This window comes from Microterricola pindariensis (assembly GCF_002936985.1).
Classification (GTDB): domain Bacteria; phylum Actinomycetota; class Actinomycetes; order Actinomycetales; family Microbacteriaceae; genus Microterricola; species Microterricola pindariensis.
Genome location: NZ_MPZN01000019.1, coordinates 1 through 57,671, shown reverse-complemented (window position 1 = coordinate 57,671; position 57,671 = coordinate 1). Strand labels below are relative to the sequence as shown.

The 57,671-nt window shown below is 70.0% G+C and carries 45 protein-coding genes (1 of these 45 running past the window's edge); 36 read left to right on the top strand and 9 right to left on the bottom strand.

All coding sequences use genetic code 11. The annotated features are described in order from the left end of the window. Together GY24_RS07750 and GY24_RS07745 are read right to left on the bottom strand one after the other, a co-directional pair. Nucleotides 1-851, bottom strand: the 5' portion of a protein-coding gene (locus GY24_RS07750) for a branched-chain amino acid ABC transporter permease (protein WP_202972927.1). 130 nt of this gene lie to the left of the window's left edge; only the first 851 of its 981 coding nucleotides appear in the window; it begins with the start codon at nucleotides 849-851; its stop codon lies off the left edge, out of view. Between the two features lie 14 nt (nucleotides 852-865). Continuing rightward, nucleotides 866-2,128, bottom strand: coding sequence for a branched-chain amino acid ABC transporter permease (locus tag GY24_RS07745; protein ID WP_104475115.1), 1,263 nt, complete (start codon nucleotides 2,126-2,128; stop codon nucleotides 866-868). 310 nt (nucleotides 2,129-2,438) lie between these two features. Between GY24_RS07745 and guaB the strand changes: the two genes are divergently transcribed. Then, entirely contained in the window at nucleotides 2,439-3,941 is a 1,503-nt protein-coding gene (gene guaB / locus GY24_RS07740) for an IMP dehydrogenase (RefSeq protein WP_104475114.1), read from the top strand. 193 nt (nucleotides 3,942-4,134) lie between these two features. Then, complete coding sequence (locus GY24_RS07735; protein WP_104475113.1) at nucleotides 4,135-4,884, top strand: SDR family NAD(P)-dependent oxidoreductase; 750 nt, start codon at nucleotides 4,135-4,137, stop codon at nucleotides 4,882-4,884. 6 nt (nucleotides 4,885-4,890) lie between these two features. On the opposite strand, the gene GY24_RS07730 is transcribed toward GY24_RS07735, so the two are convergent. Continuing rightward, nucleotides 4,891-6,042 (bottom strand): MalY/PatB family protein, encoded by a 1,152-nt coding sequence (locus tag GY24_RS07730; protein WP_104475112.1) that lies wholly within the window; start codon nucleotides 6,040-6,042, stop codon nucleotides 4,891-4,893. A gap of 346 nt (nucleotides 6,043-6,388) precedes the next feature. On the opposite strand from GY24_RS07730, the gene GY24_RS07725 reads away from it, so the two are divergent. The 6 genes from GY24_RS07725 to GY24_RS07700 all read left to right on the top strand — a co-directional run bounded on the left by GY24_RS07725 (nucleotide 6,389) and on the right by GY24_RS07700 (nucleotide 18,495). Further along, entirely contained in the window at nucleotides 6,389-8,083 is a 1,695-nt protein-coding gene (locus tag GY24_RS07725; RefSeq protein WP_104475111.1) for an ABC-F family ATP-binding cassette domain-containing protein, read from the top strand. Between the two features lie 69 nt (nucleotides 8,084-8,152). After that, entirely contained in the window at nucleotides 8,153-9,271 is a 1,119-nt protein-coding gene (locus GY24_RS07720; protein ID WP_104475110.1) for a GuaB3 family IMP dehydrogenase-related protein, read from the top strand. Between the two features lie 105 nt (nucleotides 9,272-9,376). Then, nucleotides 9,377-11,113 carry a glycerol-3-phosphate dehydrogenase/oxidase gene (locus GY24_RS07715; RefSeq protein WP_104475109.1) on the top strand — a complete coding sequence of 579 codons (1,737 nt, stop codon included), beginning with the start codon at nucleotides 9,377-9,379 and terminating at the stop codon, nucleotides 11,111-11,113. Between the two features lie 54 nt (nucleotides 11,114-11,167). Continuing rightward, the gene (locus GY24_RS07710; RefSeq protein ID WP_133161143.1) at nucleotides 11,168-11,923 is read left to right on the top strand and encodes a hypothetical protein; all 756 of its coding nucleotides are present in this window, start codon (nucleotides 11,168-11,170) and stop codon (nucleotides 11,921-11,923) included. 185 nt (nucleotides 11,924-12,108) lie between these two features. Then, nucleotides 12,109-14,907: a helix-turn-helix transcriptional regulator gene (locus tag GY24_RS07705; protein WP_161498706.1), complete on the top strand. Its 2,799-nt coding sequence runs from the start codon at nucleotides 12,109-12,111 to the stop codon at nucleotides 14,905-14,907. 363 nt (nucleotides 14,908-15,270) lie between these two features. Next, a complete protein-coding gene (locus tag GY24_RS07700) occupies nucleotides 15,271-18,495 on the top strand; it encodes an Ig-like domain-containing protein (RefSeq protein WP_133161142.1) in 3,225 nt (1,074 codons plus the stop codon). A 201-nt stretch (nucleotides 18,496-18,696) separates the two neighbouring features. Here the strand turns inward: GY24_RS07700 and GY24_RS07695 are convergent, their stop codons facing one another. Next, complete coding sequence (locus GY24_RS07695) at nucleotides 18,697-19,674, bottom strand: hypothetical protein (protein ID WP_104475105.1); 978 nt, start codon at nucleotides 19,672-19,674, stop codon at nucleotides 18,697-18,699. 346 nt (nucleotides 19,675-20,020) lie between these two features. On the opposite strand from GY24_RS07695, the gene GY24_RS07690 reads away from it, so the two are divergent. The 3 genes from GY24_RS07690 to guaA are packed head-to-tail and all read left to right on the top strand — an operon-like array spanning nucleotide 20,021 to nucleotide 22,899. Beyond that, a complete protein-coding gene (locus GY24_RS07690; RefSeq protein WP_104475104.1) occupies nucleotides 20,021-20,827 on the top strand; it encodes an SURF1 family protein in 807 nt (268 codons plus the stop codon). A gap of 9 nt (nucleotides 20,828-20,836) precedes the next feature. Next, entirely contained in the window at nucleotides 20,837-21,301 is a 465-nt protein-coding gene (locus GY24_RS07685) for a DUF3817 domain-containing protein (protein WP_083363097.1), read from the top strand. Beyond that, nucleotides 21,298-22,899 (top strand): glutamine-hydrolyzing GMP synthase, encoded by a 1,602-nt coding sequence (gene guaA, locus GY24_RS07680; RefSeq protein WP_083363098.1) that lies wholly within the window; start codon nucleotides 21,298-21,300, stop codon nucleotides 22,897-22,899. The genes GY24_RS07685 and guaA overlap by 4 nt, the downstream gene beginning before the upstream one ends. 330 nt (nucleotides 22,900-23,229) lie before the next feature. Here the strand turns inward: guaA and GY24_RS07675 are convergent, their stop codons facing one another. Both GY24_RS07675 and GY24_RS07670 read right to left on the bottom strand, forming a co-directional pair. Next, on the bottom strand, nucleotides 23,230-24,030 hold the full coding sequence (locus GY24_RS07675) for a Bax inhibitor-1/YccA family protein (RefSeq protein WP_104475103.1): 801 nt from the start codon (nucleotides 24,028-24,030) through the stop codon (nucleotides 23,230-23,232). A 56-nt stretch (nucleotides 24,031-24,086) separates the two neighbouring features. Continuing rightward, nucleotides 24,087-24,608: a hypothetical protein gene (locus GY24_RS07670; RefSeq protein WP_104475102.1), complete on the bottom strand. Its 522-nt coding sequence runs from the start codon at nucleotides 24,606-24,608 to the stop codon at nucleotides 24,087-24,089. Between the two features lie 50 nt (nucleotides 24,609-24,658). On the opposite strand from GY24_RS07670, the gene GY24_RS07665 reads away from it, so the two are divergent. The 21 genes from GY24_RS07665 to GY24_RS07570 all read left to right on the top strand — a co-directional run bounded on the left by GY24_RS07665 (nucleotide 24,659) and on the right by GY24_RS07570 (nucleotide 51,589). Continuing rightward, a complete protein-coding gene (locus GY24_RS07665; RefSeq protein WP_104475101.1) occupies nucleotides 24,659-25,681 on the top strand; it encodes a glycerophosphodiester phosphodiesterase family protein in 1,023 nt (340 codons plus the stop codon). A gap of 56 nt (nucleotides 25,682-25,737) precedes the next feature. Next, nucleotides 25,738-28,281 carry an ATP-dependent helicase gene (locus tag GY24_RS07660; protein WP_104475100.1) on the top strand — a complete coding sequence of 848 codons (2,544 nt, stop codon included), beginning with the start codon at nucleotides 25,738-25,740 and terminating at the stop codon, nucleotides 28,279-28,281. Between the two features lie 186 nt (nucleotides 28,282-28,467). Beyond that, on the top strand, nucleotides 28,468-29,436 hold the full coding sequence (locus GY24_RS07655) for an FUSC family protein (RefSeq protein ID WP_233279259.1): 969 nt from the start codon (nucleotides 28,468-28,470) through the stop codon (nucleotides 29,434-29,436). 317 nt (nucleotides 29,437-29,753) lie between these two features. Continuing rightward, nucleotides 29,754-30,914: a sugar ABC transporter substrate-binding protein gene (locus GY24_RS07650; protein ID WP_233279258.1), complete on the top strand. Its 1,161-nt coding sequence runs from the start codon at nucleotides 29,754-29,756 to the stop codon at nucleotides 30,912-30,914. An 11-nt stretch (nucleotides 30,915-30,925) separates the two neighbouring features. Continuing rightward, on the top strand, nucleotides 30,926-31,903 hold the full coding sequence (locus tag GY24_RS07645) for a carbohydrate ABC transporter permease (protein ID WP_082716692.1): 978 nt from the start codon (nucleotides 30,926-30,928) through the stop codon (nucleotides 31,901-31,903). Between the two features lie 8 nt (nucleotides 31,904-31,911). Further along, nucleotides 31,912-32,742: a carbohydrate ABC transporter permease gene (locus GY24_RS07640; protein WP_407662158.1), complete on the top strand. Its 831-nt coding sequence runs from the start codon at nucleotides 31,912-31,914 to the stop codon at nucleotides 32,740-32,742. An 8-nt stretch (nucleotides 32,743-32,750) separates the two neighbouring features. Next, entirely contained in the window at nucleotides 32,751-34,268 is a 1,518-nt protein-coding gene (locus tag GY24_RS07635) for a glycoside hydrolase family 3 N-terminal domain-containing protein (protein WP_233279256.1), read from the top strand. Next, nucleotides 34,265-35,467 (top strand): anhydro-N-acetylmuramic acid kinase, encoded by a 1,203-nt coding sequence (locus tag GY24_RS07630; RefSeq protein ID WP_161498705.1) that lies wholly within the window; start codon nucleotides 34,265-34,267, stop codon nucleotides 35,465-35,467. The genes GY24_RS07635 and GY24_RS07630 overlap by 4 nt, the downstream gene beginning before the upstream one ends. Next, complete coding sequence (locus GY24_RS07625; protein WP_104475096.1) at nucleotides 35,467-36,375, top strand: N-acetylglucosamine kinase; 909 nt, start codon at nucleotides 35,467-35,469, stop codon at nucleotides 36,373-36,375. The genes GY24_RS07630 and GY24_RS07625 overlap by 1 nt, the downstream gene beginning before the upstream one ends. After that, the gene (murQ, locus tag GY24_RS07620) at nucleotides 36,368-37,315 is read left to right on the top strand and encodes an N-acetylmuramic acid 6-phosphate etherase (RefSeq protein ID WP_233279255.1); all 948 of its coding nucleotides are present in this window, start codon (nucleotides 36,368-36,370) and stop codon (nucleotides 37,313-37,315) included. Before GY24_RS07625 ends, murQ begins: the two co-directional genes overlap by 8 nt. Further along, nucleotides 37,315-38,211: a MurR/RpiR family transcriptional regulator gene (locus GY24_RS07615; RefSeq protein WP_104475094.1), complete on the top strand. Its 897-nt coding sequence runs from the start codon at nucleotides 37,315-37,317 to the stop codon at nucleotides 38,209-38,211. Before murQ ends, GY24_RS07615 begins: the two co-directional genes overlap by 1 nt. Before the next feature lie 146 nt (nucleotides 38,212-38,357). Then, complete coding sequence (sucC, locus tag GY24_RS07610) at nucleotides 38,358-39,527, top strand: ADP-forming succinate--CoA ligase subunit beta (RefSeq protein ID WP_104475093.1); 1,170 nt, start codon at nucleotides 38,358-38,360, stop codon at nucleotides 39,525-39,527. Between the two features lie 13 nt (nucleotides 39,528-39,540). Next, entirely contained in the window at nucleotides 39,541-40,443 is a 903-nt protein-coding gene (gene sucD / locus GY24_RS07605) for a succinate--CoA ligase subunit alpha (RefSeq protein WP_083363127.1), read from the top strand. Nucleotides 40,444-40,601: 158 nt separating this feature from the next. Further along, the gene (locus GY24_RS07600) at nucleotides 40,602-42,092 is read left to right on the top strand and encodes a hypothetical protein (RefSeq protein WP_104475092.1); all 1,491 of its coding nucleotides are present in this window, start codon (nucleotides 40,602-40,604) and stop codon (nucleotides 42,090-42,092) included. Nucleotides 42,093-42,110: 18 nt separating this feature from the next. Beyond that, complete coding sequence (locus tag GY24_RS18160) at nucleotides 42,111-42,233, top strand: hypothetical protein (protein ID WP_267892606.1); 123 nt, start codon at nucleotides 42,111-42,113, stop codon at nucleotides 42,231-42,233. 71 nt (nucleotides 42,234-42,304) lie between these two features. After that, entirely contained in the window at nucleotides 42,305-43,594 is a 1,290-nt protein-coding gene (locus GY24_RS07595) for a cell division protein PerM (protein ID WP_193953531.1), read from the top strand. Nucleotides 43,595-43,630: 36 nt separating this feature from the next. Further along, nucleotides 43,631-44,224: a phosphoribosylglycinamide formyltransferase gene (gene purN / locus GY24_RS07590; protein WP_104475091.1), complete on the top strand. Its 594-nt coding sequence runs from the start codon at nucleotides 43,631-43,633 to the stop codon at nucleotides 44,222-44,224. Next, nucleotides 44,221-45,825: a bifunctional phosphoribosylaminoimidazolecarboxamide formyltransferase/IMP cyclohydrolase gene (purH, locus tag GY24_RS07585; protein ID WP_104475090.1), complete on the top strand. Its 1,605-nt coding sequence runs from the start codon at nucleotides 44,221-44,223 to the stop codon at nucleotides 45,823-45,825. Before purN ends, purH begins: the two co-directional genes overlap by 4 nt. Nucleotides 45,826-45,942: 117 nt before the next feature. Beyond that, entirely contained in the window at nucleotides 45,943-47,241 is a 1,299-nt protein-coding gene (gene ddaH / locus GY24_RS18200; RefSeq protein ID WP_104475089.1) for a dimethylargininase, read from the top strand. A gap of 569 nt (nucleotides 47,242-47,810) precedes the next feature. Then, a complete protein-coding gene (locus GY24_RS07575; protein ID WP_162842928.1) occupies nucleotides 47,811-49,787 on the top strand; it encodes an ABC transporter ATP-binding protein in 1,977 nt (658 codons plus the stop codon). Continuing rightward, nucleotides 49,784-51,589, top strand: a complete 1,806-nt coding sequence (locus GY24_RS07570) for an ABC transporter ATP-binding protein (RefSeq protein ID WP_104475088.1) — start codon at nucleotides 49,784-49,786, stop codon at nucleotides 51,587-51,589. The genes GY24_RS07575 and GY24_RS07570 overlap by 4 nt, the downstream gene beginning before the upstream one ends. A 141-nt stretch (nucleotides 51,590-51,730) precedes the next feature. Here GY24_RS07570 and GY24_RS07565 read toward each other — a convergent pair whose 3' ends face one another. After that, the gene (locus tag GY24_RS07565; protein WP_161498704.1) at nucleotides 51,731-52,975 is read right to left on the bottom strand and encodes a type III PLP-dependent enzyme domain-containing protein; all 1,245 of its coding nucleotides are present in this window, start codon (nucleotides 52,973-52,975) and stop codon (nucleotides 51,731-51,733) included. A 127-nt stretch (nucleotides 52,976-53,102) separates the two neighbouring features. Here GY24_RS07565 and GY24_RS07560 point away from each other — a divergent pair, with 127 nt between their 5' ends. From GY24_RS07560 to GY24_RS07550, 3 genes are read left to right on the top strand one after another with little or no spacing between them, the layout of a single operon-like run. Continuing rightward, nucleotides 53,103-53,453 carry a response regulator gene (locus tag GY24_RS07560; protein ID WP_104475086.1) on the top strand — a complete coding sequence of 117 codons (351 nt, stop codon included), beginning with the start codon at nucleotides 53,103-53,105 and terminating at the stop codon, nucleotides 53,451-53,453. A 15-nt stretch (nucleotides 53,454-53,468) separates the two neighbouring features. Beyond that, on the top strand, nucleotides 53,469-54,146 hold the full coding sequence (locus tag GY24_RS07555) for a response regulator transcription factor (protein ID WP_233279254.1): 678 nt from the start codon (nucleotides 53,469-53,471) through the stop codon (nucleotides 54,144-54,146). Then, nucleotides 54,143-55,936, top strand: coding sequence for a sensor histidine kinase (locus tag GY24_RS07550; protein WP_104475084.1), 1,794 nt, complete (start codon nucleotides 54,143-54,145; stop codon nucleotides 55,934-55,936). Before GY24_RS07555 ends, GY24_RS07550 begins: the two co-directional genes overlap by 4 nt. 6 nt (nucleotides 55,937-55,942) lie before the next feature. Here GY24_RS07550 and GY24_RS07545 read toward each other — a convergent pair whose 3' ends face one another. Beyond that, complete coding sequence (locus GY24_RS07545; protein ID WP_104475083.1) at nucleotides 55,943-56,257, bottom strand: MGMT family protein; 315 nt, start codon at nucleotides 56,255-56,257, stop codon at nucleotides 55,943-55,945. 14 nt (nucleotides 56,258-56,271) lie between these two features. Continuing rightward, nucleotides 56,272-56,727: a GNAT family N-acetyltransferase gene (locus GY24_RS07540; protein WP_104475082.1), complete on the bottom strand. Its 456-nt coding sequence runs from the start codon at nucleotides 56,725-56,727 to the stop codon at nucleotides 56,272-56,274. 128 nt (nucleotides 56,728-56,855) lie between these two features. Here GY24_RS07540 and GY24_RS07535 point away from each other — a divergent pair. Then, the coding region (locus tag GY24_RS07535) for an NADP-dependent isocitrate dehydrogenase (protein WP_104475081.1) at nucleotides 56,856-57,671 on the top strand (816 nt) is incomplete at its 3' end.

Here is a 57,671-nt window from a genome sequence, read left to right as displayed (position 1 = left end):
CAGCCCACCTCGACGGCCCGGGCGACGAAGCCGGAGAAGAACGAGAGCAGCACCCAGAACAGCATCGAGCCGACCACGGGGCCGAGGATCGTCGCCGCCCCGCCGAGCAGCAGGATCGCGTAGATGAAGAAGGTGAGCGACGTCGCGTAGTGCGCGGGGATCACCGCGCGCGGCATGATGAAGATCATGCCGGCGAGGGTGCCGAACACGCCACCCAAAATGAGGCTCTGCATCTTGTAGGAGTACACGTTCTTGCCGAGAGCGCGCACAGCATCCTCGTCTTCACGGATGCCCTTCAGCACGCGCCCCCACGGGCTGCGCATGAGAGACCAGGTGAACAGGCAGGCCAGGGCGACGACCGTCCAGGAGACGATGATCACCCACCAGTCGTCGGCGCTGTGCTGCCAGGGGCCGAAGCCGGCGGTGCCCTCGAAGTGCAGCGGGTTCAGCGCACGGAAGCCATCCTTGTACTCGCTGAGGCCGTTGGCCGAACCGGTGACGGCCACGAAGGTGTTCGTCGTGAACAGCAGCCGCACGATCTCCGCCGCCGCGATGGTGACGATGGCCAGGTAGTCGGCCCGCAACCGGAGCGTCGGCACGCCGAGTATCAGGGCGAAGATGACGGATGCCCCGATGCCCACCAGCACGGCGCCCCAGACGGGGAACCCGAAGGTGAGGATTGAGATGGCGTAACCGTAGGCGCCGAGGGCCATGAAGCCGGCCTGGCCGAAGTTCAACAGGCCGGTGTAGCCGAAGTGGATGGCGAGGCCGAGCGCGGCGAGCGCGTAGGCGGCGGTGGTCGGGCTGATCAGCTCGACGGCCGCGTTCGAAAAGACTTGTCCCCAGTCGATCATTGCGTCGCCTCCTATCCGATTCTCTCTTTGCGGCCCAGGATTCCCTGCGGCCGGACCAGCAGCACGACGATGAGCACGACGAGCGCCCCGACGAACTTCATGTCAGGGGGGAGGACGAGGGTGGAGAGCTCGACGAACAGGCCGACGATGATCGAGCCGACGAGGGCGCCGAACGCGGTGCCGAGCCCGCCGAGCACCACGGCGGCGAAGACGAGCAACAGGATCTGGAAGCCCATGTCCCAGCTGACGCCGGGGCGGAAGTACGCCCAGAGGATGCCGCTCAGGCCGGCCAGTGCCGCGCCGATGACCCAGACGACGCGGATGACGAAGTCGACGTCGATGCCGCTGGCCGAGGCCAGGCTCGGGTTGTCCGAGACGGCGCGGGTCGCCTTGCCGATGCGGGTGCGCAGCAGGAAGTAGGCGACGCCCAACAGCACCACGACGCTGATGGCCATGCTGGTGAGGTCGATCCAGGACAGCGACAGCGGGCCGAGCTGCAACTTGGCCGGCGAGGCCCCCGGCAGCTGCCTCGTGGCCCCGCCGACGAAGAACTGGTAGGTGTAGCGCATCGCCAGGGCGAGGCCGATGCTGACGATCATGAGCTGGATGACGCCGACACCGCGTTTGCGCAGCGGCTTCCAGAGCGCGGCATCCAATGTCCAGCCGAGCGCGGCGCTCAGGACCAGGGCGATCAGGATGGCGAGCCACACCGGCAGCGCGAGGTTCACCGCGAAGACCAGCGTCATGAGGGCGCCGAAGGTGATCAGCTCCGAGTGGGCGAAGTTGCTGAGGCCGGTCGTGCCGTAGATGAGCGAGAGCCCGATCGCGGCCAGGGCCAGCAGCAACCCGAAGTTGAGGCCGTTTGCCACCCGGTTGATGAGCTGGTCGAAGAAGGAGACCGTGACCCGGGTGCCCTCGCCGAGGAAGAAGTTGACCGATTTCGTCTTGGTCAGGCCGAACTCGGCCGTCATCGTGTTTCCGCCCTTGGTGACGACGACGCCCTCTGGCAGGGTGTCCTCGTCCAATGTCACCGTGTAGCTGGCCTTCTCGGGGACGCCGACCCGCCACTTGCCGTCTGCGCCCGTCTTCACCTCGGTGTCGGTGCCCGGCCCCGTGACGGTGATGAGCACGCCGTCGAGCGGCGTGCCATTGAAGGTGACGTTGCCGGCGAGTACGTAGTCGTACTTGTCTACATCGACGTCGTCGGCGTGGGCGGGGGTGGCGCCGCCGGCGAACAGTGCGACGGTGAGCGCGACGAGGAGCATCACCGCCATCGCTACCGCACGTATGGGGGACCTCTTGTGAGCCGATTCAGTGGGATTCACTGCACCTCCATGGGGGCGCCGACGAGCAAACTCGCCCGGCTCCGGGCCTCTGCCGCCGACAACTCCGTCAGCGGTAGTGCTGATTATGTCCTAACTGCCCCCGCTCGTCGCGCATTCGGCATGCGATTGTGATCTGCGGAATTCTCTCCCAGCAATCTCGCTTAACATTGATGGATGCGAGAGCCACGAGTTCTCCGCATTTGACGCGTCAGGCATTCGCCTGCGCCACCCACACATTTCCTACACGCAAAGGGGAGAGATGGATCAGGCAGATCCGTTCGGATTCACTGGACTTACCTACGACGACGTTCTGCTGCTCCCCGGTCATACGGATGTGATCCCGAGTGAGGCCGACACCACGTCGCGCCTGACCCGCCGCATCAACGTTTCCACGCCGCTGCTGTCTGCCGCGATGGACACCGTGACCGAGACGCGCATGGCCGTCGCCATGGCCAGACAGGGCGGCCTCGGCATCCTGCACCGCAATCTCTCGATCGCGGATCAGGCTGACATGGTTGACCGGGTGAAGCGGAGCGAGTCTGGCATGGTCTCGAACCCCGTCACGACGACGCCGGAGGCGACCGTGGCCGAGGTGGATGCCGTGTGCGCCACCTACCGGGTGAGCGGTCTCCCGGTGATCGACGCGGACGGCAAGCTCGTCGGCATCATCTCGAACCGCGACATGCGCTTCGTCGCCGACGCGGACAAGCCGACCACCACGGTGGCCGAGGTCATGACCACGATGCCGCTGATCACGGGCCACGTCGGGATGAACCCGGACGAGGCGCTCGCGATCTTCGCCAAGCACAAGGTCGAGAAGCTGCCCCTCATCGACGACGAGGGCCACCTGACCGGCCTCATCACCGTGAAGGACTTCGACAAGTCCGAGCAGTACCCGAACGCCACCAAGGACTCCGAGGGGCGCCTGCGAGTCGGAGCGGCCATGGGCTTCTTCGGCGACGCCTGGGAGCGTGCAGAGGCACTGCGCGACGCCGGAGTTGACGTGCTCGTCGTCGACACCGCCAACGGCGAGAGCGCCGGTGTGCTCGACATCATCCGCCGGCTCAAGGCCGACCCCAGCTTCGCCCACATCGACGTCATCGGCGGCAACGTCGCGACCCGCGAGGGCGCCCAGGCGCTCGTCGACGCGGGCGCGGACGCCGTCAAGGTCGGCGTCGGGCCGGGCTCCATCTGCACCACGCGCATCGTCGCCGGTGTCGGTGTGCCCCAGGTCACCGCCGTCTACGAGGCGTCCAAGGCGACCAAGCCGGCCGGCGTGCCGCTGATCGCCGACGGCGGCCTGCAGTACTCGGGCGACATCGCCAAGGCGCTCGTCGCCGGTGCCGACACCGTCATGCTCGGCTCGCTGCTCGCCGGCACCGCCGAGAGCCCGGGCGAGCTGGTCTTCCAGAACGGCAAGCAGTTCAAGGCCTACCGCGGCATGGGCTCGCTGGGCGCGCTGCAGACCCGCGGCCAGAAGACGTCCTACTCGAAGGACCGCTACTTCCAGGCCGACGTCCCCAACGACGACAAGCTGATCCCAGAGGGCATCGAGGGCCAGGTTCCCTACCGCGGCCCGCTCGCCGCCGTGGCCTACCAGCTGATCGGCGGCCTGCGCCAGACGATGTTCTATGTCGGTGCCCGCACCATCGCCGAGCTGAAGAGCAAGGGCAAGTTCGTCCGGATCACCCCGGCCGGGCTCAAGGAGTCGCACCCGCACGACATCCAGATCGTGGTCGAGGCCCCGAACTACACTCGCTAGAGGTCAGCGCGGCGCGCAGCGACACGCTTCCATCAGCAAGGCGGCAGCCGTAGCCCGCAGACGCGCCAACGTCGAGGGCGTGCCGCGGCAGCCTCCACAGCGCAACATTCTGCGTGTCAGCTTCGGCACGCGGGCTTTGGCCGCCCTCACTACTGAGGGCGGCCAAAGTCGTTTAAACGGGCACAATTGACGCATGACTCGTTCAGCCATTGTCGTGACAGGAGGAACCCGCGGAATCGGTGCGGCGATCGCACGGGAGTTGGCGGCATCCGGGCACGACCTCGTTCTCGGCTATCGCAGCAACGCGGATGCCGCGGCGGCGCTGCAGACGGAGCTGCGCGCCGGCGGCGCCGGGTGCGAGATCGTGCAGGCCGATGTGACCCGGGAGGCCGACATCGAGCGGCTGTTCGCCGTGGCGTTGGAGCGCTTCGGCCGCGTCGACGGCCTCGTCAACAACGCCGGGGCCACGATGCACATTGGGCCGCTGGCCGACACCCCGGCCGAGACGGTGCGCGCGGTGATCGACGTCAACCTCACGGCCGCCGTGCTCTGCGCGCGTGAGGCGGTGCGGGTGATGTCGACCCGATTGGGCGGGGCGGGCGGCGTGATCGTCAACATCTCCTCCGGGGCGGCGACGCTCGGCTCTCCGGGCGAGTACGTGCACTACGCCGCGGCGAAGGCCGGCCTCGACGCGCTGACGCTCGGCCTGGCCAAGGAGGTCGGCCCGGAGGGCGTCCGCGTCGTCGGCGTCGCGCCCGGCACGATCCGCACCGACATCCACGCGGATGCCGGCGATGCAGGGCGCCCGGATCGCGTCGCGTCCCGGGTGCCGCTCGGCCGCGCCGGCGAGGTCGAGGACGTCGCACCGCTGGTCGCCTGGCTGTTCGGGCCGGGGGCCGGCTTCATCACGGGCACGACGATCCGGGTGGCCGGCGGCGCCTAGCCGCGCCTACCGCGCCGCTGCGATGCGTGCAACGGCCTCGCTCAGCACCTCGGGCGAGCAGGCGAAGTTCAGTCGGGCGTGCCCGCGCCCCACCTCGGCGCCGAAGCTGATGCCGGGCGTGAGCGCGACCTTGGCCACCTCGAGTGCGCGGCCGGCCGGGTCGTCGCCCCAGCCGAGGCCGGAGAGGTCGAGCCAGGCCAGGAAGGTGGCGTCCGGAAGGCGGTAGCGGGTGCCGGGCAGCTGTTCCTCGAGCAGGCTCCGCAGCAGCCGGCGGTTCTCATCGAGGGTGCCGCGCACGCCGTCCAGCCACTCGTCGCCGTCGCGGAACGCCGCGATGGAGGCGATCTGCCCGAAGATGCTGGTGCGCCACTCCACCTCGTAGGGCATGGCCGCGCGCAGGGCGTCGCCGCGGGCGCTCGCCGTGACGATGAGCGCGCACTTCAGCCCGGCCAGGTTGAACGCCTTGCTGGCGCTGGTGACCGCGACGCCGTGCTCGCGAGCGGCATCCGACACGCTGAGGAATGGCACGTACTGCGCCCCGCCCAGTGTGAGGGCGCCGTGGATCTCGTCGCTGACGATCGTCGCGTTGTGTCGGGCGGCGATCTCGGCCAGCTCCCGCAGCGTCTCGGCCGAGTGGCAGAGCCCGACCGGATTGTGCGGGTTGCAGAGCACCATGGCGCGGGCGCCGTCGGCGAAGGCCTGCTCGATGGCGGGCAGGTCGAGCGCCCAGCCGTCCTCGATGCCGCCGGCCAGCGGCACCTCGACGATGCGGGCTCCGGCCTCCGGCGCCAGGTCGAAGAACGGCGGGTAGATCGGGGGAGTGATGATGACCCCGTCACCGGGCTTCACCGCCTGGCGGAGCGCCTCGACGATGCCCATCGACACGTCTGCGGTGCTGCTGACGCGGGCGGGGTCGACGGCCCAGCCCAGACGCCGGGCGGCGAAGCCGGCGAAGGCCTCGGCCTGCGGCAGGCTGCTGGCGGCATAGCCGGTGTCGGAGCGGCGGACCGCGTTGTGCAGGGCGGCCGCGATCGGCTCGGCCAGCGGGAAGTCCATCTCCGCGACGGGCAGCGGCAGCACGTCGGCGGGGAAGTGCGCCCACTTCGCGCTGGTGCGGGTGCGCAGGCGGTCCAGGGATTCGGCGGCGACATTCGACATGCCCCCAGCATGGCGCTCGGACGCCGCCGGCGCCAGAGCCTGCGCCTGCACGAGCTGCGCCCCGCGCTGTAGCCAGTCAGCGGATGCGGCCCGCGACACGCCGCGAGAAGTCGCGGATGCCGGGCGTTGCGCCCCTCACATCCGCTGACTGGCTATGGGGGCGGGGTGTTGGCCCGGGTCGCTGGCGCACCCTCGAGCCAACGGTCTTCAGTCGTTGACGGGCGGGAGCTCTGGGTGCCGACGCGGGCTGCGCGGACGCGGCTGGCGCGCGGCGGGCGCAACCCATATGCTGGTCGGCTGCCCTCCCGGTGGCGCCGCCCACGCGGCCACCGAACTGGAGCCACCCATGGGTTACATCGACGTCAACGGCGTCTCATTCAGTCTGCCGGACGGCCGCCCGCTGCTCGCCGACCTCGCGTTCCGCGTCGGCGAGGGCACCACGACCGCGCTGATCGGCGCGAACGGCGCAGGCAAGTCCACGCTGCTGCGCATCATCCGCGGCGAGCTGCGGCCCGACGAGGGCAGCATCGCCATCGACGGAGGGCTCGGGGTGATGGACCAGTTCATCGGCCACGGGGCGCTGTCGACGGGGAGCGCCGTGGCGAGCCTGCTCATCGCCGTCGCCCCCGCCCGGGTGCGCCAGGCCGCGCTGGAGCTGGAGGCATCCGAGCTCGCCATCATGGAGAAGGACGACACCGCCAGCCAGATGCGCTACGCCACCGCGCTCGGCGAGTACGCCGACGCCGGCGGCTACGAGCAGGAGACGGTCTGGGACCACTGCACGATGGCCGCCCTCGGCGTGCCGTTCGAGCGGGCCCGCTGGCGGGAGCTCGACACCCTCTCCGGCGGGGAGCAGAAGCGCCTCGCGCTGGAGGCGCTGCTGCGCGGGCCGGAACAGGTGCTGCTGCTCGACGAGCCAGACAACTACCTCGACGTGCCGGGCAAGCGCTGGCTGGAGCAGCAGCTGCGCGAGACACCGAAGACGGTGCTGCTGGTCTCGCACGACCGCGAGCTGCTGGCGCGCGCCGCCGACCGCATCGTCACGATCGAGCTGGGCGCCGCCGGCAACACCGCCTGGGTGCACGGCGGCAGCTTCGAGGGCTACCACGCGGCCAGGGACGCCCGCTTCGAGCGCCTCGACGAGCTGCGCCGGCGCTGGGACGAGCAGCGCCAGGCGCTGAGGACGCTCGTGCAGACGCTGAAGGTCAAGGCGAAGCACAACGACGGCCTGGCCTCGCGCTATCAGGCGGCGCAGACCAGGCTCCGCCGCTTCGAGGACGCCGGCCCGCCGGAGGAGAGGCCGCCCGCCCAGGCAGTGACCATGCGGCTGCGCGGGGCGCGGACCGGCAAGCGCTCCATCGTCGGAGAGCGGCTCGAGCTGAGCGGCCTGATGAAGCCGTTCGACCTCGAGGTCTGGTACGGCGACCGGGTCGCCGTGCTCGGCTCGAACGGCTCGGGCAAGTCGCACTTCCTGCGCCTCCTCGCCCGCGGCGGCACCGAGCCGGATGCGACCCTCGGCCACGTGACGGCCATCGGCCAGACGCTGGCGCCGGTGCCGCACGAGGGCCGGGCCGTGCTCGGCGCCCGCGTCGTCCCCGGCTGGTTCGCCCAGGTGCACGAGCACCCGGAACTCGCCGGCCGCACGCTGCTCGACATCCTGCACAGGGGCGACAGCCAAAGGAACGGCATGGCGCGCGAGGCCGCCAGCGGCGCGCTCGACCGCTACGGGCTGGTGGCGGCGGCCGAGCAGACCTTTGAGTCACTCTCCGGCGGGCAGCAGGCGCGCCTCCAGATCCTGCTGCTCGAGCTCTCCGGGGCGACACTGCTGCTGCTCGACGAGCCGACCGACAACCTGGACCTGGTGTCGGCCGAGGCGCTGGAGGATGCGCTCACCCGCTTCGACGGCACCGTGCTGGCCGTCACCCACGACCGCTGGTTCGCCCGCGGCTTCGACCGCTACCTGGTGTTCGGCGCGGATGGGGCCGTGTACGAGTCCGAGCAGCCGGTGTGGACGGAGACCAGGGTGGTGCGCGAACGTTGAGGGGCGCAGAGCGAAGCACGAGACTCGTGACCGCCCGTCGGCGAGGTTGGGTAGGCTGGAGGGGTGAGCATGGAGATTGAAATCGGCCGGTCCAAGCGGGCACGTCGTGTCTACGCATTCGACGACATCGCGATTGTGCCCTCGCGGCGCACCCGCGACCCAGAGGACGTGTCGGTGAACTGGGCGATTGACGCCTACCAGTTCGACATCCCGTTCCTGGCCGCACCGATGGACTCCGTGGTCTCGCCGCAGACCGCCATCATGATGGGCCAGCTCGGCGGCCTCGGCGTGCTCGACCTCGAGGGCCTCTGGACCCGCTACGAGAACCCGGAGCCCCTGCTGGCCGAGATCCGCGGCCTGAGCGACGCCAAGGCGACCGCCCGGATGCAGGAGATCTACTCCGCGCCGATCAAGCCGGAGCTCATCACCGCCCGCATCGCCGAGGTGCGCGCCGCCGGAGTCCCCGTCGCCGCCGCCCTCTCGCCGCAGCGCACCCAGGAGTTCTACAGCACCGTCGTCGCCGCCGGCGTCGACCTGTTCGTCATCCGCGGCACCACCGTCTCGGCCGAGCACGTCTCCAAGAACCAGGAGCCGCTCAACCTCAAGAAGTTCATCTACGAGCTCGACGTCCCCGTGATCGTCGGCGGCGCAGCCACGTACACGGCGGCCCTGCACCTCATGCGCACCGGCGCGGCCGGCGTGCTCGTCGGCTTCGGCGGCGGCGCGGCCTCGACCACGCGCGCCTCGCTCGGCATCCACGCGCCGATGGCCACCGCCGTCGCAGACGTCGCCGGCGCTCGCCGCGACTACATGGACGAGTCCGGCGGACGCTACGTGCACGTGATCGCCGACGGCGGCCTCGGCACCTCCGGCGACATCGTCAAGGCGATCGCCTGCGGCGCGGATGCCGTCATGCTCGGCACCGCGCTGGCCCGCGCCACCGACGCCCCCGGCGGCGGCTACCACTGGGGTGCGGAGGCGCACCACGCCAAGCTGCCTCGCGGCAACCGCGTGCACGTCGGCACCGTCGCCCCGCTCGAGGAGATCCTCTACGGCCCGGCCCCCGTGGCCGAGGGCACCGCGAACCTCGTCGGCGCGCTGCGCCGCTCGATGGCGACCACCGGATACTCCGACCTCAAGGAGTTCCAGCGGGTCGAGGTTGTTGTGGCCCCGTACCAGGGCAACTAGCCTCGAAAGACAGCTTCACCGGCACGACCAGTTCCACCAGCACCACAGGCAGCACCAGCTCCACCGGCAGCAATCCGTCAGTACCACGTACCTCGGGAGGCAATGATGGCCCAGCGCAACAGCGTGACGCGTTCCAGCAAGCTCGGACCGGAGGAGAGGGCGGCCGCCCTTGCCCGGCTCAAGGAGAAAGAGCTGGACATCCTCGTGGTGGGCGGGGGAATTGTCGGAGCCGGCTCGGCGCTGGACGCGGTCACCCGCGGCCTGAGCGTCGGGATCCTCGAGGAGCGCGACTGGGCGTCAGGAACGTCCAGCCGCTCCTCGAAGCTCGTGCACGGCGGCATCCGCTACCTGGAGCAGCTCGACTTCCGGCTGGTGCGTGAGGCGCTGATCGAGCGCGGTCTGCTGCTGCAGCGCATCGCCCCGCACCTGGTCAAGCCGGTGCGCTTCCTCTACCCGCTGAAGCAGCGGGTGATCGAGCGTGCCTACGTCGGCGCCGGGATGCTGCTCTACGATATCTTCAGCTACACCGGCGGCCGCCCGCCCGGGGTGCCGCACCACCGCCACCTGAGCAAGCGCCAGGTGCAGAGCCTGATCCCGTCGCTCTCCAACGACGCGCTGATCGGCGGCATCACCTACTACGACGCACAGGTCGATGACGCGCGCTACGTGTCGTCGCTGGTGCGCACGGCCTCCTTCTACGGGGCGCACGCCGCCTCCCGGGTGCGCGTCGAGGGCTTCATCAAGGTCGGACAGCGGGTCGTCGGCGTGCAGGCGCACGACCTGCAGACCGGCGAGAAGTTCGAGGTGCGGGCCAAGCAGGTCGTGAACGCGACCGGCGTCTGGACAGACGACACCCAGCGCATGGTGGGGGAGCGCGGCACCTTCAAGGTGCGGGCGTCCAAGGGCATCCACCTCGTCGTGCCGCGCGACCGCTTCCAGTCGGCGATGGGGCTGCTGCTGCGCACCGAGAAGAGCGTGCTGTTCGTGATCCCGTGGGGCCGGCACTGGCTGATCGGCACCACCGACACCGACTGGAACCTCGACAAGGCGCACCCGGCCGCGACCGCGGCCGACATCGACTACCTGCTTGAACACGTGAACAGCGTGCTGTCGATCCAACTCACCCGGGAGGACGTCGAGGGCGTCTACGCCGGGCTCCGCCCGCTGCTGGCCGGAGAGAGTGAGCAGACCTCCAAGCTCTCCCGCGAGCACCTCGTCGCGCACACCGTGCCCGGGCTCGTCGTGATTGCGGGCGGCAAATGGACCACCTACCGGGTGATGGCCAAGGACGCCATCGATGCGGCGGTCGACGCGCTGGACGGCCGGATCCCGCAGTCAACGACGCAGGACATCCCGCTGCTCGGGGCCGAGGGCTACCAGGCGGCCTGGAACAAGCGCGGCCGCATCGCCCAGGCCTTCGGCGTGCACAAGGTGCGCATCGAGCACCTGCTCAACCGCTACGGCACCCTGACCGATGAACTGCTCGACCTCATCAAGTCGGATGCCACGCTCGGCGAGCCCCTGCCAGGGGCCGACGACTATTTGGCCGCCGAGATCGTCTACGCGACCTCGCACGAGGGGGCGCTGCACCTGGAAGATGTGCTGGCCCGCCGTACCCGCATCTCGATCGAGGCGTGGGACCGTGGCGTCTCGGCCGCTCCGGTCGCCGCCAAGCTGATGGCCGGCGTGCTCGGCTGGGATGAGGACACCGAGGCGCTCGAGGTGGCGAACTACCTCAAGCGGGTCGCCGCCGAACGTGCGTCGCAGGAACAGCCGGACGACGCATCCGCCGACCGCGTGCGGTTGGAAGCCCCGGACATCATGGCGGTCGAGGGCAAGTAGCCGAGCGGCCGCGTCGGAACGCGAACCCAGCCCGCCGTCTGAGACGATGGGCGCATGAGAACAGTGACCGCGGGCGCGGCCCGCCGGCTGGGCGGGGTGGCCGCGCTCGCCATCGTGATGCTCGTCCTCGTCGCCGGGTGCAGCGCACCGCGGCAGGCGACGCCGGAAGCCGGTTCGGGCACGAACGAGCCGTCTCCGACCCGACCGGTGCCTGGTGCATCCTCGACCCCCGTTCCAGTTCCTGGTCCGGAGGCGGAGCTGGAACGCGTGAGGGGGCTGGTGGCTCGGCCCGATGTCCTCGAGCTGCGAGACGGCGACGGAGCGGTTGTGACGACCCTCAGCTACATGTCGGCGGCGGGAGAGGCGATCGCCGCGCTCAGCGTGGTCTTTGACGGGCCGCCGTCCTCCGAGGAGTACAGCGGAACCATGCACAGTCCGCCCGGGGTCCGTCACCGCTGGGGAGGCTTCGTGCTCGACGAGCGCCTGTACGACGAGCAGATGCGCAGCGACAAAGAGCTCGACTACCTCGTCTGGCCGCGATTCGCCATCTTCTTCGACGCGCCGGCCGGGAACGACATCCCGATGTCGAGCGTCCAGGGAATCCAGGCCGGTGACAGCTGGGAGTTCGCATCCGCCCAGCCCGGCTTCGACAGCGAGTTGTTCACCTGTGTCGGCACGCCGGTCGACGTGCTGGACATCAGCGCACCGGACGGCACCGCCGCACAGGCCACGGTCATCGTGCTCGAATCTGACGAGGGCAGCGTCCGCTGGGTGGCTGCTCCGGAGATGGTCGCCGACGGCTGCGCCTAAGTCGGCTGGAGGCCGCGGTGCCCCGCTCGGCAGGGGTATGCCGGGGCGCCCCACTGCGGCGAGGGGGCCGGGGTGGACCGCTCGGTCTACTTGTGCCGGCCGGTGCGGTAGAGTCCCGATTACCGGAGGGTAAGAACGGTGCGTTCCTCGGAACGACGGGGAAGGCAAAGATGCGAGACAGCGCGGTGGATGATGTCGAGCGCGCGCCGGAACGGCAGGCCGCGCAGCGCATGATCGAGGCCCAGCAGAGCGGAACCCTGCTGGTCACCGGCCTGTCCGGCATGGGCAAATCGCAGCTCCTGCGCGCGATCCTGCCCGTCAAGTCCGGGTGGAAGGCGCTTTACTTCAAGGCGGACGCCTACGAGGCCAAGGTGCCGTTCGCGGCGGCAGAGCGGCTGCTGCGCCAGCTCCAGCCGCGGGGGCCCATCGAGCCGGTCTCGGATGCCGAGGCCAACCCGCGACGGATGGGCGCGCTGATCTTGGCCGCCCTCGACCGCGTGCGCACCCCCGTGTTCCTGGCCATCGATGACGCCCAGTGGCTCGACCCGCAGTCGGCGATCGCCCTGCGCTTCGCCGTGCAGCGGCTCATCGACGGCAGATTCTTCGCCGCCGTCGCCAGCCGCCCGATGACCGAGCCCAACGCACTCGTCGACCTCCTCGCCGGGCTCGTCGGCCGCTCGGAGCAACACTCCGAACTGCGCCTCGAACCGCTTAGCACCGAACAGGTGCGTGCCGTCGCCGCCCGTCTCGTGCACCGCGGCGTCTCCCAGCGCAGTGCCAGGGCCCTCCGCGAGGCGACGGGCGGTTCCCCCGCCCTGCTGAACACGGCGCTGGCCCTCAGCCGCGACACGGCGGCCGTGGATGCCGAGGCCGACATTTGGGAAGCCCCCATCCCCGTCATCGACGCCGCCCGCAACCCGTTCGCGCGGGTCGCCGCGGCCGCCCCGCCGGAGGCCAGCGCCTTCGGCAAGATCTGCGCCGTGCTGCGCGACCCCGTCGAGGAGCGCGTCGTCGCCGACATCGCGCAGGCGCTGAGCCTGCCCGCCGACCCGGATGCCGCCGATGCGGCGGGCCTCGTGGTGCGCTCGCGCTGGCGCGACGAGACGTGGGTGCAGCCCCGGCACGAATTGCTTGCCCACGCCGTGACGAAGCGCATGAGCGCGAGCGAGACGCTGGCCATCCACCGGGCCGCCGGCGAGGCTCTGGACGGCCGGCGCGGCCTGCGGCACAGTCTGGCCGCCGCATCCGCCGTCGATGACGCGCTGCTCGGCCGCGTGCTCGACATCGCGCGCTCGGCAGCCAGCCCCGCGCAGGCCGACGAGGCGATCGGCTACCTGCGCAGCATCCTGCTCCTCTGCGAGCCCGGCGACCAGCACGACGACATCCTGATCGAGATCGCCCTGCTGGCGATGCGCTTCCGACGGCACCAGCTCGTGCTCGACCTGCTGCCGCTGACCGAGGCGCTGCCGGCCGGGGCGCTGGCCACGGCGATCTCGGTGGAGATGCTGGCCGTGTTGGGGCGCATTCCCGAGGCCCTGGCCGTCGCGGAGCGGGTGGTCGGCGAGGCCGCCGCCCCCGCCGGCGTGGTGACGGACAACGCGGCGGACCGCATCCTCGCCGCGCACATCGCGGGCATTCAGGCGCAGTTCCAGCTCATGACCGGGGACACCGACCCGATCGCGGCCCAGGTTGTGCGGGCCCGCGCACTCGTCGACGCCGTGCGACCCGGCGATGCGGATGCCGCCGACCAGCGCCTGCGCTGGATGCACACCGCCGACGGGCAGCACATGCGCCTGCTCGGCTGGGCCATCACGGCCGCGGCGCGCTCCGGCGACATGGCCGCTTTCGGTGCGGCATTCGGCGAGCTCAGCATGCTGATCTCGCGGGCGGACGCCTCCCCAGAACTCGTCGACGCGCTCGTCACCCGGGCCGGCGTGCAGATGCAGTCTGGCGATGTCGGTGCCGTGCACGCGGGCATGCTGATGGCCTCCGCCACGCTCGTTCGCTCCCCGCACGCCTGGACCGCCGGGCATGTGCGCGTCATCCTCAGCCACGTGCAGTACCTGCTCGGCGACTGGGACGGCGCCGAGGCCGGCTCCGAGGCGGCGCTCAGCCTCGCGATGGACGAGACGGCGTTCACCGTGCGCCCCGTCACCCACTTCACGGCGGCCCTTGTGTCGGCCTCCCGCGGCGACGCGAGCGAGGTGGCGGCCCTGCTGGAGGCGGGGGAGCGCGCCACGATCAGCCGGCACGAGAGCTACGAGTCGTCGATGGCGGCCGTCGCGGCCGCCGAGCTGGCCCGGGCGATGGGCAATCCGGCTGAGCAGCTGCGCGCCTGCTCCGACCCAGCCTTGCGAGCCATGGTGTCGACGACGCACGGGTGGAAGACTTACCAGGTCGAGGCCCTCGCAGCCCTGGGACGGGTAGCCGAGGCGCGGGCAGCGCTCGCCGACATCCGCGAGACCGCACGCTGGCAGCCGCACTACGGTTCGGCGCTCTGGCTCGAGGCGCGAATCGAGGATGCCGCAGACCGGCGCAAGAGCGCGAAGGCGCTCTACGAGCGCGCTGTGGCCGAACCGGATGCCGCGCTCTTCCCCTTCCCCCTCGCCCGGGCGCGCGCCGACTACGGCCGCTTCCTGCTGCGGGTGGGGGACGCGCCGGGGGCGATCGCGCAGCTGACCACGGCGGCCGAGGTCTTCACCCGGTTGGGCGCCACACCAGATCTCGAGCGCACGCTGGCCCTGTTGGAGCGGGCGGGCGGCAACGGCGCAGCGGTGTCGGCGGACCCGTTCGGCGCCCTCACCGTCCGCGAGCGCCAGATCGCCCAGCATGCCGCGCGCGGGCACACCAACCGCGAGATCGCGGAGACCCTGTTCCTGTCGGTCACGACCGTGAACTTCCACATGCGCAACGTCTTGCCGAAGCTCGGACTGAGCTCGCGCAGGGAGCTGCGCGCGCTCGCCCCCCAGGGCCAGCCCACCTGAGCAATGCTCGATTGGGTGTAATCCCCGTCAAGAACTGACGGTTTCCCCCCTTGTCACTGACGGTTCCCTCCTCTCGCTCCTAGCGTGGAGAACCTGCACGCCGTTCCGCCATACCCGGACCGGTGTGCGCAGTCGCGGGCCCCTTCTTACCCAAGGGGCCCAGCGCGGCCGCTTACCCCGGCCGACGCGACGCGCTCCTTACCCGGGCGTTGCGGCTGATTGTGCCCATCTCCCGAATGGAACCCGAATCACATGGCAATTCGTGCTGCGCTCGTGCGCGCTCAGAAACCGATTTCCCACAGTGCCGGACCCGCGCGTTCGCGCCTCCGAGCACCTGCCGCCTTCGTCGCGCTGAGCCTTGCGTTGACCGGGCTCTCGACGACCGGAGCGCTGCTCCAGGCGGACCCCGCAGTCGCGGCGGCGCCGGAGGTCACCAAGGAGTTCAGGAATGCCGCTGGTGAGAACTGGACGGTCCCGGCCGGCGTCACGAGTGTGACGGCGACCGTCACCGGTGCAGCGGGCGGCGCGGGTGGCGGTTCCGAGGGCGCTGCGGGAGGAGCAGGTGGCCAGGCCACAGGAACCTTCACGGTCAGCCCCGGCGAAACCCTGCGGATCTGGGGGGCGACGGCCGGTGGCACCGGCGGCATCAAGGCTGCGGGCGGCTCAGCAGGCACCGGATACAGCGCGGGCGGAGCCGGTGGGGCGGGCAAGGACGTGCCGCTCACTGCTGACGACAAGTGGGCCGGCGGCGGCGGCGGCGGATCGAGCGCAATCGCGCGGCCCGGAACCGCGCCGCTGCTGGTCGGCGCCGGTGGCGGCGGTGGCGGCGGCGCAAGTGCCGGCCTGGTGCGATGCACACCGGGCGCGGGCGGCGCCGCCGCTGCGGCCGGCGATAGCGCCACTCGTAACTCACAAATTTCGACATGTGGTAGGGGGGCTGGCGGCGCGGCCGGGGGCGCTGGTGGCGCTGCCGGCGCGGCCGGCGCGACCGGGCACCACGCATCTAACCGCGACTCCAGTGGTGCTGGCGGTGGCGGTGGCGGTCTGCTCGGCGGCGCAGGGGGCACGACCGTTTTCGGCGCGAACGGTGCCGGCGGCGGCGGTGGCGGTGGCACCAACCACATTGCGGACGGGATGACGGTTCCGGCGCCGGCGTTGGCCTCGCGAGGCGCAGGCACCGTGGTGCTGCGATTCACGCCGAGCTACATGACCAGCACCGCGCTGTCGGCCAGTCCGGCCTCGACCGTGGTCGGCGCGCCGATCGACTTCACCGCGACGGTGACCGGGCAGGGCGGTGTGGACGACCCGCTCGCCGGCACCGTTGCGCTCTTCGGCGCAGGTGGCGTGCCGATCGGCGATGCGGTCGCGCTGTCGGGAACGACCGCGAGCTTCCCTGCTGTGGTCCTGCCGATCGGTACGCACACGATCACCGCGCGATTCAGCCCGGCCGCGGACAGTGCCTATCGTGAGTCCAACAGCCTCGACTACGAGGTCACCGTCGTCCAGGGCTCGACCACAACTGAATTGGACGTTTCGCCGGCGCCGGCAGAGTTCGGCGAATCGGTCACGGCCACCATCACGGTCCGCGCAATTGCTCCCGCCGATGCCCTGCTCGACGGCACCGTCGAGCTGCGGACCACCGACGGCACAGTGATCGAGAGCGTCGCCGTCGATCCTTCGGGCATTACCACGATCGTCTTCACGCCGAGCGACTTCACCGCGAGCGACTTCACGTCGACGGGCCTGGAGACGCTGCAGCTCACCGCGTTCTACAGCGGCAACGCCTCCTTCGAGGACTCGCAGTCGGTGGAGAGCGACCTGGGTGTCGTCAAGTCCCAGAGCCTGCTCGCTCTCAGCCAGTCGATCGACACCTCGGTGTGGGGCGAGAACGTCACCCTGACCGCCGAGATCAGCGCGGCCCGCGACGCGGCCGTTGCGAACCGAATGGCTGCCGTCGGCACCGAGCCGACCGGAACGGTCACCTTCTACGTCGACGGAATCGAGGTCGACTCGACCGCTGTGGTCGGTGGCGTGGCCGAGATCGACATCGACGACCTCGAGGTCGGCCTGCGCGAGCTGAGCGCCAGCTACTCCGGCGACACCTACTTCACTGCATCCGCGTTCCCTGTCGGCGACGAGGGTGATGGCCTCCGACACGAGGTCGAGCTCGCCGAGACCGACACCACGCTCGCCGCGATCGGCGCGCCGCTGGTGGGCCAGGCGATCACGCTGAGCGCTGACGTCTCTGTCCGCCCGAACGGCGACGGAACCCCCACGGGCTCCGTCGTGTTCACAGTCGACGGGATTCCGCTCACCGCCACCTCCTTCGCCAGCGGCACGGCGACCCTGGAGCACGCCTTCTGGACGGTCGGCACCCACACCGTGTCCGTCGCCTTCACCGACGGCGTGCACTACGACGGGTCAGAGGACGGTCCGATCGAGTTCCGTGTCGAGCAGGCAGCGACGGATCTGGCCCTCGCCAGCGACGTGAGCCCGGCCGTGTTCGGCCAGGCCGTCACCGTGAGCGCGACGCTCGGCGTCGTCGCCCCCGGTGCGGGCGTCCCCGACGGTGAGATCGAGTTCGAGCTCGACGGAGCTCGCTTCGCAACCGTTCCCGTCTCCGCCGGAGTCGCAACGCTCCCGCTCGGCGCACTCCCGGTCGGCAGCTACGAGCTGAGCGCCGCCTACACGGGTGGCGATAACTACGCCGGTTCTGGCGCGTCGCTCACGATCACGGTGGAGCACGCAGCCACCGCGATCTCGCTGACCGCCGACAGCGCGGAGTCGACCTTCGGCCAGCCGCTGACACTGCGCGCAGCCCTGTCGGTCGTGGCACCGGGGGCAGGCATCCCGACCGGATCGATCGCGTTCCGCGCCGACGGCGAGGAGATCGCCTTCGCGACGCTCAACGCCGATGGCACCGTGGACGCCTTGACCCTGCCGGAGGCGCTGGCCGTCGGAGACCGCCAGATCACGGCGCACTACGCCGGGGACGCGTCCTTCGCGGCATCCGACGCCGAGGCACTCGCACACACGGTGCTGCTGGCTCCGGTCAGCATCGCGCTGGACGTCCCGGCCGAGAGTGTTTCCGAGCAGAGCACCAGCTTCACCGCGACGGTGCAGCCGCAGACCTCGACCGGGCATGTGCCGAGCGGCTTCGTGCAGTTCTCCGTCGACGGCAAGCCGTTCGGCGCCCCGGTTGCGGTCGGCGGTGCGGCACCGGCCGCTGGTGCCGCACCCCGCACGGTGGCGGATGCCGTCAGCGCCAGCCTCTCGACGGCGGACCTCGCCGTCGGTGACCGGGTGATCACGGCCAGCTACCTCGGTGACGGCTCCTTCGCCGCCGCCGACGCGAGCGCCGCGAGCCACACGGTCAAGCCGAAGGCGCCGATCGACCCGATCAAGCCGATTGACCCGCTGGAACCGATCGTGCCGGCCGCCCCCGTGAAGCCTGCTGCGCCGGCCGCCGGCCTGGCGACGACGGGTGTGCAGGGCTTCGACACCGCGATGGCAGCCGCGCTGCTGCTGTTGGCCGGGCTCGGAATGCTCGGAACCGGAGCGGTGCGCCTGCGCCGCCGCTCCGCCTAAACCGGGGGGAACACAGCAGGAGGGGCCCGCGCATCGCGCGGGCCCCTCCGTGTGGTCTCCCACCCCCACCCCCAAGACCCCGCGCGACGTCACTTCGGCACATCCTGCGCCAGCCCGAATGGCGCAGGCCATGCCGAAGTGGCGTCACCCGGCACCGCGCTGGGCCTCCACACCGGTGCTCGTCCGGCGCACTGGCAGCGTCTACTGCGTGCGCCACGGCCGCCGGGTGACGGGCAGGCCGGCCTCACGCAGGATCGCCCGCAGAAGTGCGGACTCCCGCGCCTCCCGCCAGTCCCACCGGCCGCAATTCCATCGCGTGGCCGCTCGGACGGCGTTCTCGCGCTTCTTCTCCTCCACCACGATGTGTGCCGCCGGGCGGGTGTCGCCGCCGCTCACGGCGTTGCCGAGATACTTGCCGTCGCCGTCCGCCTCTCCCCACACGCCGTACTCCGGCCAGGCGAAATCGAGCCACACGATGCGCCCCGCACGCGGCAATTGCACGCGCAGTTGGAGCACCGGCTCCGGGAAGCCGAGATCCTCCAACTGCACGCGGCTGAGCGTCTCCAACGGGCTGTCCGCGAGGTGGCTGCAACGCTCGAGCACAACCCGCACCCGTCGGCTGCCGCTGAACGGCAGCCGGCGCTCGAAAGCGGAGAGGAGCTCCGCCCTCGTGCACAGCGCAACTGCGGCGCCGAACCGCGGCGTGCGCAGCGCGGCATCCACCATGCACAACGCGGCGGCGAAGGGGAGCGTGCGCGCGACGTCGACGAGGGTGTCGGGCAACGACGTCATCATCAGGCCGTTGTGCTCGACGATCTCCACAGCGTCGCGGCGCGAGAACTCCACCACCGCGTTGCGTCGTCGGCCGGACGCGGACTGCGCCAGCAGGAAGATGTCGTTCGGGATTGCGTCCAGCAGGGGAAGGCCCCAGAACACGGCAGCGGTGAACCCGGCGAAGATGGGCTGTCGGCGTTGCGCCGCTGCGGCGAGAGCGTTCGCGCGATACCGCGCGACGGCGCTCATCTTCGCCAGCTCCTCCCGCGGCAGGTAGGCGCCGCGGCGCACCGGGATGAGCTGCCGTGAGTCGCGGGCCGTCACGAAGCGGCTGTGCATGCCGAGGGCCTCGGCGTCTCGGGCGAGCCGGAGGCCGCCGGCGGCGACGGGGAGATCAGCAGTCATGCGCCCCAGTCTCAGTGTCCCCGGCCACGCTCGCCCGTGTCGCGCCGGGGCTGTGCAGAACGCGCCGTGCGCCCGCCACTGTGGAGGCCACGCGGCACGGCACCCCGGCCATCGTGCCACGCCACTTCGGCGCGTTCTGCGCCCGCTCAGCTGGCGCAGAACGGGCCGAAGTGGCGTGAGGGGCCCGCGCGCTGCGCGGGCCCCTCCGCGCGCGCGGGCCGCGGCCGCCAGCGGCATCCGCCCAGCAAAGGCGCGCTACGCTGGGGGTGTCGAGTTCGGCGCCGGTGGCGCCGCCGACTGCCGCCGCCGTTAGACCGGCCACGACCCGCAGGACACGATTCACCACATGCTCTCGATCATGCTGCGCCCTCGCTGGGTTCTCGCTCTTCTCGGCGCGCTCGCCGTCGCCGCCGTCTTCGCCCTCCTCGGCCAATGGCAGATCGCTCGCGCGGTCGACGCCGGGCAGACCGTCGATCGCTCCACCGAAGTCGTGCAGCCGCTCGCCGGGATCGCCGACCCCGATGCCCCGATCAAGCAGAGCGCGACCGGCCAGATGGTCTCCGTCGACGGGCGCTACGTCGCCGGCGACGAGCAGCTCATCAGCGGCCGCCTGAACGGCGGCACCGCCGGGTTCTGGGTCGTCAGCCACTTCCAAATCGATGCAGCGGGCGAGCCCGCGATCCCCGTCGCCCGCGGCTGGGCCGCCGACGCCGAGGCCGCAGAGGCCGTCGCCGCCGAGCTCGCCGAACAGGAATCCTCGGGGGAGAGCGTCACGCTGACCGGCCGCCTGCTGCCGACCGAGGGGCCGGAGATCCCCACCGATGCCGCCGGCGCGCACGTGATGCGCGCCGTCGCCGTGTCCGCGCTGATCAACCTCTGGGCCGACTTCGACAACCGCTCGGTGTACTCGGCCTACATCGTCTCCGCCGAGCCGCCGGCCGGGCTCGTCCAGATCGACTCCCCGGAGCCCAACCCCGAGGTCGAGCTGAACTGGCTGAACATCTTCTATGCCGTCGAATGGGCCGTGTTCGCGGGCTTCGCCGTGTTCCTCTGGTACCGCCTGGTGCGCGACCAGTGGGAGCGCGAACGCGAAGAGGCCGAGGACGATGCCGCCGCCGCATCCGCTGGCGAATCGCTCAGCAACCGCGCGTAGACTAGTCCCATGCCCCTCGAGCCGAAACCCGCTGTATTCCCGCGCATTCGGAAGGCCGTCACGTTCTACAAGATCACCTCGGTGATCACCGGTGTCATGCTGCTGCTGCTGTGCGCAGAGATGATCCTGAAGTACGCCTTCCACCTCGAACTGTACGGATTCGGCAACGCCGGCTTCCTGCACTTCGCCCCGATGATCGAGACCGCCACCGGCTGGGAGTCCACCGGCGACGGCGCGAACCTGTCCACGGGCATCCTCATCGCGCACGGCTGGTTCTACGTCGTCTACCTCTTCGCCTGCTTCCAGCTGTGGAGCCTGATGCGGTGGCTGTTCCCCAAGTTCTTGTTGCTCGCCCTCGGCGGCATCATCCCCCTGCTGTCCTTCTTCCTCGAGGTGCGCGTTGCACGCGAGGTGGAAACCTACCTGGCTACCCGTGAAGCGGCGGCCACCGACCCCGTGGAGGCACACGCGTGACCGACCCCGTCCCCCCTGCCGACGCGCACACCGCGCAGCGGCCCGTCCTGGTCGTCGACTTCGGCGCCCAGTACGCGCAGCTGATCGCACGACGCGTGCGCGAGGCATCCGTCTACTCGGAGATCGTCTCGCACGCGATCACCGCCGATGAGGTTGTGGCCAAGAACCCGATCGGCATCGTTCTCTCCGGTGGACCGTCCTCGGTCTACGAAGAGGGCGCGCCGCAGTTCGACCCGGCCATCTTCGAGCTCGGCGTGCCCGTGCTCGGCATCTGCTACGGCTTCCAGGTCATGGCGACCGCCCTCGGCGGCGAGGTCGCGCAGACCGGCAACCGCGAGTACGGTGCCACCCCGGTGACGGTCACGGATGCCACCGGCAACGTGCTCCTCGCCGAGCAGCCGACCGAGCAGACGGTGTGGATGAGCCACGGCGACTCCGTGTCGAAGGCGCCGGAGGGCTTCACCGTCCTCGCCTCGACGGAGTCGACCCCCGTCGCCGCCTTCGCCAATGACGAGAAGCGCCTCTACGGCGTGCAGTGGCACCCCGAGGTCAAGCACTCCGAGCACGGCCAGCATGTGCTGGAGAGCTTCCTGCACCGGGCCGCCGGCATCGCCGCGGACTGGAACAGCGGCAACGTCATCGCCGAGCAGGTCGCCAAGATCCAGGCGCAGGTCGGCTCCGGCCGCGTCATCTGCGGCCTCTCCGGCGGAGTCGACTCCGCCGTGGCCGCCGCCATCGTGCACAAGGCCGTCGGCGACCAGCTCGTCTGCATCTTCGTCGACCACGGCCTGCTGCGCCAGGACGAGCGCCGCCAGGTCGAGGAGGACTATGTCGCCTCCACCGGTGTGCGCCTCGTCACGATCGACGCCCGCGAGCAGTTCCTGAACGCCCTGGCCGGAGTCAGCGACCCCGAGACCAAGCGCAAGATCATCGGTCGCGAGTTCATCCGCAGCTTCGAGCAGGCCGAGCGCGACCTCGTCGCCGAGGCCAGCGCCGACGGCGAGCCGATCCGCTTCCTCGTGCAGGGCACCCTGTACCCGGATGTCGTCGAGTCCGGCGGCGGAAGCGGCACCGCGAACATCAAGAGCCACCACAACGTGGGCGGTCTGCCGGAGGACCTGCAGTTCGAGCTCGTCGAGCCGCTGCGCACCCTCTTCAAGGACGAGGTGCGCGCCATCGGCCGCGAGCTCGGCCTGCCCGAGGTCATCGTCGGACGCCAGCCGTTCCCCGGCCCCGGCCTCGGCATCCGCATCGTCGGTGAGGTCACGGAAGAGCGCCTCGAGCTGCTGCGCAAGGCCGACGCCATCGCGCGCGCCGAGCTGACCGCCGCCGGCCTCGACAACGAGATCTGGCAGTGCCCGGTCGTGCTGCTGGCCGATGTGCGGTCCGTGGGCGTGCAGGGCGACGGCCGCACCTACGGTCACCCGATCGTGCTGCGCCCGGTCTCCTCCGAGGACGCGATGACCGCCGACTGGACCCGCCTGCCGTACGACGTGCTGGCGAAGATCTCGAACCGCATCACGAACGAGGTGGACGGCGTCAACCGCGTCGTGCTCGACGTCACGAGCAAGCCGCCGGGAACCATCGAATGGGAGTAGGTCAGTAGCTGGCGTCGGGAGCGGATGATCCGCTCCTCAGCTCAGACAATGACAAAGAAGGCCGGACCCCGCTGAACCGCATCGTGCATGCGAGTTCGGTGTGAGGGGTCCGGCCTTCTGTGTCATAACTGGACACCCGGGAACCGGCCGGCGCGCGCCACCCCGGCATCCCCCTCGCGGCCCTCGATATGTCTCGCGGCCCGTGGCATAGCGGGGGCCGCGAGACATATCGGGGGCCGCGACGGGCCGGATGCCGCCGGGCGCTAGCCCGGGAACACGGAAGGGCCGCCCTTCCGGGCGGCCCTTCCGTGAAGCGGTGTCAGCGTGCGACTAGTCGCGCGCGATCGCGAACATGCGCAGGATCTCGAGGTACAACCAGATGACGGTGACCATGATGCCGAAGGCACCGGTCCAGGCGTACTTGCGCGGTGCGCGGTTCTTGACGCCCTTCTGGATGAAGTCGAAGTCGAGCACGAGCGAGTACGCGGCCATGATGACGACGAGGACGCCGAGGATCAGGCCGAGCGGGATGCCGGCAATTGCGAAGTCTCCGCGGAGGCCGAACGGGTTGCTGACGACGCCGGTCATCGTGAGGACGACGTTCAGCACCGAGAACACGAGGTAGCCGACCATGGCGATCAGGAAGATCTTGGTGGCCTTCTTGGAGGCGCGGATCTTGCCGTTGGCGAAGAGGGCGAGCGTCACGCCGACGACGGCGAGGGTGGCCAGCACGGCCTGCAGCACGATGCCGTCCCACTGCGTCTCGTAGAACATCGAGATCGCGCCGACGAACACGCCCTGCGCCGCCGCGTAGGCGAGGATCAGGGCCGGCGACGGCTCCTTCTTGAAGATGTTGACGAGGGCCAGCACGAAGCCGATGATGCCGGCGATGACCCAGACGAAGGGCATGGTGGTGGCGGTCACCCAGCCGAGCATGGCGCCGATGACGAGCACGCCGAAGGACAGCGCAGTCTTCACGACGGTGTCTTCGACCGTCATCCGGTCGGTCTCGCCGGCACCGGCGGTGGGCCGATTGTAGATGTCCTGCAGCTCCTCGACCGAGACGGCGTTGGAGACGGAGGTGTTTCCGGTGAATGCTGGGCTGCGGAATGCGGGGTTCTCGAGTGCCATGGGATCCTCTGGGGCTCGGGGCGAAGCGCACACGACGAGCTCGCCACGTGCGGGTGCTATGCCTCTAAACTACCCGATCTGGCTGGCAGAACGCGGGAAATTCGGCGGGCCAACCGGGCTCCGACCAGCACCGCGACGCCGCTGAGAGCGAACACCGCCCAATTCTGCTCGTAACTGGCAAACCAGACGCTGCAGGCCAGCCCGGCGGCCAGCGGAAGGGCGAGGGTGATCCACGCCAGCGGCGGGCGCTGCATGACGAGCAGCCAGCCCGCGAGGATCACCGTGGTGAACACCGCGAAGTCGGAGCCGGCCAGCATCAGCCACGACACGAACAGGGCGGGCACCAGCGCCAGCAGGCGCCGCCAGCCGCGGGCAGGCAGCACGATCCAGCCGGCCATCTGCAGCAGGGAGCCGACGGCCAGAAACGGCAGGCTGTAGGTGCTGGTGAACAGCACGGAGGCCACGCCGAGCAGGATCGCGGAGGCGCCGGCGACCAGGCGGGCGTTGTAGCTGCCCCAGCGCAGGGGCAGCGCGCGCGTCGGTTCGGCGCGCGTGGAAGGTCGTGTCAGCGAGTGCATTGCTTCGATTGTTGCAGCGCCGACGCCCTCGTGACGATTACCCTTGTGCCATGTCGCACGCCTCCCCGCTCATCATCGGCCACCGTGGCGCCAGCGGCTACCGCCCCGAGCACACCGCTGCCGCATACGAACTCGCCTTCGCCCTCGGCGCGGACGCGGTCGAGCCCGACATCGTGGCGACCCGAGACGGAGTGCTCGTGCTCCGGCACGAGAACGAGATCTCCGGCACGACGGATGTCGCGGCGCGGCCGGAGTTCGCCGGGCTCCGCACCACCAAGACCATCGACGGCCACGAGCAGACGGGCTGGTTCACCGAGGACTTCACCTGGGGCGAGCTCAGCACGCTCCGCGCCCGCGAGCGGCTGCCCAAGATGCGCCCCGCGAACACCGCCTTCGACGGCCGCTACCCGATCCTGCGGCTGCGCGACCTGTTCGAGCTCATCGCCGAGAGCGCGGATCGCCACGGCCGGCACCTCGGCCTCGTCGCCGAGATCAAGCACGCCAGCTACTTCGAGTCGATCGGCCTGCCGCTGGACGAGCTCTTCGCCGCAGAGCTGGACGACGCGGGCTGGCGCGGCGGCGACGGCCGGCTCATCGTCGAGTCCTTCGAGCTGACCGTGCTCGGCAAGCTGACCGCGCGCGGAGTCGGCGGCAGGAAGGTCTTCCTCATCGAGGCGTCCGGCACGCCGGAAGACCAGCGGCTGGCCCACGGCCCGGCCGCGCACAGCTACGCCGACTTCGTCACGGAGGCCGGCCTGTACGCGCTCGGCGGCCTCGTCGACGGCATCAGCGTCGACCGCTCCATGATCGTGCGGCAGGATGCCGCGGGCACGCCGCAGACGAGCGACCTCGTCGACCTGGCCCACTCGGCGATGCTCGAGGTCTACACCTGGACGCTGCGCCCGGAGAACCGCTTCCTGCTGCCGGCCCACCGCGCCGGCGTCGGCCAGGCCCGCCACGGGGACTGGTGGGGCGAGTTCGAGCTGATCATGGGCACCGGCATCGACGGCGTCTTCGCCGATCACCCGGACCTGGCCGTCGCCGTGCGAGACAGCCTCCGCCCGGCGGCGTGAGGCCAGCCGGGGCGGGCAGCCCTCTGTCAGCGGCCCCGCCTACACTGGGAGCAGACATGAGCACTCTCTTTGACCCCGACGAACCGACCGACTCGCGACCGATGATCGTGCACGATGGGCCGGCCGGTTTCCCGTCGACCCTGGGCGCCAACAATGCGGCGCCGCCGGCGGGATTCGTTCCTGGCGGGGCCTCATCGGGCGGGCTGCCCGGCGGCGGTGCCTGGGCCGGGGGAGACAGCCTGCTCGACGGCCTCAACCCCGAGCAGCGCGAAGCGGTCGAGTACCGCGGCCCCGCCCTGCTCATCGTCGCCGGCGCCGGATCCGGCAAGACCCGCGTGCTCACCCACCGCATCGCCGGACTGATCGGCAGCCGCGAGGCCTGGCCCAGCCAGATCCTCGCCATCACCTTCACCAACAAGGCCGCAGCCGAGATGCGCGAGCGCGTCGAGCAGCTGCTCGGCCAAGCCTCCAGCGGCATGTGGATCTCCACCTTCCACTCCGCCTGCGTGCGCATCCTGCGCGCAGAGGCCGAGCGGGCCGGGCTCAGCAGCAGCTTCACCATCTACGACTCCGCCGACTCGCGCAACGTCATCAAGCGCATCATCAAGGAGCTCTCGGCCGACACCCTCGGCTTCACCGCGGCGGGCGTCTCGAACAAGATCTCCAAGCTCAAGAACGAGCTGGCGGATGTCGACAGCTACGCGCGCAACGCCAACCTCAACGACCCGCAAGAGGTCATGTTCGTCGAGATCTTCCGGCAGTACACCAAGCGCCTGCGCGCCGCACAGGCGCTGGACTTCGACGACCTGCTGGCCGAGACGGTGTTTCTGTTCCGGGCGTTCCCGGCCACCGCTGCGCTGTACCAGCGCCGGTTCCGGCACATCCTCGTCGACGAGTACCAGGACACCAACCACGCCCAGTACTCCTTCATCAAGGAGCTCACCCGTCCGATCGAGCCGCACGTCGTCGCGGAGCTCGACACGGCCGGCCACCACGTGCGCTCGCTGCAAGACGCGACCGGGGCTATCCCGGGCGCATCGCTGACCGTCGTCGGCGACTCCGACCAGTCGATCTACGCCTTCCGCGGCGCCGACATCCGCAACATCGTCGAGTTCGAGCGCGACTATCCGGGCGCCAAGGTGGTGCTGCTCGAGCAGAACTACCGCTCGACGCAGAACATCCTGAGCGCCGCCAACGCCGTCATCTCCAACAACTTCGACCGCAAGGACAAGAAGCTCTGGACGGCCGTCGGCGACGGCGCCAAGATCATCGGATACACCGGGTACTCCGGCCACGACGAGGCACAGTTCATCGCCGACGAGATCGAGAAGCTGCGCGGCGAGGGCGTCGCCTACCGCGACATCGCCGTGTTCTACCGCACCAACGCGCAGACCCGCGCGCTGGAGGAGATCTTCGTGCGCTCCGCCGTGCCCTACCGGGTCGTCGGCGGCACCAAGTTCTATGAGCGGGCCGAGATCAAGGACGCGATGGCGTACCTCATCGCCGTGGCGAACCCGGCTGACGAGCTCGCCCTGCGCCGGATCCTGAACACGCCCAAGCGCGGCATCGGACCGGCCACCGAAACGCAGCTGGCCAGCTTCGCTGAGGCCAACGGCATCAGCTTCCGGCAGGCGATGCGCGATGCGGGCAGCCTCGGCATGGGGCCCAAGGTCACCGGCGCCATCGTCAAGCTGGCCAAATTGCTCGACGAGGCCGCCCTCATGCTCGACCCGACGAATCCGGCCGGCGCCGCGAAGGTGAGCGAGGTGCTCGGCTTCCTGCTGACCGAGAGCACCCTGCTCGAGACGCTGCGCAGCAGCCGCGACCCGCAAGACGAGACCCGCGCCGAGAACGTCGAGGAGCTGCTCGCGCAGACCAAGGACTTCGTCAAGGAGAACCCGGATGCCGGCCTGATCGACTTCCTCACCCAGGTATCGCTCGTGGCCGCCGCCGACGACCTCGACGACTCCAGCGGAACCGTCTCCCTGATGACGCTGCACACGGCCAAGGGCCTCGAGTACGACTCCGTGTTCCTCACCGGCATCGAGGAGGGCCTGCTGCCGCACCAGATGTCCGCGAGCGAGCCGGGTGGCCCGGCCGAGGAGCGGCGCTTGTTCTACGTCGGCATCACCAGGGCCAGGAAGCGGCTTTACCTCTCGCTCGCGATGACGCGCGCCCAGTTCGGCGAGACGAACGTGGCGATGCCGAGCCGCTACCTGCAGGAGATCCCCGGCGACTTGATCGAGTGGCGGCAATCGCCCGGCATGGCGAACTCGCGCGGCGGCACGCAGCCGCGCGCTCTGAACGCGCGCCGCGACGGCTACGGCTCCCGCGGCTCCGGCGGCTCCGACCGCTTCGGCGGCGAGCTGCCGCCGGCCCCCAAGCCGAAGACGGAGTGGGCGAACAAGGTCACAGCGCAGGTGCGCGACAACGGCGATCTCACCTTGGAGGCCGGCGACCGCATCCGACACGTCGACTTCGGCGAGGGCCGCGTCAACCAGGTCACCGGTGAGGGCACCAAGCGCGTCGCGCACGTGCAGTTCGACACGGCGGGCGCAAAGAAGCTCCTGATCAAGATCGCCCCTATCGAGAAACTGTAGCGAGCGGTCGCAGATCATGGGATTCCTTGGAACTGGGCTGCCGCCTTTCTTGACGCTTCGCGTCAAGCCCATCGAAAAACTGTAGGGGAGCGTCTCATGACAGACGACGCCCCACAGTCTCTTTCGGACCGCCTACGGTCGCTGAAGCCTCGTGATTTCGAGGTGGCGACCCGGGCGGCGATCGCCGTGGCCGTACCGATGTTCATCCTGCTCGCGCTCGACCGGCTCGACCTCGCCGCCTACGCCTCCTTCGGTGCGATGACGGCGCTGTATGGGCGCAGCGAACCGTATCGAGTGCGGCTGCGCAGCGCCGGGATCGCTGCAGTCGGACTCGTCCTCAGCGTCGGGCTCGGCACCATCCTGGCCGCAACGGGAGCGGCCAACCTGATCGTTGCCGCCGCGCTCGTCGTCGTGATCGTGGGTGGGCTCATCGCGGCCGCCGTTTACGGCCTCTTCCCGCCAACCCCGCTGTTCTTCGTGTTTGGTCTGCTGGTGTGCGCGGCACTACCGACGCCGCCGGAACAGGTTCCACTGCGCATCGGCCTCGCCGCTGCCTCGGCCGCGTTCGCGCTCGCCATCACGATGTCCGGCTGGCTGCTGCGGAGGGCCGGACGCGAGGGAGACGCCGGCTGGTTCCAACAGCTGAGCCGTTCGCCGCAGGTGCGCTGGGCCGCCGTGCGCGAGTCCGCGCTCTGGGTGGCTGTCGCCCAGAACGTGTTCGGGGCGCTCCTCGCTGGTGCGATTGCGACGTCGATCGGCATTGGGCACCCGTACTGGGCGGTGGTGAGCGTCATCGCCGTCATCCCGCCGCCGCACGCGCGCCACTCGATCTCACGGGCCGTGCACCGCATCGTCGGCACCGCCGTCGGTGTCGTGGTGACCGGCGCGCTGCTCTTCCCCGAACCGCCACCCATCGCCATCGTCATCGCCGTGGTCATCGCGCAGTTCTGTGCCGAGATCCTCGTCGGCCGGCACTACGGTGCGGCGCTCGTGTTCGTGACGCCGTTGGCGCTCGGGGTCGCCCATCTGGCCAGCCCGCTCCCGGTCGGCACGCTACTCGTCGACCGGCTGCTGGAGACGGCGCTCGGCGCGGCCATCGGGCTGCTCCTCGTGCTCGCTGCCCGCTGGATCTCGCCCCGCGGCAGGACGCCCTAGCCTCCGTGCTGGGAATTCTCCGCGAGTAGCGCGCAATGCCTGCTCCGGAGTGGCGTTCTGGACAAACGCCCGCGAATCACGGGGTATCGTATTCACGTCGCATGAAAGTTACTTTCGCGCGAACGCACCAGCTTGGATACTATTTTCAATACGCAATTACGGGCTCACGCCCATCAATGAGGAGACTTGCTATGAAAAAGCGTTACCTGCCGCTCGCCATTTTGGCAACGGCTGCACTGAGCCTGACGGCTTGTTCTTCCGGAGCTACCGGTGGAAGTGGCACTGACGCCACGGGTGAAACCCTCAACGTCTGGATCATGCAGGGTACGAACACCGAATCCGACGAGTTCTTCGAGCGCGTCGGTGACGAGTTCACAAAGGAGACCGGCGCGAAGCTCAATGTCGAGATGGTGCAGTGGGCAGACGCTCACGACCGTTTCGTCACTGCAATCGCCGGCGGCACCACCCCCGACATCGCCGAGACCGGCACGACCTGGACCGCGGAGTTCGCTGAGTCCGGTGCACTCGCACCGCTCGACGACTACGTCACCGAGGCAGGCCTCGACGGCAAGCTCGTCGAGGGCCTGGTCGAGGCTGGAACGCTCGACGACACGCTCTACGGCATGCCGTGGTACGCCGGCGTTCGCTCGGTCATCTACCGCACCGACATCTTCGAGGCGGCCGGCATCGCCGTGCCGACCACCTGGGCAGAGTTCCAGGCGGCAATCGAGACGCTCAAGACGAGCAACCCCGACATCATCCCGTTCCCGGTTGCCGGCGACGCTGAGCAGCTCACCTACCCGTGGGTCTGGGGTGCCGGTGGCGAGGTAGCGACGAAGAAGGGCGACACCTGGACCTCGGGTCTGGACAGCGCGAAGTCGCAGGCCGGAATCAAGTTCTACACCGACCTCGCACTCCAGCACGGCTCGTCCACCTCCGGTGCAACCACCTGGAAGGAGACCGACGTGCTCGACAACTTCGCCCAGGGCAAGGTCGGCATGGCGGTCATGGGCTCGTGGACCCCCGCGACGATCCTCGACAAGAACCCGGAGCTGGAAGGCAAGATCGGCTCGTTCCCGATCCCCGGTCAGACCTCGGGCATCAGCCCGTCGATGCTCGGCGGTTCGCACCTCAGCATGTTCGAGTCCAGCAAGAACAAGGACCTCGCCTGGACCTTCATGAGCATGATGACCACCGGTGACTTTGCCACCGAGTGGGCCAGCCAGAGTGGTTACTTCCCGGGCGAGACCACGGCACTCGACGCCACCGTCGCCAGCGCCGATGAGATCACCCAGGCGTTCGCGACCCAGATGGTTGACGGCGGCGCTTCGCTCCCCGTCACGCCGAAGTTCGGTGCTGTGCAGGCCAAGAAGACCACCAACACGATGATCCAGTCGATCCTCTCCGGTGAGAAGACGGTTGAGCAGGCCTCTGCCGACGCCGCTGCTGAGATGACCGACATCCTCAACAAGAAGTAAGTAGAGAGTCGATGACCACCACGATTCAGTCGCCGGCCGCCGTGGGAACCTCGGGTTCCCCGGCGGCCGGAGGCCCCGGCCCCCGGCGGCGCAAGGCGATCACGATCGCCGCCGCACGGCCGTGGCTCCTGCTCGCGCCGGCACTGATCGTGCTGGCCGTCCTCCTCCTCTGGCCCCTTGTTCGCGTCCTGATCTTCTCCTTCCAGGACTACGGACTGCGCGAGATCGTCAGCGGGGACACCAACTTCATCGGCGTAGACAACTACGTCGCGGCGCTCACCGATCCGCAGCTGTGGTCGGTCGTTCTGCCCAACACCGTGCTCTTCGCCATCGCCGCCGTGCTGTGCACCGTGGCGCTCGGCACCCTCGTCGCCATCCTGATGACCAACCTCTCGAGGTTCTGGCGCACCGTCGTCGGCAGCGCGATCATGGTCGCCTGGGCAATGCCCGCCGTGACCGGCACCTACGTCTGGGTGTGGATCTTCGACGCGGACAACGGCATCGTCAACCAGCTCCTCATGGGTGCCGGACTGATGGACGAACCGTTCAACTGGTTCACCAACCGGTGGACCTTCTACCTGATCGTGCTCATCAACGTCGTGCACCACGGGTTCCCCTTCGTGGCCATCACGGTGATGGCCGGCCTGCTCGGCGTCTCCAAGGAGATGCTGGAGGCCGCCCAGATGGATGGCGCCGGACCGATTCGCCGGTTCTTCCAGATCACCTTTCCCTCGCTCAAGCAGGTCTTCACGGTGGTCATCATCCTGTCGACGATCTGGGACTTCAAAGTGTTCGGGCAGGTCTACCTGATGCCGGGAGGCTCAGGCACCAACCGCAGTGTGCTCAACCTGGGCGTCTGGTCGTACGTCGAGTCGTTCGGTCAGAACCAGTACGGATTCGGTTCTGCAATCGCCGTGCTGCTCACGCTGGTGCTGCTGGTGATCACCATCATTTACATTCGGGTGCTTATGAAGGAGGACGAGCTGTGAGCCGGAACATCACCCCCGCACGCGTTCGCCGCAATGTGATCGTCGGCGCCCTCGTAACGCTGCTCCTGGTCTTCACCCTCTTCCCCGCCTACTGGATGATTTCCAGCGCGTTTGATGCCAACGCGGCGAGCGGATCGACGGGGTTGTTCCCCTCGGAGCTCACCCTCGACAACTTCATCTACGTGCTCAACGACGGTGGTTTTGCCGTCTTCCTGCGCAACTCGCTGATCGTCGCCGTCGCCGTTGTGGTGTGCAGCGCGGTGCTCTCGCTGCTGGCGTCGGTCGCAGTGGCGCGATTCCGCTTCAAGTTCCGCACCTCAATGCTGCTCATGATCCTCATCGTGCAGATGGTGCCGATGGAAGCCCTCGTGATCCCGCTGTTCGTGCAGGTGCGAGACCTCCAGCTGCTCAACACGCTGCTCGGCCTCATCATCGTGTACATCACCATCTCGCTGCCGTTCGGCATCTGGATGCTGCGCGGCTTCGTCGCCGCGGTGCCGGTGGAACTCGAAGAGGCGGCATTCCTCGACGGCGCGAGCTGGTGGCGGATGTTCCGTTCCGTCATGCTCCCGCTCGTCATGCCGGGCCTCGTCGCCACGAGCGTCTTCAGCTTCATCACCGCCTGGAACGAGTTCATCTTCGCGATGACGATGCTGGGCGGTGCCAGCGACAAATACACGGTTGCCATCGGCCTGAAGCAGTTCTTCGGTGAGAACTCGAACGACTGGGGCAGTGTCATGGCGGCGTCCACCCTGATCACCCTGCCCGTGATGATCTTCTTCATCATCGTTCAGGGCAAGCTCTCCTCCGGCCTCGTCGCGGGAGCGGTCAAGGGATGAGCGACGCTGTGCGCACTACGGATCGGGACGTCCTCGAAGCCGTCAACGGGGTCATCGTTCCCGGCTTCTTCGGCACCGAGCTACCGCAGTGGCTCGCCGACGCTCTCGATGACGGCGTTGCCGGCGTCGTCTACTTCGGCCAGAACATCTCCGAGCAGACCGAGGCGCTCTCCGCGTCGATTCGGGCCCACCGGCCACACGCGCTCATCGCGACCGACGAGGAGGGCGGCACAGTCACCCGGCTGGAATCCGCACACGGCTCTACCGTCCCCGGTCCGGCGCAGCTGGGCGTGGTGAACGACCCGGAGCTCAGCGCCGCGGTGGGCGCAGCACTCGCCGCCCGATCCCACGCCGTCGGCATCAACCTGGTGTTCGGCCCCGTCGCCGACGTGAACACCAATCCGGCGAATCCCGTGATCGGCGTGCGCTCGTTCGGGGCCGAGGCTCCGACCGTCGCCGCCCACGTGGCGGCGACCGTGCGCGGCATCCAGTCCTCTGGCGCCGTCGCGGCGTGCGCCAAGCACTTCCCCGGCCACGGCGACACCCACTCCGACTCGCACCTCGCCCTGCCCGAGCTGGGCATCGCGGTCAACGAGATCGAAGACGTGCACTTTGAGCCCTTCCGGGCGGCAATCGCCGCCGGCGTGCGCACCATCATGACCGCGCACATCCGCGTTCCGGCGTGGGGTGAGGCCCCGGCCACGCTCAACCCGCTCATTCTCGGCAAGCTCCGCGCCCTGGGCTTCGACGGCGTGATCGTGACCGATGCGCTCGACATGGCTGCCATCCGCGAAAGCGTCGGGGCCGGCCCCGGCGCCGTTGCGGCGATCCAAGCCGGTGCCGACCTTCTGTGCATCGGCAACCCCCGCACCAACCTCGGTGGCTCGGGCCAGCCCGACGCCGACCGACACGACTACCTCGAGGTGCGCGACGCGCTGCTGGCGGCTGTGCAGTCCGGAGAGCTCGACCTCGAACAGCTGCGTCGGGCCGCCGATCGGGTTCGCGTGCTGGCGACCGAGCTGGAGCACGCGCGGAACCTCGCCCAGCCCGAGACGGCCGAGCCGGAATGGGCACCTGCCATCGCAGCCGCGATCGGCGTCCACGGCGACGTTGCGCGTTCCCAGCCGAGGCTCGCCCTGCTCGATCTGCGCGCCCGCGCGACCCTGGCCGTCGCCAGCGAGTCCGACGCGTTCCGAAGGGCGTTCGCAGCGCACCGCGACGTCGCGACTCCGGCGCGGATGCCGCAGCAGGCCGCACCCGGCGTCGATCACCTCGACGGGGCACTCGCCGAGATTCCTGGCGACGCCGATCTCGTGGTCCTCGTCGACCGCATCGGCGTTCCGGGGGCCCAGCGCGACGCACTCGCACACCTGGCAACAGCCCGGCCCGACGCCGTCGTGGTCAATGTCGGTGTGGTGCCGGAATCCGACTACCCGAATACGCTCGACCTGATCGACGCCCGCGCCAGCTCTGCTCTGGCAGCCGGTCTCGTCGCCGACCTGATCTGTGCTGGAGGACCGGCGTGATCATCCTGTCGCTGCAGTCAGGCACGAGCGCCGATGGCATCGACGTCGCCGTGGTCGAAGCGACCACGAGCGGCGATCCGGCCACACCCGAACTCACGCTCGTCTCGCGGTGGACCCGCACGCTCGACTGGGAACCGGAGCTTCGTGCCCGGATCCTGGCGTACGCTGACGGCGAGTCCCTGGACGCCGGCGCGCACACCGCGCTCACCACGGCAATAGGGCAGGGCTTCGCCGACGCGGCAGCCAGCGCGATCGCCGAGTGCGGGCTCGAGCCTGACCTCGTTGTCTCCCACGGCCAGACCGTGTTCCACTGGGTCGAGGACGGGCGTGCGCGCGGCACCCTGCAGCTGGGCGAACCGGCCTGGATCGCCGAGGCCACCGGCGCCCCCGTGCTCGCCAACCTGCGTGCAGCGGACATCGCCGCTGGAGGCCAGGGCGCGCCTCTCATGGGCCTGTTCGACGCCGCGTTCTTCGGCCCTGCCGTCGACGTCGCCTCCCTCAACCTCGGCGGCATCGCCAACCTGCAGATCCTGCGCCCCGACGGTTCTGCCCTCGCATTCGACACCGGCCCCGCGAACGTGCTGATCGACGCGAGCGTTGCAGAACACACAGGCGGCGTGCTCGGTTTCGACCGCGACGGAGCGCTCGCCGCCACGGGCACCGTCCATGACGGTGTGCTCGCGGCACTGCTCGAGCACCCGTATCTCCGCCAGGCATCGCCCAAGAGCACCGGCCGCGAGACGTTCACCCTGGCCATCGTGCGCAACGCCGAGGCCACGGCTGGGGTCCGCCTCGAACTCCCCGATCTGATCGCCACGCTCACCCGCTACACGGCGACCAGCGTCGCAGATGCGCTGCGCGGCAGCGGGCCAGAGGTGCGCACCGTCGTCGCCTCCGGCGGCGGCGTGCTGAACCCCAGTCTGGTTCGGGAGCTCTCCGGCGCCCTGGCCCGCGACGGGGTGCGCCTGCGCACGAGCGATGAGCTCGGCATCGATCCCGAGTTCAAGGAATCGCTGCTCTTCGCGTTCCTCGGCTTCTGCTCCTGGCACCGCATCCCGGTGAGCCTCGAGCACGGAATCGCCAGGATCGCCGGTGCCATCAGCCCGGCCCCGAATGGTTTCACCCTGCCGGCGCCACTCGACGGGATCTCCCGGTTGAGCCTGGCCGCCGTGCCCCACCCCCACCGGAGAACACCGTGATGACTGAGCCGCGCTTTCTGGCGGTAGACCTGGGAAAGACGTCGTGCCGACTCAGGCTGTTCGACGCCAACGGCGTGATCGCCGAGGAGAGCGGCCCCGGTGCCCCCGGCATCGCCGATCTCGATGGAGCGGCGCGCTCTGCAGAGGCGATCCACGACGTGTTCCTCCGGCTTCCCGCAGGGGAGCGCGCGTCCCTGGCCGGCGTCGGCATCGGCGCGGCCGGTGTGGAGGCGGCGGGGATCGTCGCACGGGATCTCGTTGCGGCCGTGCGCGAGTTCACCGGGGCCCCGGTTGCCCTCATCAACGACGCGCTCGCTGCACACGCCGGCGTCTTCGGCGGCGGCGGGGGAGTCATCCTGATCATCGGCACCGGCGCGATCGCCTACGCGGTCACCGAGGACGGCGTCACCCGTCAGATCGACGGATGGGGCCCGTGGCTCGGCGACGAGGGAAGCGGGCGGTGGGTCGGCCAGGAGGGTCTCATGGCCGCCCTGCGCGACTTCGACGGGCGCGGCCCCGCCACCGCGTTGACCGACCGCGCCCGCAGCCTGGTCGGTGACCTCGCCGCGATGCCCGCCTGGGTCAGTGCAGAGGGTAACCCGGCCCGCCGCCTGGGGCGTTTCACCCCCGACGTGCTCGACGCCGCCGGGGACGGCGACGCGGTTGCCATGGGCATCGTGGCGCGCGCCTGCGACGCGCTCGTCCACACGGCGCGCGCCGCGGCAACCACCGAGATCGCCGTCTGGGGCGGCGTCGCCGACCACCCGTACTTTTCCGCCGTGCTGACCGCGACCTTCGCGGAAGCCGGCATCACCATCATCCCGTCTCGCGGGAGTGCACTTGACGGATCCGCGCTCATCATCATGCGCACCGACTTGGGCTATGAAGAGAGGATCATCCGTGGATAACTCGAACGCAATCGAGGGCCGGGGGCAGCTGCGCGACTTCCTCGGCACATTGCCGACCGAGACGGTCGGCGAGCGCTACCCCGACCTCGACCTGCTGGACGACGCCGGGCTCGTGCACGCCATGATCGAGAGCGAGCGCGCCGTCGCCGACGCGGTTCTCGCGCAGGCCGAGCAGATCACGGCGGCCCTCGCGGGCATCGTCGAGGGAATGGCGCGTGGCGGTCGGCTCATCTACATGGGAGCCGGGACGGCCGGACGCATGGGAATCCTCGACGCCAGTGAGGCCCCGCCGACATTCGGCATCTCCGAGGACGTCATCATCGGCAGGATCGCCGGAGGCGTGACAGCCATCCACACCGCCGTCGAGAACGCCGAGGACGACGCCCAGTCCGGCGCCCACGACGTCGACGGCCTCGACCTCGGCCAGAACGACACTCTGGTCGGCATCTCGGCCTCCGGCCGCACCCCGTACGTCGTCGGTGCACTGACCCGCGCCCGCGAGCGCGGGGCGTTCACCGTTGCGCACTCCTGCAACCCGGGCTCGGCGATCGGCGCCGCGGCACACGTCGCCATCGAGACCGAGGTCGGCCCGGAGCTGCTCACCGGTTCGACGCGGCTCAAGTCGGGTTCGGCGCAGAAGCTCGTTCTCAACACACTGAGCACGGGAGCCATGGTGCGAGCCGGCAAGGTCTACCGTAATCTCATGGTTGACCTTCGCGCGACGAACGAGAAGCTGCGCGCGCGCAGCGAGCGGACCGTCATCCTCGCCACCGGCGCAGAGCCGGCGATCGCCGCGGCCTCGCTGGAGGCGACCGGCGGCTGGGTCAAGGCCGCCATCCTGGCGATCGAGGCGGGCATCCCCGCTGCCGACGCCGTGGCAGCACTCGAGGGCAACGGCGGATTCCTGCGCACCGCGATCACCGAGGCGACGGCGAGCTAGTGCGCGCACTCACGAGGATCCAAGGCTCGCTCGAGCGGTTCAGCGCCGCCGAGGCGCGCGTGGCCCGAGCGATCCTCGCTGATCCCCGCATCGTCGTCGACAACCCGATCACCCGGGTGGCGGAGCTGTGCGGCACGTCGCCGGCGACCGTTGCCCGGTTCTGCCAGAGCCTCGGATACTCGGGCTACCGCGAGTTCCGGTTCGATCTGGTCGGCACGACCAGCCGCGACCAGGCCGACCTCGACCGGTCCAACGTGTTGACGGGCGACATCGATCCAGCAGACACCGTCGCCGACGTCGCCGCGAAGGTGCTCTTCCAAGAGACCCAGGCGATCGAGCACACCTTGCGCGAGCTCGATCTCGAGGCCGTCGACCGCATCCGCGACGCCCTCGTGCTCGCGCCCGACGTGCTCATCGCCGGCTTCGGCTCCTCCGGGCTCACCGCCCGCGACCTCACGATGAAGCTGCAGCGCATCGGGCGGCGGAGCTCCTACCACCCGGACGTGCACCTCGCGCTCTCGTCGACTGCGCTGCTCGGCCCCGGCGGGGTTCTGCTCGCGGTATCCCACTCCGGCGGCACGCCAGAGATCTTGGGGCTGTTGCGCGAGGCGAAGCGGACCGGCGCGACGACCGTCGGGATCACCAACGACCCGGGATCGCCGATGGCCGCGCTCTGCGACATCCTGCTGACGACCCAGGCCCGCGAGAATGCTTTCCGCTCCGGGGCGACGGCAAGCCGCACCGCACAGCTCGCCGTGACCGACGTGCTGTTCGTGCGCCTCGCACAGAGCCTGTTCGACACCATGACCGATTCGCTCAACCTCACCCGGGACGCGGTGCTCCGGCACCGCGACGAATCGGAGCAGCACCGGACCGCCGGAGTGCACCGGGCCTAGCCTGCTGACCGAGATTCTCACGTCTCGCTCAGGCGGTAGAGTTTTACTGAGGCCAGTGTGTCTTGACGTCAAGCTATTTTCGTCGAAGCACTGTTGCCACCCCTCAAACCATGCACGAACGCTCAGACGCGGATTGGAACAGCAGCGTGGATCTTTACGAATACCAGGCCAGAGACCTATTTGAGAAGTACGACGTCCCGGTGCTCCCGGGCATCGTCGCAGACACCCCCGAGGAGGTGCGTGCAGCAGCCGAGAAGCTCGGCGGCGTCGTGGTCGTCAAGGCCCAGGTCAAGGTCGGAGGCCGTGGCAAGGCCGGCGGCGTCAAGGTCGCCAAGACCCCCGACGAGGCCGAGGCCGCTGGCCGCGCCATCCTCGGGCTGGACATCAAGGGCCACACCGTCAAGCGCGTCATGGTCGCCGGCGGCGCCCGCATCGCGCAGGAGTTCTACTTCTCGGTGATGCTCGACCGCTCGAACCGCTCCTACCTCTCGCTCGCCAGCTATGAAGGTGGCGTCGAGATCGAGGTGCTCGCCGTTGAGAAACCCGATGCGCTCGCTCGCATCGCGATCGACCCCAACGCGGGCATCGACCTCGACAAGGCCCGTGAGATCGCGACCGCCGCGAAGTTCCCGGCCGAGCTGGTCGAGAAGGTTGCCCCTGTCTTCGTCAAGCTCTACAACGTCTACAAGGGTGAGGACGCGACGCTCGTCGAGGTCAACCCGCTCGTCCTCACCGAGGAGGGCGACATCATCGCCCTCGACGGCAAGGTCAGCCTCGACGAGAACGCCGACTTCCGCCACCCGCACCACGTGGAGCTGGAAGACAAGGACGCCGCTGACCCGCTCGAGGCCAAGGCCAAGGCGAACGACCTCAACTACGTCAAGCTCGATGGTGAGGTGGGTGTCATCGGCAACGGTGCAGGCCTCGTCATGTCGACCCTCGACGTCGTTGCCTACGCCGGCGAGAACCACGGCAACGTGAAGCCCGCCAACTTCCTGGACATCGGAGGCGGAGCATCCGCCGAGGTGATGGCTGCAGGCCTCGACGTCATCCTGGGTGACCCGCAGGTCAAGTCGGTCTTCGTCAACGTCTTCGGCGGCATCACCGCGTGCGACGCCGTGGCCAAGGGCATCGTCGGCGCACTCGCCGAGCTCGGAAGCGCCGCGAACAAGCCGCTCGTTGTGCGCCTCGACGGCAACAACGTCGAAGAGGGTCGTCGCATCCTTGCGGAAGCGAACCACCCGCTGGTCACTCTGGCCGCCACCATGGACGAGGGCGCCGACAAGGCCGCCGAGCTCGCCCACGCTGCGAAGTAAGGGATTCTCGAACATGTCAATCTTCCTCAACAAGGACTCCAAGGTCATCGTCCAGGGCATCACCGGCGGTGAGGGCACCAAGCACACCGCCCTCATGCTCAAGGCCGGCACCCAGGTCGTCGGCGGCGTCAACGCCCGCAAGGCCGGCACCGTCGTCGTCCACACCGACGCGGCAGGCAACTCGGTCGAGCTGCCCGTTTTCGCAACGGTCGCAGAAGCCATGGAGAAGACCGGCGCTGACGTGTCGATCGCCTTCGTGCCGCCGGCCTTCACCAAGGACGCCGTGGTCGAGGCCATCGACGCCGAGATCCCCCTCCTCGTGATCATCACCGAGGGCGTTCCCGTTGCCGACTCGGCCGAGTTCTGGGCCTACAACGTCGAGAAGGGCAACAAGTCCCGCATCATCGGGCCGAACTGCCCCGGAATCATCACGCCCGGTGAGGCCCTCGTCGGCATCACGCCGGCGAACATCACCGGCAAGGGCCCGATCGGCCTCGTCTCGAAGTCGGGCACCCTGACCTACCAGATGATGTACGAGCTGCGCGACCTCGGCTTCTCGACCGCGATCGGCATCGGTGGCGACCCCATCATCGGCACCACGCACATCGACGCACTCGCCGCGTTCGAGGCCGACCCCGAGACCAAGGCGATCGTGATGATCGGTGAGATCGGTGGAGACGCCGAGGAGAACGCTGCCGCCTACATCAAGGCACACGTCACCAAGCCGGTCGTCGGCTACGTTGCAGGCTTCACGGCACCCGAGGGCAAGACCATGGGCCACGCCGGCGCCATCGTCTCCGACGGAGCAGGAACCGCGCAGGGCAAGAAGGAGGCCCTCGAGGCCGCCGGCGTCAAGGTCGGCAAGACGCCGTCCGAGACGGCCGCACTGCTGCGCGAGGTCTACGCCGCCCTCTAAGGCGCCGCGACAGGCACAACGCCGTTCACGAAGGCCCGCTCCGCTTGCGCGGGGCGGGCCTTCTGCATGCCCGGAGGCCCGTGGCGTCGGCGACATTGGCTCTGTCGCGCGGGGCCGCGCATCGCTACAGTGGCAACAGCACCCGGAGGAGGCACGCCATGGCCCGGAGCAGCACCGCAGAGTTGGAGGCGCTGGTCGCCCGTTTGCAGCGTGAGAACGCGGCACTCCGATCGGGCGAGGCCCCGGATGCCGGCGTCGGCGACAGCCCACCGGATGCACCCCATGCCCCGCACCGGCGCAGCCGCGCCTGGTCGGTGCTCTCCGCCGTGCTCATCGTCATCGGCCTCCTGCTCGCCCCGATCGCCGTGGTCTCCAGCTGGGCGAAGGTGCAGCTGAGCAGCGCCGACCAGTTCGTCGCGACCTTCGCCCCGCTCGCCAAGGACCCCGCCGTGCAGGACTACATCTCGGCGCAGCTCGTCACCGCGATCGAGGCGAACGTCGACATCGCCGGAATCACCTCCGACCTCTTCGACGGCCTCAAACAGCTCGGCCTGCCGCCGCGCGCCTCTGAGGCCCTGGGGCTGCTCGAGGCGCCGGCCGTCGCCGGCGTCAAGAACCTCGTCTCCACCGCGGTCGACAGGCTCGTCGCCTCCGACACCTTCGCCGAGCTCTGGGCCGGGGCGCTGCGGGTGAGTCACAACCAGCTGACGGCCACGCTCGAGGGCGACCCCAACGCCGCCGTGACCGTGAACGGAAAGAACGAGCTGGGCATCCAGATCGGCCCGCTCGTCGAGGAGGTCAAGAAGAGGCTCGTCGCGCAGGGCTTCGGCTTCGCCGCCAACATCCCCGCCGTGCAGCTGACGGTCGTGGTCGCGACCGCCGACGCATTCACCACCGTGCGGCTGGTGTACAACCTGGCGATCGCGGTGGGCAGCTGGCTGCCCGTCGTCGCCCTCGTCCTGCTCGCTGCAGGCATCCTCCTCGCGCGCCGCCGAGTGGGGGCCCTGGTCGCCACCTCGATCGCGCTCGGCGTCGTCATGCTGGTGCTGGCCGCCGGCTTCGGCATCGGCCGGATCTTCTTCGCGAGTGCCGTGGCATCGAGCGGGCTGCCGAGCGCCGCCGCCGACGCCATCTACGACCAGGTGGTGCAGCTGATGCAGTCCACGACGACGGCGCTCATCGTTCTGGCGTTCACGATCGCGCTCATCGCCTGGTTCAGCGGGCCGTACTCCCTCGCCGCCAAGCTGCGCGGATTCATCGGCTCCGGCATCAGCTCGGTGCGCCGTGCGGCCGAGCACCGCGGCATCACCACCGGCCGGTTCGGGCTGTGGATGTACCGGCAGCGGGTGCTGGTGCGCGTGCTGATCGCGGTGGTCGCCAGCGCGGTGCTGCTGCTCTCGCGCCCGCTGCACGGCAGCACCATCGTGTGGACGGCCGTGCTGGCGCTGCTGGCCGTGCTCGTCGCCGAGCTGCTGCAGCGCACGGGGGAGGAGCTCGGCACCGAGGGGGATGCGGGCACGGGGGCTGTGGGAGCCGGGGACGCGGGTGCGGGGCCCGCCGGGCCGCTCGAGGACGGCGCGGATGCCGTCTCGGTTGGCGGCGCTGACGACGCAGAGGTGGTTCTCGAAAACAGTGACAAGAAGCTCTGAGCGAGCAATACTCAGCATATGGACTACGCGCTCATCGAGAACTTGTTCCGGATCGGCATCTTCGGCTTCGCCGGCGTGATGATCCTCGTGGGCCTGGGCTGCCTGGTCGCCCTGGCCCGGGCACCGTACCGCAAGAAGTAGCCGGCCGGATTTGCGGGGCGGCCGCGCTTCTGCCTGCTCGCGTGCGGTGTCGCGGGTAGGCTCGTGAGCGCATGAACCGCATAACCATCGCCCTGCTCGCCGCCCTCGAAGCGGTCATTGCCGTCGCCATCGGGCTCGGCATCGCCCTCGTGCCGCTGACGATCCTCTGGGCGACGGGGAGCGGCCTGAGCGCCGACTGGACGGTGTTCTGGCGCGCGGCCGCCGACGTCTGGCTGCTCGGCCACGGCGTCGACCTCACGATCACCCTGCCCGCCGCCTTCGTGAGCGCGCTGGCCCTGCCCGGCGCGGATGCCGCATTCACCGTGTCCATCGCCCTGCTCGGCTTCGCCCTGCTCACCATCGCGCTCGGTGTCGGCGCCGGCCGCCGTGCCGGCCACTCGGCCCACCCGCTGCAGGCCGCCGCCATCGTCGTGGCGGTTTTCTGGGGGCTGGCCGCACTCATCGCCGTGAGCGCGCGGCACCCCATCGCGTCCCCGGCCGCCGCCACGGCGCTGCTGCTGCCCGGGCTCGTCTACGCGGCATCCGTCATCACCGGGCTCGCGCTCTCCCGCCGCGCGGTGCTCGGCGCGCTCGGCCGGCGCCTGGCCGCTGCGGTGCGCAGCTGGGTGGACGAGCTGAACCCCCTCGCCGTGCGGCTGATCGCCGAGAGCCTGCGCAGTGGAACGATCGCCGCCGCCGTCATCCTCGCGGCCGGCGCCCTGCTGTTCTGCCTCTCGCTGTTCACCCGCTACGCCACGGTCATCGGCCTGTACGAGTCGCTGCAGGCGGGCGCGCTCGGCGGCATCGCCCTCACCCTGCTGCAGCTGGCCCTGCTGCCCAACGCCGTCATCTGGTCTGCCAGCTGGGTCGTCGGCCCCGGCTTCGCCGTCGGTGCCGGCAGCAGCGTCTCGCCCGGCGCCACCGTGCTCGGCCCCGTGCCCGGGCTGCCGCTGTTCGGGGCGCTGCCGGATGGCAGCGCCGGCCCGGGCTTCCTCGTGTTGCTCGTCCCGATCCTGGCCGGCTTCGCCGTCGGGATGCTGTTGCGCCAGCGGATGACGGAGCCGAAGCCCTCCGCGCCGATCCTCGTCGGCCAGGGCCTGGCCGCCGGCGTCGTGGCCGGCGTCATCCTGGGCATGCTGGCCTGGATCTCCGCGGGTTCGGCCGGGCCGGGCCGGCTGCAGGAGGTCGGCCCCAACCCGTGGCTGGTCGCCGCCTTCGCCGCCCTGGAGGTGGGTCTGCCCGCCGTGCTCGGCCTGTACGCCGGCGCGGTCAGCGTGCTGCCCAGCCGGTTCGGTCGCTCAGCGCAGGCCAAGCCGGCGTCGGAGCCGGCCTCGGAGCCGGCCTCCGGCCCGACCGCCTGAACAGGAGGGTCGAACCCGCTGCGGTAGGCTCAAAGCGTGCTGAAGCTCGTCGTGTTGATCTCTGGAACCGGATCGAACCTCCGGGCACTGCTCGAAGCCACACTGGCCGAGGATTTCGGCGCCCGCGTCGTCGCCATCGGCGCCGACCGCGATGCCGAGGGCCTGGCCCTCGGCGAGGAGTTCGGCATCCCCACCTTCACCGTGCCGTTCACCTCCTTCCCCGACCGGGCCAGCTGGGGCGATGAGCTCCTCGCCCAGGTGCAGCAGTGGAACCCGGACCTCGTCGTGCTGAGCGGGATGATGCGCCTGGTGCCGCCGCGCTTCGTCGCCGGGCTCACCCCGAACCTGTTGAACACCCACCCCGCCTACCTCCCCGAGTTTCCCGGGGCCCACGGGGTTCGCGACGCGATCGACGCCGGCGTCGATCAGAGCGGCGCGAGCCTGATCATCGTCGACAACAGCGTCGACGGCGGGCCCATCGTGGTGCAAGAGCGCGTCAGCGTCCTGCCCGGCGACACCGAGCACGACCTGCACGAGCGCATCAAACCCGTCGAGCGTCGCCTGCTGATTCAGGCGGTGCGCGATATCGCCTCCGGCCACACCAACCTCAAGGAGTTCAGCACGCAATGAGCGGCCCCAGCCACGACCCGTCCCTCTACCGTTCCCGCGACATCGTCCCGGTGCGGCGCGCGCTGCTCTCGGTGAGCGACAAGACCGATCTGCTTGAGCTGGCCGCCGCGCTTGCGGCATCCGGCGTCGAGATCGTCTCGACGGGATCGACCGCCTCGACCATCCGCGATGCGGGCTTTGCCGTGACCGACGTCGCCAGCGTCACCGGCTTCGCCGAGGCCCTCGACGGACGCGTCAAGACGCTGCACCCGGCCGTTCACGCGGGCCTGCTCGCCGACCTCCGCCTCGAGTCGCACGAGGCACAGCTGCTCGAGCTCGGCATCGCGCCGTTCGAGCTCGTCGTCGTGAACCTCTACCCCTTCGCCGAGACGGTCGCCTCCGGCGCCCCCGCCAGCGACGTGGTCGAGCAGATCGACATCGGCGGCCCCGCCATGGTGCGCGCCTCGGCGAAGAACCACGCCAACGTGGCCATCGTCGTCTCGCCGACGAACTACCCGCAGATCATCGCCGCGCTGCAGGCCGGCGGCACCACCCTCGCCCAGCGCCAGTCGCTGGCCGCCGAGGCGTTCCGGCACACCGCCACCTACGACGTCAACGTCGCCAGCTGGATCGGCAACGTCGTCGCCCCCGACGACGAGGGCACCGGCTTCCCCGGCTGGGTCGGCGCCACCTGGACCCGCCAGCAAAGCCTGCGCTACGGCGAGAACTCGCACCAGAAGGCGGCCCTCTACCGCAACCGCGAGGGCGGCGGCATCGCCCAGGCCACGCAGCTGCACGGCAAGGAGATGTCGTACAACAACTTCGTCGACGCCGACGCCGCCGTGCGCGCCGCCTACGACTTCGACCTGCCGGCCGTCGCGATCATCAAGCACGCCAACCCGTGCGGCATCGCCGTCGCGGCGACGGATGCCGCCGATCCCATCGCCTCGGCGCACGAGCGGGCCCACGCCTGCGACCCGGTGTCGGCCTTCGGCGGCGTCATCGCCGCCAACCGCACCGTCACCGCCGAGATGGCCCGCACCGTGAGCGCCATCTTCACCGAGGTGCTCGTCGCCCCGGCGTTCGACGACGAGGCCCTCGAGATCCTCACCGCGAAGAAGAACATCCGCCTGTTGCAGCTGCCGGCCGACTACCGCCCGACGGCCACCGAGATCCGCCAGGTCTCCGGCGGCCTGCTGATGCAGCAGGCCGACTCCTTCGCCGACTTCAGCTCCGCCGGCTGGACGCTCGCCGCGGGCAGCGAGGCCGACGCCGAGACGCGCGGCGAGCTCGAGTTCGCCTGGCGCGCCTGCCGCGCCGTCAAGTCCAACGGCATCCTGCTCGCCGCAGGCGGCGCCTCCGTCGGCGTCGGCATGGGCCAGGTCAACCGGGTCGACTCCTGCCACCTCGCGGTGAATCGCGCCGGCGACAGGGCGCGTGGATCTGTCGCGGCATCCGACGCCTTCTTCCCCTTCGCCGACGGCCTGCAGGTGCTGCTCGACGCCGGCGTCACCGCCGTCGTCCAACCCGGGGGCTCCGTGCGCGACGAGGAGGTCATCGCCGCGGCGAACGCCGCCGGCGTGACCATGTACTTCACCGGGGAGCGTCACTTCTTCCACTAGGAGCGCGCGAACCACCCCGACGACCGGATGCCGCAGCCGCGGCATCCGGTCGTTTCGCATGTGCGCCCGGCCGCAGCGCTTTTCAGGCCTGCGCGTCGCGCGCGATAGTCTCGCTCCATGACTTCTTCGGATGCCGCAGCTGCCGACACCCCTGCCCCGCCCGCCGCAAGCCCCCACCTCGCGCCCCGGCCGACCCCCCGCTCCGCCCGGCCGCGCAGCACCTCTGCGGCGGTGCTCTCCGCCCTCACCGTCGTGCTCGGCGCCTACCTGGTGACCGTGCTCGGCTACTTCATCAGCAGCGGCCAGCAGAGCCAGGCGCTCAGCCAGTTCGGCGGCTTCTTCGCCCTGCCCGCGCTGATCGCCTTCGTGCTGCTCGCCGTGTTCAACCTGCTCGGCGCGACGCGGGCCTGGCTGCCCGCCCTGGCCGGCGGCCTCGGCGCCGGCATCATCGGGGCACTGCTCGGCTCGGCCGTGCTGCTCTCGGCCTCCACCGGCAACATCTTCGCCTCCGACGTCGCCGTCTACCTGTTCGGCAGCCTGGTCGGCTTCAACCTGCTGTTCGTGCTCTCCGTCGCCATCACCTCCGCGCTGCTCGGGCCGCGCGTCTACGGCTCGATCATCGGCTACCGCACCGTCGGGCGCCGCTCGGGGGAGCGCCACGTGGCACTCGTGCGCATCCCGGCCTCCAACCTCGCCGACGGCGAGCTCACCCACATCGACCGCATCCCGGTCAACATCGAGCTCGCCGACCAGCAGTGGGACAACTACTGCGCGGCCCTCGACGCGGAGGGCTGGGAGACCATCGAGGTGCCGGCCGCTCCCGAGATGGCCGACTCCGTCTTCATCGAGGACGCCGTCGTCATGTTCGGCGAGCTGGCCGTGATCACGAACCCCGGCGCGGAGTCGCGCAACGCCGAGACCGTGGGCGCAGAGCAGGCCGTCCGCGAGCTCGGCGGCCTGGCGATCGAGCGCATCAGCGCGCCGGGCACCCTCGACGGCGGCGACGTGCTGAAGATCGGCAAGACCGTCTACGTCGGCCGCTCGCTGCGCACCAACGCCGAGGGCATCCGCCAGCTGCGCGCGCTGCTGGCCCCGCACGGCTACACCGTCGTCGCGGTGCCGCTGACCAAGGCGCTGCACCTGAAGACCTCCGTCACCGCGCTGCCGGACGGCACCGTGATCGGCTGGGCCCCGTTCGTCGACCACCCGGAGCTGTTCGACCGCTTCCTGGCGATGCCGGAGGAGGCCGGTGCGGCCGTCGTCGTGCTCAGCCCGGACACCGTGCTGATGTCGGCCTCCGCCCCGCGGAGCGCCGCGCTCATCGCCGACCTCGGCTACCGCGTCGTCACCGTCGACATCTCGGAGTTCGAGAAGCTCGAGGGCTGCGTCACCTGCCTGAGCGTGCGGGTCCGCTAGCTCAACCCGCTGCTTGGTTCCGCTGACCTGTCTCGGCGGGCGGGCCCGGGTGGACGGGCCGCCGGCCCGGCCCCGTGCGCCCGGCCGCGCACGGCGCACGGCTCGACTGCGTCATCGTGCGGGGCCCGAACGGAATCCGTGCGCAGAAAACCCTTGCGGAACGCTCGGTCCACCCCATATTCTGTAGGGCTGTGCGCAGTACCCCCGCCCTGCACGCCCAGCACCAGACAACATTGCAGGTGACACTGCAGGTGACACAACGACGCGCTCAGGAGGATGCAATGACACAGACAGCACACACCACGGTGAACGACAGCCACGTGGACAGCGCTGCCCGTGGCGCCTCCCTCCGCCCGTATCTCGTGGCCGCCCCGGCCCTTCCGGCCCGCTAGGCGACACGCACCGGCATCGCCATCCGCAGGCCCACACGCGGCCTGCCGCTCTGACACCGAGACCGTGCACCCCGCCGCCCTGCGCGCCGCGGGCGAGCACCCTCATCCTGCACTCACAAACGTCGATCCGCTGGAGCATCCAGGGACCGTCGGAATCCACACCGTTTGGGAATCAACTTGTCTTCAACCGCTGCACCCCAGCACCCGCCCACCCCGCCCACATCGACAACGGCCGAGAAGCCGCAGCTGGGTGCCGTGCGCGCCCTCTGGCGGCTCCGCGCCTTCGTCGGCCCGGCCATGCCGGCGTTCGTCGGCAGCATGCTCGCCGCCCTCGTCGCGCAGCTGATCGCCCTGACCATCCCGCAGGTGCTGCAGCAGATCGTCGACGGCCCGCTCGCCAACCGGGACGCGGCCGCCGTCGTGCCGCTCGCCCTGCTCGTCTTCGGGCTCGGCGCCGTCGAGGCGCTGCTCTACGGCCTGCGCCGTTGGCTCGTCGTCGGCCCCGGCACCCGCGTCGAGGCGCGCATGCGCAACACGCTGTACGCCAAGCTGCAAGACCTGCCCGTCAACTTCCACGACAAGTGGCCGAGCGGTCAGCTGCTCTCGCGCGCCGTCAGCGACCTCGGCCTGATCCGCCGCTGGCTCTCCTTCGGCCTCGTGCTGACGGTCGTCAACGTCATCGTGATCATCGTCGGCGTCGGCATCCTCATGTCGATGAACTGGCTGCTCGGCCTGATCTTCCTGGTCTGCTCGCTCCCGCTGTGGTGGGCCGGCTACCGCTTCGAGGGCCGCTACTCCGAGAAGTCCCGGCTCAGCCAGGACCAGGCCGGCGACCTCGCCACGGCCGTCGAGGAGTCGGTGCACGGCATCCGCGTGCTCAAGGCGTTCGGCCGCGGCAAGCACGCGCTGTCGAACTTCCGCAGCCAGGCGGAGTCGCTGCGCAGCACCGAGATCGCCAAGGCGCGCCTCGACGCCGACATCTGGGTGTGGATCATGGTCGTCCCGGCGATCGCGCTCTCCATCTGCCTCACGGTCGGCATCTGGCTGGCCGCGCAGGGGCAGCTGAGCGTCGGCGAGCTCGTCGCCTTCTTCGCCACGGCAACCGTGCTCGCCTGGCCGATCGAGTCGATCGGCTTCATGCTCGCCTTCGCCCTCGACGCGCGCACCGCCACCGACCGCTTCTTCGACATCATCGACAGCGAGAACACCATCGTCGACCCGGCAGAGCCGCGGAGCCTGGACCGCCCGCGCGGCGAGCTCGCCTTCACCGACGTGCACTTCCGTTACCAGGACTCGCCGGAGCGCTTCGGCGACCTGCTCGACGGCATCGACCTCGTGCTGACGCCGGGGGAGACGATGGCGCTGGTCGGCCTGACCGGCTGCGGCAAGACGACGCTCACCGCGCTCACCACCCGCCTCTACGATGTCACCGGCGGGTCCGTCACGCTCGACGGCGTCGACGTGCGGGCGTTCAAGCGCGAGGAGCTGCGCACCCACATCGCGATGGCGTTCGAGGATGCCACGCTGTTCAGCGCCTCGGTACGCGAGAACGTGCTCCTCGGCCGGCCGGAGCTGGCCGGCGACGACCCGTCCGTCCGGGCCGAGGCCGACCGTGTGCTGGAGCAGGCGCTCGCGATCGCCCAGGCGGCGTTCGCCTACGACCTGCCAGAGGGGCTCGACACCCGCGTCGGCGAGGAGGGCATGAGCCTCTCCGGCGGCCAGCGCCAGCGTCTGGCGCTGGCCCGCGCCGTCGCCGCCAAACCGGCCGTGCTCGTGCTCGATGACCCCCTGTCGGCGCTCGACGTCACCACCGAGGCCAAGGTCGAGGCCGCACTGCGGGAGATCCTCGCCTCCACGACGGCGCTGATCGTCGCGCACCGGCCGTCGACGGTCATGCTCGCCGACCGCGTCGCCCTGATGGAGGACGGCCGCATCACGGCCGTCGGCACCCACTCCGAGCTGTTGCGTGAGAGCGAGCACTACCGCTTCGTGATCACCAGCCTGGAGGAGGACGCGCGCCTGGCCGCAACCGTCGAGGACCCGGGCCCCGATCCGGCGCCAGAGACAGCGAGTCAGACAGAGCAGACCATCGCCGCCGAGTTCGAGGCGGAAGCCCGCGCCGAGCGCGCAACGCGAGAGGAGGCGACCCGATGAGCGTCACCGGAGTCCAGGGCGAAGAGCGCGACGAGTACAGCAAGACCGAGTCCGCGCAGATCCGCGCCCGCTCACGGGCACTGCTCGGCTCGCTGCTCGCCCCGCTGCACGCCAAACTGTGGGTCACGGCCGCGGCCATCGTCGTCTCCAGCGCCGCGCAGGTCGCGGGGCCTGCGCTCATCGCCTACGGCATCGATCAGGGCATCCCCGCCCTGATCAACCAGAATTGGTTCCCCGTCGCCTTCGCCGGCCTCGCCTACCTGTTCACCGGTCTCATCGGCGGCGTCCTGATCGCCACCTACATCCGGATATCGGCCAGGATCAGCCAGGCGGTGCTCATCGACCTGCGCACCCGGGTGTTCCTGCACACGCAGCGCCTCAGCCTGGAGTTCCACGAGTCCTACACCTCCGGCCGCATCATCTCGCGCCAGACCAGCGACCTCGACGCCATCCGCGAGCTGCTGGACGAGGGGCTCACGCTGCTCGTGCGCGGGCTGATGTACATGGTGTTCACCGCCGTCATGCTGCTGATCATCGACGCGCCGTCCGGCCTGGTGCTGCTGGCGTCGCTGATCCCGCTCGGCATCCTCACCCGCTGGTTCCAGCTGCGCTCCCAGGCACAGTTCCGGCGCTCCCGCGTCGCATCCGCCCGGCTGATCGTGCAGTTCGTCGAGACCATGACCGGCATCCGCGCGGTCAAGGCGTTCCGCAAGGAGAAGCGCAACGAGGAGGAATTCGGGCGGCTCGTCGAGGACTACCGCGGCGTGAACGCCCGGGTGCTCGGGCTGTTCGCCGTCTTCAACCCCGGGCTGGCCCTGATCGGCAACACGGCGGTGGCCGTCACCCTGCTCTGGGGCGGCTTCCGCGTCGTCGACGGCAGCCTCGAGGTCGGCGTGCTGCTCGCGGCGGTGCTCTACACCAAGCGCTTCTTCGACCCGATGGAGGACATGGCGATGTTCTACAACGGCTACCAGTCGGCCTCGAGCGCGCTGGAGAAGATCTCCGGCGTGCTGGAGGAGCAGCCGAGCGTGCCGGACCCGGCCAAGCCGGTCGACTTGTGGAAGGCCGAGGGCACGGTGCGCTTCGACGGCGTCCGCTTCGCGTACACGCCTGATCGCGACGTGCTGCCCGAGTTCGATCTCGAGATCCCGGCCGGGCAGACGATCGCCCTCGTCGGCTCGACGGGCGCGGGCAAGACGACCCTGGCCAAACTCATCTCCCGCTTCTACGACCCGAGCGACGGGCGGGTGAGTCTCGACGGCGTCGATCTGCGGGACCTGCACCCGAAGGACCTGCGCCGCGCCATCGTGATGGTCACCCAGGAGGCGTACCTGTTCTCGGGCACGGTCGCCGACAACATCGCCATCGGCAAGCCGGATGCCACGCTCGACGAGATCAAGGACGCGGCGCGTGCCGTCGGCGCCCACGACTTCATCGAGTCGTTGCCGAACGGCTACGACAGCGACGTGAACAAGCGCGGCGGTCGGGTGAGCGCGGGCCAGCGCCAGCTGATCTCCTTCGCCCGCGCCTTCCTGGCCGACCCCGCAGTGCTGATCCTCGACGAGGCGACGAGCTCGCTCGACATCCCGAGCGAGCGCCTCGTCCAGCAGGCGCTGCAGACCCTGCTCGCCGACCGGACGGCCGTGATCATCGCGCACCGGCTCTCGACGGTGTCGATCGCCGACCGGGTGCTCGTGATGGAGCACGGCCGGATCGTGGAGGACGGATCACCCGAGCAGCTGATCGCCGGCACCGGGCGCTTCGCCCAGCTGCACGCGGCGTGGCGCGACTCGCTGGTCTAGCGGCCAGAGCACACAAATGAGCGGCCCGCCACCTCCATCGTCGGGTACTAGGAGGTTGCGGGCCGCTGCACCTCACCCAGTGTGACGTGCCGAGGCGGGCGGGGCATCGGGGAGCCCCCCGAGGCAGTGAGGGATGCTCAGCTATCGGGCGTCCACCGCGCCCGACCGCTGCGCTGCCCGGCGCGAGTGGAGCACGTGCACCCGCGTGCGGCGCACCGCCTCGAAGTTCGAGGCCAGGACCAGTGAGTACGCGCCGAGATTCGGGCAGAGCAGCACATCGTCGATGCCGAGCGACGGCAGCGGGAGGTCGCGGGCGATGACGTCGAGCCCGTCGGTGCTCGCCCCGGCCACGGTGCACGGGTACAGCGCGGGCGGCAGCACGTCGCCCGGCTCGAGCAGTTCACGCAGGCTGAACATGACCGGGGCGGATGCCGCGTCGCGCAGCCCGGCGAAGCTGCCGTGCATGCCGTCGTCGATGTAGTGCCAGACCGCGCCGTCGCGGGTCGCCTGGCCGACCACGCGCGTGGCCAGCAGCATGGCGGGCGCGGCGACGCACCGGCCGAGGGCGGCCAGCACGGTGAGTGCGCGAGCGCGCGGCTCGAGCACCCGGGCGGCCGCGGCGGCGAGGGCGCGCAGCCGGGCGTCGCCGGCCTCGTGCTCCGCCGGCAGCCCGCCGCCGAGGTCCAGGGTGTCCGCCCCGAGCCGCCACCGGTCGTTGCCCTCGTCGATGAGCCGCAGCGTCTCGCGGAGCACCTGCTCCAACCGCCGCGGGCTCATCCGGTCGGCATCCACGTGCACCGAGAAGCCGGCGACCCGGATTCCGTTGTTGACCGCGAAGCGCGCCAGGTTCATGGCGTGGGCGGCGTCGACCCCGAAGCTGGCGCCGTCTCCGTCGAAGTGCACCCGGATCAGCAGCCGCACCGGGGCGTCCACCCCGAGGAACTTGCGCACCTCGGCCGGGTTGTCCGCCACGAACAGCTGCACGCCGGCCGCGGCGGCCGCGGCGATGGCGGCCGGCCGCTTGATCGGGTGGGAGTAGACGGCCGCGGATGCCGGCACCTCCTCGTGGGCGAGCATCGCCAGCTCGCCGGTGCTCACCACGTCGAAGCCGCCGCCGGCGGCGGCGATCGTGCGGATCACGGCGGGATGGGGGAGCGCGGCCAGGGCGTAGCGCAGGCGGGCGAACGGCAGCAGCTCGCCGAAGTAGGCGAAGCGCTCGGCGATGCGGTCGGGGTCGAGCACGAAGAGCGGGGTGCCGCTGCGCTTGACGATCGCAGCAAGGGCAATGCTGCCCGCATAGACCGCCAGCTCCTCCCGGCCGCTCCGACGCGCATCGACCGGCTGGCTCTGAACGATCGGGCGCGGCGAAACGAGGGATTCGATCATGATGGCGTGCCTCCTTGCACCCTTCAGCCTCTCCGGCCGCCCCGGCATCCGCATCCGCACATGCCCCCGGCCCGCTCAGGGCGCACCCCGATAGCGGCGCGCGCCGGGCGGTGGCGAAAATCAGAGAATGAATGCACGGGTGCTGATCGTCGATGACCATTCCGGTTTTCGGGAACAGGCCCGCCGCCTGCTTGAGCTCGAGGCATTCATCGTCGTGGGGGACACAGCCACGGCTCTCAGCGGCCTGCAATTGGCCTCTGATTTGACCCCTGACCTGATTTTGCTTGACGTGATGCTGCCTGATGCGGTGGGATTCGATGTAGTACCGCTTCTGCGCGAGCAGGGCAACGCAGTGATCGTGCTCATCTCCAGCCGCGACCGGAGTGATTACGGGCTCCGCGTCGAGCTGAGCGGTGCCGATGGGTTCATTCCGAAGGACGAGCTTTCCGGCCAGTCGCTGCGTCAGTTCGTCGTCTGAGCAAAGGCGTTGCCGGTGGCTGCGGATTCTGTTCCGGGTGTCGAGAAGGCTCCATTGCGCGTCGCGATCGCCGATGACTCGTTGCTGCTGCGCAGCGGGATCGAGACGGTCCTGCTCGGGCACGGCCTCGACGTGGTGGCCTCGCTGGACAGCGCGGCCGGGCTGAACGAGCTCGTCGAGGAACAACAGCTCGACGCGGTCGTCCTCGACATCCGGATGCCGCCCACCCACACCGACGAGGGGCTGATCGCCCTCGAGCAGCTGCGCGCGGCCGGTTCGGACGTGGGCGTGCTGATGCTCTCGATGTACGCGACGCCCTCCTACGCGATTCGGGCGATGAGCGTCGGGGGCGGAACCGGCTACCTGTTGAAGGACCGCATCGCCGACCCGGAGTCGTTCGTGCACGCCGTCAAGACGGTGGCGGGCGGCGGCTCCGTCGTCGATCCCGAGGTCGTCGCGCACCTGGTCGGCACGCCGAGCGCCAGCGCGCTCAGCACGCTGACCCCGCGCGAGCGCGAGGTGCTCACGCTGATGGCGCAGGGCAAGTCCAACGGCGGCATCGCCAGCGCCCTCTTCCTCAGCCTGAAGACGGTGGAGACGCACATCGGCAGCATCATGGCCAAGCTCGGCATCGACGACTCACCGGGGGAGCACCGGCGCGTGCTCGCCGTGTTGCGGCTGCTCGGGCCGTGACCGCGGCCGTGCCGTGGGGGCGGCTCCTGCTGGTCTGGCTGGCCGTTGCCGTGGTGTTCTTCACGGAGATCGTCGGATCGCTCGCCGACGCCCGCGTGCCGAGCTGGGCCGCCTCCTACACGGTCATGCACACGGCGGTCGGGCTCTGCTACGCGGTGTGCGCCTGGGTCGCCTGGCGCAGTGCCGACTCGCCCGTGCCCGGCCGCGTCATGATCGCCGTGGCCTTCCTCTGGCTGCCTCCCACCTTCATCTCCGCCACCCAGCAGATCGGCTGGCTGTGGCCGGTGCTCGACGGCCTCGAGCTGGTCTGGGCGGTGCTGGTCGGGGCCATCGTGCTGATCTACCCGGCCGGCAAGCTGCACGGGCCGGTCGATGTCGGCATCGCCGTTGCGGCATCGATCGGCGTCTCGATCCGCTTCATCTGCGCGCTGCTGTTCAACCAGCCGGTCGACGGCAGCCGCGACGTCGCGCTGAACCCGTACGCGATCGTGGACGGCGACGAGATCTTCGTCTTCGTCGACCGCGCCTTCCGGCTGTTCGGCGTCGCGCTCATCCTGCTCATCGTCGTGGTCGTGGCCGGCCGCTGGCTGCGCGGCAGCACCCCGGCCAGGCACATCGCCTTCGTGATGCCCGTCGCCCTCGTGCTCTGGGCGGCGGCGATTGCCTACGAGACCCTGGTCTACTCCCTGGGCAGCACCGTGCTGGAGGTGCTCGGCTACATCTCGCTCGCTGCCACCGCGACCGTGCCGATCGGCTTCGTCGCCGGCCTCAGCTACCTGCTCGGCCTGCGCGGCCGGGTCTCCGACCTGATGGTCATCACCCGGGACGGCGTTGACCGCACCCTGTGGCAGGCGATCCTGGCCGACACCCTTCGCGACCCCTCGCTCCGGGTGTACTGGTGGGAGGAGTCGGACTCCCGCTACGTCGACTCGCACGGCCGGGCGGCGACGCCGAGCGCCGGGCCGGAGGGGGCGGGGGAGCACCGGCAGGGGGCTCTGCTGCCGATCAACACCCCGGACGGGCCGCTCGCCGTGATCCGGCACGACCGGGCGCTGAGCGAGAACTCGAAGCTGCTGGCGGCCGTCTCGACGGCGCTCCGGCTGAGCGTGGACAACACGCGGCTGCGGGATGAGCTGGAGGCGACCCTGCGGGAGGTGCGCGAGTCCCGCCTGCGCATCGTCGACGCGGGCATCGAGGCGCGGCGGCAGATCGAGCGCGATCTGCACGACGGCTCCCAGCAGTCGCTGGTGGCGCTCGCCCTCCGGCTGCGGATGGCGTCGGGCCGGGCCGAGCAGCTCGGACAGCACGACATCGCCGACGACCTCGACGCGGCCCTGGGGCAGCTCTCGGCCGCGCTCAAGCAGCTGCGCGAGCTGGCCCGTGGCATCCACCCCACCTCGCTCACCGTCGGCGGCCTGGCCACGGCGGTTCCGGAGCTCGTCGCCCACTCGCCGGTGCCGATCGAGACCTCGCTGGTGATCGAGAGCAGGCCCCCCGCCGTCGTGGAGGCGACCGTTTACTTCTTCGTGTCGGAGTGCCTGACCAACATTGCCAAGTACGCCGAGGCGCGCTCTGGCCGCGTCGCGGTGACGGCCAGCGCGAGCGAGCTGGTGATCGAGGTGGCGGATGACGGCCGCGGCGGCGCATCGCTCGGCGAGGGCAGCGGCCTGCTCGGCCTCATCGACCGGGTCGAGGCGCTCGGCGGCCGGGTGGAGCTGCAGAGCGTGCCGGAGCACGGCACCACGGTGATGGCGTGGATCCCGCTGGCCGGCGCACCCGAGGCGCGCTGACGCCGGTCAGGGCCGCCAGCGCGCGGCGGCGTAGTCGACGCGGTAGCCGTCCTCAGTGGTCGTCGTGATCAGCGGAGTGCCCTCGGCCGTGTAGTGCGGAAGGGCGCGCGCGGCCAGGCCGCGGGGCGGGTGCCCGCCGGCGCGGAGCACGCGCCACCAGGGCGACGCCGAGCCGTAGTAGGCCATCACCTGGCCGACGGCGCGGGCGCCGCGGGAACCGAGCAGCGCGGCAAGGTCGCCGTAGCTCAGCACCTGCCCGGCCGGGATGTCGTCGACGACGGCCAGCACTGCCTCGGCGAAGCCGCGGTCGGGGACCGGCACGGTGGCGGTGCGGGCTAGGAGAGCTCGAGGGCGCCGATGACGTCGCCGTACTGCGTCTCGCCGATGTCGACGAAGCCGATGCGGTGGAAGAAGGCCTCCGGGCCGGTCTCGCCCGGCTCCCACATCACCGTGATGCGGTCGACGCCGCGCTTCTTCGCCTCGGCAGCGAGCGCCTTGGCCGCGAACCGGCCGACGCCCTTGCCCTGCGCCTCGGCGTCGACGTTGATGCGCCAGATGCAGGCGCGGAACTCCTCGCGCTCGTTCTCCGGATCGAAGTTGCCGTGGATGAACCCGACGACCTTCTGGTCCTGCAGCACGACGCGCTGCCAGGCGGCGCCCGGGGTGAGCACGGCGGTCTCGGCAGAGTAGGAGACGGGCGTGATGAACTGCTCCTGGCCAGGCTTCAGGCTCAGGTTGTTCGCCGCGACGACGTTCGAGGCGGACAGTTCTTCGAGTCGCAATTCAGCCATGGCCTTAGGCTAACCCGCCGAACCCCATTCGGGGTAGTTGAGCTAATCTCTCGATGTCGAGACAGTTGCCCGTCTCAGCTAAGATTGTTGAGGCCGCTCGGCCCCCCACTTCTTGCAAGGAGACCCCATTGTCAAAGATCAAGGTTGAAGGCACTGTCGTCGAACTCGACGGCGACGAGATGACCCGCATTATCTGGCAGGCCATCAAGGACACGCTGATCCACCCGTACCTCGACGTGAACCTCGAGTACTACGACCTCGGCATCGAGAAGCGTGACGAGACCAATGACCAGATCACGATCGACGCCGCGCACGCGATCCAGAAGCACGGCGTCGGCGTCAAGTGCGCCACGATCACGCCCGACGAGGCCCGCGTCGAGGAGTTCGGCCTGAAGAAGATGTGGAAGTCGCCCAACGGCACCATCCGCAACATCCTCGGCGGCGTCATCTTCCGCGAGCCCATCATCATCAGCAACATCCCGCGCCTGGTCCCGGGCTGGAACAAGCCGATCATCATCGGCCGTCACGCCTTCGGCGACCAGTACCGCGCCACGGACTTCGTGTTCAAGGGCAAGGGCAAGCTCACGGTTGAGTTCACGCCGGAAGACGGCTCCGAGCCGATGAAGTTCGAGGTCTACGACGCACCCGACGACGGCATCGCCCAGGTGCAGTACAACCAGGACGCGTCGATCCGCGACTTCGCGCGCGCCTCGCTGAACTACGGCCTGACCCGCAACTACCCGGTCTACCTGTCGACCAAGAACACCATCCTCAAGGCCTACGACGGTCGCTTCAAGGACATCTTCCAGGAGATCTTCGAGGCCGAGTTCAAGGAGCGCTTCGACGCTGCCGGCCTCACCTACGAGCACCGCCTCATCGACGACATGGTCGCCTCGGCCATGAAGTGGGAGGGCGGCTACGTCTGGGCCTGCAAGAACTACGAC

Bases quoted from the DNA above. Each gene is read 5' to 3' on its own strand.
- GY24_RS07745 (WP_104475115.1), bottom strand. From the start codon at position 2,128: ATGGCGGTGATGCTCCTCGTCGCGCTCACCGTCGCACTGTTCGCCGGC.
- guaB (WP_104475114.1), top strand. From the start codon at position 2,439: ATGGATCAGGCAGATCCGTTCGGATTCACTGGACTTACCTACGACGAC.
- GY24_RS07735 (WP_104475113.1), top strand. From the start codon at position 4,135: ATGACTCGTTCAGCCATTGTCGTGACAGGAGGAACCCGCGGAATCGGT.
- GY24_RS07730 (WP_104475112.1), bottom strand. From the start codon at position 6,042: ATGTCGAATGTCGCCGCCGAATCCCTGGACCGCCTGCGCACCCGCACC.
- GY24_RS07725 (WP_104475111.1), top strand. From the start codon at position 6,389: ATGGGTTACATCGACGTCAACGGCGTCTCATTCAGTCTGCCGGACGGC.
- GY24_RS07720 (WP_104475110.1), top strand. From the start codon at position 8,153: ATGGAGATTGAAATCGGCCGGTCCAAGCGGGCACGTCGTGTCTACGCA.
- GY24_RS07715 (WP_104475109.1), top strand. From the start codon at position 9,377: ATGGCCCAGCGCAACAGCGTGACGCGTTCCAGCAAGCTCGGACCGGAG.
- GY24_RS07710 (WP_133161143.1), top strand. From the start codon at position 11,168: ATGAGAACAGTGACCGCGGGCGCGGCCCGCCGGCTGGGCGGGGTGGCC.
- GY24_RS07695 (WP_104475105.1), bottom strand. From the start codon at position 19,674: ATGACTGCTGATCTCCCCGTCGCCGCCGGCGGCCTCCGGCTCGCCCGA.
- GY24_RS07690 (WP_104475104.1), top strand. From the start codon at position 20,021: ATGCTCTCGATCATGCTGCGCCCTCGCTGGGTTCTCGCTCTTCTCGGC.
- GY24_RS07685 (WP_083363097.1), top strand. From the start codon at position 20,837: ATGCCCCTCGAGCCGAAACCCGCTGTATTCCCGCGCATTCGGAAGGCC.
- GY24_RS07675 (WP_104475103.1), bottom strand. From the start codon at position 24,030: ATGGCACTCGAGAACCCCGCATTCCGCAGCCCAGCATTCACCGGAAAC.
- GY24_RS07670 (WP_104475102.1), bottom strand. From the start codon at position 24,608: ATGCACTCGCTGACACGACCTTCCACGCGCGCCGAACCGACGCGCGCG.
- GY24_RS07665 (WP_104475101.1), top strand. From the start codon at position 24,659: ATGTCGCACGCCTCCCCGCTCATCATCGGCCACCGTGGCGCCAGCGGC.
- GY24_RS07660 (WP_104475100.1), top strand. From the start codon at position 25,738: ATGAGCACTCTCTTTGACCCCGACGAACCGACCGACTCGCGACCGATG.
- GY24_RS07650 (WP_233279258.1), top strand. From the start codon at position 29,754: ATGCAGGGTACGAACACCGAATCCGACGAGTTCTTCGAGCGCGTCGGT.
- GY24_RS07645 (WP_082716692.1), top strand. From the start codon at position 30,926: ATGACCACCACGATTCAGTCGCCGGCCGCCGTGGGAACCTCGGGTTCC.
- GY24_RS07625 (WP_104475096.1), top strand. From the start codon at position 35,467: ATGACTGAGCCGCGCTTTCTGGCGGTAGACCTGGGAAAGACGTCGTGC.
- sucD (WP_083363127.1), top strand. From the start codon at position 39,541: ATGTCAATCTTCCTCAACAAGGACTCCAAGGTCATCGTCCAGGGCATC.
- GY24_RS07600 (WP_104475092.1), top strand. From the start codon at position 40,602: ATGGCCCGGAGCAGCACCGCAGAGTTGGAGGCGCTGGTCGCCCGTTTG.
- GY24_RS18160 (WP_267892606.1), top strand. From the start codon at position 42,111: ATGGACTACGCGCTCATCGAGAACTTGTTCCGGATCGGCATCTTCGGC.
- GY24_RS07595 (WP_193953531.1), top strand. From the start codon at position 42,305: ATGAACCGCATAACCATCGCCCTGCTCGCCGCCCTCGAAGCGGTCATT.
- purH (WP_104475090.1), top strand. From the start codon at position 44,221: ATGAGCGGCCCCAGCCACGACCCGTCCCTCTACCGTTCCCGCGACATC.
- ddaH (WP_104475089.1), top strand. From the start codon at position 45,943: ATGACTTCTTCGGATGCCGCAGCTGCCGACACCCCTGCCCCGCCCGCC.
- GY24_RS07570 (WP_104475088.1), top strand. From the start codon at position 49,784: ATGAGCGTCACCGGAGTCCAGGGCGAAGAGCGCGACGAGTACAGCAAG.
- GY24_RS07565 (WP_161498704.1), bottom strand. From the start codon at position 52,975: ATGATCGAATCCCTCGTTTCGCCGCGCCCGATCGTTCAGAGCCAGCCG.
- GY24_RS07560 (WP_104475086.1), top strand. From the start codon at position 53,103: ATGAATGCACGGGTGCTGATCGTCGATGACCATTCCGGTTTTCGGGAA.
- GY24_RS07540 (WP_104475082.1), bottom strand. From the start codon at position 56,727: ATGGCTGAATTGCGACTCGAAGAACTGTCCGCCTCGAACGTCGTCGCG.